Raw genomic sequence first — 57,671 nt, 5'->3', positions numbered from 1 at the left:
ATCGCATTGGAAGGATGAGATGGCGCTGGGGGTTCCCGTCATCGACGAGGCGCATGAAGCGCTGTTTCAGGAACTGGCGCGGCTGCAGCAACTGGGCGACCAACATTTCAGCGTGGCGTTTCGCGAGCTGATTGCCGCCGTCGAACGCGATTTCCGCGAGGAAGAAGATTTGATGGAACAAATCGGCTTTCCCTCGCTGGCCAACCACCGCGAACAGCATGCGCGCGTGCTCAGCGGCTTGCACCATGCCTGGGCCGCCGTCGATGAAGGTGACCTGGAACAGGGGCGCCATGCGCTGTCGCTGTTGCCGCAATGGCTGATCTTCCATCAGGCCACCATGGACCTGGCCCTGGCGGCGGCGCTGGAACTGGTGCAGCGCCAGCCGAACTAGACGCTACAGCAGCAGCACCGTCGCTTGCTCGGGCAAGACGACGCGGTAGTGTCCCGGGTACTTGTCTTCGCCATCGAAAATCTTGCAAAACACGGGCTGGTTGATGTCGTTGACGGCCGCCTCGTTCATGGGCAGGGTGGCGATCAGCTGCTCGCCTTCGACCAGTTGCAGCGCGCTGCCCCGCTCGGTAGCGCAGAACGCCAGCGATTGCACATCGCTGGCGAACGGCCGCTTGTACCACGGCGTAATGGCCCGCACGGCGCGCCGGGCGTCGTGCAAAACCTGCCCCACGCGCGTGACGTTCCAGGCATCGCGCGCCACGGACGGCTGAAGCACGATATTCGCCGTCAGCTCGCCCCTGCTCTTGTTCACCAGGAAAGTACCGTCCTGCGCGGCGATGTCATCGTTGAGCGGCACGACAAACACGCCGCCGCTGGAAACCTTGATCGGCACGGGTGCGCCATTGCCTTGCAAAGCCACGCGCACGTCGTCGATGGTGGCGCTCAGCTTGGCCGGAATCAGGCGCAGGGCCATGACCACGCTGCCGCTCGACACTTGCCACACTTTCCTGGCCGTCAGATAACTTTCACGGTAAGCCGTGAAGCGCACGCGCGGCGCCTTGGCGTCGCTGCTGGCCGTGATCGTCACCGTTTGCGACGGCAAGGCGTCCTCCGCACTCGCCGCTGGCGCCGCGGCTGTGGCAGGCGCAAGGGGGGGCGATACGACCGCGGCGGCGGGCGGAACGCTAGCGCTCTGCAGCGGCGCGGGAACAGCCGGCGGCGGCGCCTGCTCCTGGGCCTGGCCCAGCGACACGACACACAACCATCCGGCACAAGCGATCCATGTACGCATGCATTTCTTTCAATGAGGAAAATATTTTATCAGCGCCTGCATTATCGCAGAAGGTCGGACGATACGCCCTCGGCCTGCCTGCACGCCTGTCCGCACTCTTTTGGTGCGCACGCTTGATTATTTGGCAAATACCACCTATATTGATAATGATTCTTATTCACATAATGTGAACTGAATTATGCACGACCTTTCCACTGCCATGCGCGGGTGGACTGCTATCCGAGCCAGATCCCGGGCCAGCGTCACGCCATCCCCCAGCTACTGCGCCACTCGCCAGACGAGATAGGAACACACACGACTAAAAATACTCCAGGAAAATAATGCAATCGACCACCGTCTTCTCTTCTTCGCGCCAGCCCGCCTTGCGCCCCCTCCCCCGCTTATTACACATCAGCCTGCTCAGTCTTGCCGCCGGCGTGGTCTTGCCTGCACAGGCTGCCGATGCTGCTGAGGCCGACGTCACCATGCCGGCCGTCACTGTGCTGGGCCATTCGATGGCCACCACGGAAGGCACGCAGTCGTACACGGCAGGCGAAACGCGCAGCGCCACGCGCATGGACCTGTCCCTGCGCGAGACGCCGCAATCGGTCAGCGTCATCACGCGCCAGTTGCTCGACGACCTGGGCGCCGTGCGGCTGGACCAGGCGCTGGCGCAGACGACGGGCATCCAGGTGAACCAGAACGACACGGAACGCACGACGTTTAGTGCGCGCGGCTTCGGCATCAACAATATCCAGATCGATGGCATGGCGCGCGGCGGCAATGCGCCATTGCAAGACACCATCCTGTACGACCGCATCGAGGTCGTGCGCGGCGCCACCGGCCTGATGGGCGGCAAGGGCGACCCGTCGGCCACCATCAACATGATACGCAAGCGGCCGACGAAGGAATTCCAGGCCAGCGCCGGCCTCATCATGGGCCGCTGGGATGACCAGCGCTTCGAGGCCGACCTTTCCACGCCGCTGAACGCGGATGGCAGCGTGCGTGCGCGCACGGCCCTGGCGTGGCAAAAACGCGATTCCTACCTGGACATGTATCACGAACGCAAGACGGTCGGCATGGTCATCGTCGAGGCGGACGTGCGTCCCGGCACCCTGCTGACGGCCGGTGTCGACTTCCAGGACAACAAGCCCACAGGCGCCACCTGGGGCGCCGTGCCCTACTGGAACGCGGACGGCAGCCTGGCCAACTTGCCGCGCAACACCAGCTGGACGACGCCCTGGAGCACCTGGGCCAACAAGCAGCACACGGTATTCACGTCGCTGGACCAGCGCCTGCCCGGCAACTGGAACATGCACCTCGGCTATGCGCGCACGGAAAGCACGAACCGCACCACCGTTCTCTATGCGGGCAAGGGTTATCCCGATCCCGCCACGGGCAAAGGCATGGAACTGTGGACGGGAGCCTGGGGCGCAGGCGAAAAGAACAGCGACAATTTCGACATTTACGCCAGCGGGCCGTTCACCTTGCTGGGACGCAAGCATACAGCCATCGTCGGCTGGAATGGCAATAACGCCCAGGACAATTCGATAGGCGGCAAGGCGAAAATCGACTATGAACCTTTGGTCCCTGATTATCGCAGCTGGACGGGCAATATCCCCCGCCCCGTGTTCACCCCGGATGGCTCGCACACGGAAACCGTGACGCGTCTGGCGGGCGGTTATGTGGCCACGCGTTTGAGCCTGGCCGACCCGCTGCACGTGATCATCGGCGCGCGCAGCAGCACCTACCGCACGGAAAAGCGCAACTACAACACGCAAGGCGTGCACACGAACAGCAGTAACTTTGTGGAAACGCGCAACGAGGTCACGCCCTATGTGGGCGCCGTGTTCGACATCAACAAGCAGTATTCGGCCTACGCCAGCTTCACGCAGCTGTTCACCCCCCAATCGAGCAAGGACCGCAACAACCAGTTCCTGGCGCCGGAAACGGGCGACAATGCGGAACTGGGCATCAAGGGCGAATTCTATGAAGGCAAGCTGAATGCATCGGCCGCCCTGTTCCACACGAAGAAAAAGAACCTGGCGGAACTCGACCGCACGGTGCCGCCCGGCTTCTTGCTGCCCGACGGCGGCCAGGCCATGGTGGCCAATGGCGCCGGCGTGACGGCAAAGGGCGTGGAATTCGACGTTTCCGGCCAGTTGTCACCCGGCTGGGAAGCGAGCGGCGGCTATACCTATCTGCACGCGGCCGAGGCTGATGGCCGCCGCGCCGCCACCACGCAGCCGCGCCATTTGCTGCGCCTGGCTACCAGCTACCGTTTCGACGGCCGCCTGGCAGGGCTGAAAGCGGGCGCCAGCATGACAGCGCAAAGCGCCATCTACAGCGAATCGTGGTACGGCCACCCGCCATCGGGCGAGATGACGAATATCCCGCAAGCGGGCTATGCACTGGTCAACGCCATGGCCAGCTATGCCATCAACCGCCACGCCAGCGTGCAGATGAACGTGAATAACTTGCTCGATAAGAAATACTACCGCACCATAGGCTTCTACGACAGCGTGTTCTGGGGCGAACCGCGCAACATCAGCCTGGCCGTGCGCACGGCGTTTTAAGCGCGCCAGTGCGCGGGTGCCGGCAGGGTGAACCCTTCCAGCAAGGGGCCGCCCACGGGCGCCAGCACGGCGGCGGCGACTTGCTCGAACGCATGCTGGCCGGCCGGCAAGTCGCTGGCCACCAGGCGCAGCGCGCCATCGAGCTGGTCGGCGATGGCGGCGTCGAACGCCTGCAGGCGGCGGAACAGGTGCTTGCCGCCGCCGCTCCACTGGCCCCCCGCGCGCAAGTGCAGGTCGGCCAGTGCCTCATACAGCTGGCAAGCCACGGCCAGCGCCTCGCCCGGGTGCGTGCTGTCGACCAGGTCTTCCAGCGCGGTGGTGATGGCGTAGCGGCGCCGCTGTAAATTGTCGACGTCCAGCACGGGCGGCCCGGCGGCGGTGAATGCTTGCGCCAGCGCCAGCAGTTGCGCATGCTGCGGTCCGGGCGCGGCGATATTCTCGCCTTCGAGCACCATCATCGCCAGCGGCACCCTGCCGCCTGGCGCGTCGATTTCCTTGCAAAAATACGTGAACGTGGCCACGTCGTGCGCGAACAGTTCCACCGTACGCCCTTCGGCCACGAGAGTATCGCGCCAGGCGCAATCGACGTGGTCGAACAGCAGCAGCAAGTCGATATCGGAACTGGGCGTCTGCCGGCCCGTGGCGAACGAGCCGCCGATGATGGCCGCCACGGCCGTGGGGTAGCGCTGCTGCACCAGCCGCGCGGCAATCGCGCGGATATCGTCATAGCTGGGAATCATCGTCAAAGCCAGTTCTCCGTGCTGAAAAACCCTATCCTACACGCAATATGCACGCTGCCGCCATCCTGCTACACTGGCGCTCTCCGATCAAGGAACAGACATGGAATACGACTGCATCGTGGTGCCCTCGCCCGTGGGCGAGCTGACCCTGGTGGCGCGCGGCGCGGCGCTGGCCGCCATCCTGTGGGAAAACGACAAGCCCAACCGCGTGCGCCTGGGCGCAATGCGCGTCGGTGACAGTTGCGCCGTGCTGCAGGAAACGGCGCGCCAGCTAGGGGAATATTTTGCCGGCACGCGCCAGCGTTTTGAGGTGCCGCTCGATTTTGCCGGCACCCCGTTCCAGCAGGAAGTGTGGCGCGCGCTGCTGACGATACCGTATGGCCAGACGCGCAGCTATGGCGAGATCGCGCGGCAGATTGGCCGCCCCGCCGCCGTGCGCGCCGTGGGCGCCGCCAACGGCAAGAATCCCATTTCCATCATCGCCCCCTGCCACAGGGTCATCGGCGCCACGGGCGAGTTGACGGGCTTCGCGGGCGGCCTGCATGCCAAGGAAACCTTGTTGGCGCTGGAAGGCATCGCGCTGTCCAGCGACCGCGAAGCGCTGAAAACGGGCCACGCCCGCCGCCGCGCCGTGCCCATCGATACGGCGCAAGGCTGCTTGTTTTAGGCGGCGGCAGCGCTCCCCTTGTGGGATACTCACGCCTTCCGCTCAAGCAAACACCTACTATGCCCTATCTTGTCATCCTGTTCTTTGTCGTTCTGTATTTGCTGGCCACCTTCTTTTTCCACATCCCCGCCCTGGTCGCCCTCGTGTATGGCGTGCTCAGCCTGAGCTGTTTCGTTGCCTATGCGATCGACAAATCGGCCGCAAAAGAGGGCCGCTGGCGCACCTCGGAACGCACCCTGCTGCTATTGGGGCTGCTGTGCGGCTGGCCTGGCGCCGTGCTGGCCCAGCAATGGCTGCGCCACAAGTCCAGCAAACGCTCGTTCCGCATCGTGTTCTGGATCACGGTCGCCATCAATATCGGCGCCTTCGTGTATTTCAGCATGCATTACGCTGCGCCCGATATCGGCACCGAAGTGGCGCCCATCGAACTGTAAAACCGCCTCCCGCCAAGATGTAACAATTATTGCAGCGCGTTGTTCTTGAAATGATCGCCTGTCAGAATATCAATATTCACGATATTCAAGCCAATTCATCTACACGGGAAAGCCCTTTTCGACCATGCGTACCTTGCAAATCCACCATTCCTTCTTGTTCCGCCTTGCCGCAGCGATTTGTTTCGCCATCACCTTGGCGGGCTGCACCAGCTATCGCTTTATTCCCCCGGACTCCGATGCGGGGCGTCAATGCGTGACGAGCTGCGGGACCAATCAACAAATATGCATTGCCGGCAAGGAGCAGCTTGCTGCGGCCCAGGCACAAGCTTGTGAGATGCGCAACGTCAGTACGGTTTCCATCTGCCTGGCAGTGGCGAAAACCGATGCGGACCGGGAACTGTGCTCGAAGAAACGCCAATATTGTTCCTCCAGCCCTTCTGGAACGTGGCAATGCGAGTCAGACTACAGAGCCTGCTATACGCAATGCGGCGGCCGAATCGAAGAAAGCGAATAATCGATCGCAAGGCTGATGCCGGCGAACAAGATGCCGGCGCGGCAGGCTTGATTGATTGATCTTGCTACTCGCCCAGCAGGCGCAGCGATTCCAGCCAGTCCGCCTTCCATTCGCGCAACAACGGTTGCGTGGCGAACGCCTTCTTCAGGTGCGCCATGGGCACACGGTGCACGTCGTGCAAGCCGAACGCCAACGTCACCGGATGCCACAGGTGGCTGTTCTTGCCGCCGCGCGAATTCTTGCGCACGCGGGCGCCATCGTCGCCAAAGATGCCCACGCCACTGGCCAGTCCCTGCTCCAGGTCGACCTTGCCCACGCCGGCAAAGGCCAGCAAAATCTGCTCGCGCCCCAGACCCTTCAGGGCGCTGGGCAAGACCACGGGCGCCTTGTCCGCCTGTGCTTCATCGGGCTGCGGATGCTGCAACTGCTTGAGCAAACGCAACAGATCGCGCTCCTGGAAGTGCAAGCCGTCCAGGGGCACGCGCAGTCCCGGCGCCTTCAGCTCGATGGCGATGTTGCCCGAATCGCGCGTAAAACGCAGCCACACATCGTCCGCACCCGAAGCGTCCGCGCCCGAGACCAGGTGCTGCTTGTCCTCGATAAACACGATGGGCGCCGCATAGCGCGTCACGCCGTCATGGAACAGCTCGGCCCATGCTTCGCTGTAATCAAGCCAGACATACGGCAAGCCGCCCTGCTCCAGCAAACGCGCCAGGGTCCACGGCGTGCCCGTCTCTTGCGCCAGCCAGGCACAGGCTTCGATTGCGGTGGTGCGGTATGGCAGAGATAGGGAGGTCATGGCGGTTCCATCGATAAAAGTGGAGCGCAGTGTAGCAGACGCCATCGTCATCCCCTTCGGCGGGCGCAGCGGGCGCGCTTTTTTTGCGCGATGTGCTAGGCTGGTAGCATCAGCACGCGCCATGGCCCCCCGGCCGACTGGCGCACCACCACAAGGGGATCACCATGCATTCGAGCACCAACGCCGCCACCGCACCCGCCCCGCCGCCGGAGCGCGATTCGCCCACGCCGGCCAATGAAGGCCATGCCGAGGAAGCACTCGATGAAGCGCTGAAGGAAAGCTTTCCGGCCAGCGACCCGATCGCCATTGCCACCCCAAAACCAGCCGGCAAGACACCTTCCTGATACACGCCCCAACAGCCACCCTTGCGGTGGCTTCTTTTTTTGCTGAAACTGAATCCGGACGCCCCGCCCCCGCGTACATGGCTATGCCATGACCGAACGACGTTACCACGCGGAAAGGAATCGCCATGCAGCATTACAGCAAAAAGACGGATCCCATGGATCAGCGCCTGTATCTGGCCCAGCGCATCGACAGGGCCGATGCGCGTTTGCAGCGCCTGCACGATGCGGCCGAGCGCGAACGCTGCGCGCAATGGATCACGGCCTGGGCCGTGGCGGCGGGCGCCGACGCGCCGCGCGGCATGAAGCTGCGCATCCGCGGCGAATTCATCTTGCTTTGATAAAAAGCAAAAGCCCCGCCCGATGCATATGCACGGGGCGGGGCCAGTCAAGCCGACGCCGTCCTAGTTGGACGTGTCGCGGTACTGCTCGGGCGTCGTGTCGCCGTCGGCGACCTCATACCACATCGCATTGAGCACGGCGAAGGTCGCCGCCAGCGGAAGACCCAGTATCCAGGCGAAATACCACATAGTTATTCCTTTCGTAAATTCTTAGTAGGCGTGACCGCTGTCGTCCTTGATTGCTTTTGCATCGACCTTGCCCCACAGCACTTTATAGACCCACGTCGTGTACGCCACGATGAGGGGAATGAAGACGGCCGTGACGACCAGCATGATGAACAGGGTCATGTGGCTGGACGAGGAATCCCACACCGTCAGGCTGGCGCGCGGGTCGATCGACGAAGGCAGGATGAACGGAAACATGGCCGCGCCCACGCCGAGGATGATGCCGGCGATGCCGGCCGCGCTGGCCAGCAAGGCGGGCACTTCGCGGCGCGCGCGCTGGAAGGCAAAGGCCAGCAGCGGGCAAAGCAGGCCCAGCGCTGGAACGATCCAGGTCCACGGATGGGCGGCAAAGTTGAGGAACCAGGCGCCCACGTGCACTTCCGCCGTTTTCAGCATCGGGTTCGACGGACCGTCGACCACCACCGTGCTGCTGATGCGGTAGCCATCGACCCACAGCCACAGGGCCACGCCGGCCAGCGCATACAGCACGACCGTGGCGATTGCCGCCACGCTGCCGTAGCGGCGCGCCCGTTCGGCCACGGCACCGTCCGTCTTCAGCTGCAGCCAGGTGGCGCCGTGCATCACCAGCATGGCGACCGAGACGAGGCCGCACAGCAGGGCGAACGGGTTGAGCAGCGCAAAGAAGGTGCCGTCATAAAAGATGTGCATATCTGGCGAGAAACGGAACGGCACGCCCTGCAGCACGTTGCCGATCGCCACGCCGCAGATCAGGGCCGGCACGAAGCCGCCCACGAACAGGGCCGCGTCCCAGCGGGCGCGCCAGCGCGGGTCTTCGCGCTTGCTGCGGAACTTGAACGCCACGGGACGCACGATCAGCGCCACGAGGATAACGAACATGGCCAGATAAAAGCCCGAGAACGAGACGGCGTACAGTTGCGGCCAGGCGGCGAAGATGGCGCCACCGCCAAGGATCAGCCACACCTGGTTGCCTTCCCACACGGGACCGATACTGTTGATGACGACCCGGCGTTCCAGGTCCGTCTTGCCGACGAAGGGCAGCAAAATGCCCGTGCCCAGGTCGAAGCCGTCCGTGATGGCAAAGCCCACCAGCAGGATGCCGATCAGCAGCCACCAGATCAGGCGCAGTGTTTCGTAAGAAATCATTTCATGCAAAATCATGGTCCGGCCCTCCTTAGGCGCGTTGAGTATGAATGGCTGCGGCCGCTGGCACGGGGGCCGGCGCCTTCTCTTCCGGCCCCTTGCGGATGGCCTTGAGCATAAGCTTCATTTCAATAATCAACAGCACGGTGTAGATGGCGGCAAAGCCGGCAATCGTGATCAAGAGGGTCGAAGCGCCCAGGTTCGAGACGGCCACGGCCGTCGGCAGCACGCCTTCGATGACCCACGGCTGGCGACCCACTTCGGCCACGATCCAGCCCGCCTCAATCGCCACCCATGGCAGCGGAATGGCGAACACGGCCAGCTTCAGCAGCCAGCGGTGCTTGTCCAGGGTGCGGCGCGTCGACAGCAGGAAGAAAGTGCCGGTGAGCAAGATAAAGAACATGCCCAGGCCCACCATCACGCGGAAGGACCAGAACAGGGGCGCCACGGGCGGCACGGTATCGAGCGCGGCCATGCGGATCTGCTCGGGCGTGGCCTGGCGCGGGTCATCGACGTAGCGTTTCAGCAGCAAGGCATAGCCCATGGACTGGCCTTTCGACTCGAACATGTCTTTCGCGTCCTGCGGCACGGGCGCGCCGGGCGCCACGCTGCGGATGGTTTGCAGCGCGTCATATGCCTTGATGCCATCCTTGATCAGCAGTTCGCCGCGGTCGACCAGCTGCTCGATGCCGGGGATTTCCGTCGTCAGCGAACGCGTGCCGATCAAGCCCATCACCATCGGGATGTGCACGGCGTAATGCGTCTCGCGCGCTTTCGCGTCAGGGAAGCCGAAGGCCGTGAAGGCGGCCGGGGCCGGCTCCGTGGTCCACATGGCTTCGATGGCGGCCAGCTTCATCTTTTGGTGTTCCGACGACAGGTAACCGCTTTCATCGCCAAGCACCACCACCGACAGCGAGGCGGCCAGGCCGAACGAGGCAGCCACCGTCATCGAACGCTTGGCCAGTTGCACGTGGCGGCCTTTCAGCAGATACCAGGCGGAAATACCCAGCACGAAGATGGCAGCGGCCGTATAGCCGGCCGACACCGTGTGCACGAATTTCGCCTGAGCAACGGGATTCGTCAGCACGGCGCCGAAATCCGTCACTTCCATGCGCATGGTTTGCGGATTGAAGGCCGCGCCGACGGGATTTTGCATCCAGCCGTTGGCGATCAAAATCCACAGGGCCGAGAAGTTCGAACCGATGGCCACCAGCCAGGTCGTGACCAGGTGGCCCCGCTTCGACAGCTTGTCCCAGCCGAAGAAGAACAGGCCGACGAAGGTCGCTTCCAGGAAGAAGGCCATCAAGCCCTCGATGGCCAGCGGCGCGCCGAAAATGTCGCCCACATAATGGCTGTAATAGCTCCAGTTCATGCCGAACTGGAATTCCATGACGATGCCCGTCGCCACGCCCATGGCGAAGTTGATGCCGAACAAGACACCCCAGAACTTGGTCATGTCGCGCCAGATGGGGCGGTTCGTCATCACGTAAACCGTCTCCATGATGGCGAGGATCACTGACAGGCCGATCGTCAGCGGAACGAATATAAAGTGGTACAGAGCTGTCAGCGCGAACTGCAGTCTGGATAAAGCGACAATATCGAAGTCCATATGATTTCCTTGGTGTTTCCCTACTGTAATTGTAAACTTGGTATCTATCTGATGCGATTCGATTGGTTCCGCCGCCCACAAGCTGGCCTGCGGTACCGCCTGTGTCTCCGTTCTTAGTCTCCCCGCAAGCCCGCCAAGGCTGTCTCGAAGGCTGGCGTGCCACGGCGCGCGTCGCCCACGATGCGGCCATCACGCAGGCTGACCAGCCGGTCCGCCAGCGCCGCTTCGCGCCGCAAGTGGGTTGCGATCAGCAAGCTGCGCCCTTCGCTGCGCGCCCGCAGGCGCTGCAAGACATCGTTCGCCGTCTGCGCATTCAGCGCTTCCGTCGCTTCATCCAGCAGCCACAAGGTCGATTCGTGCAGGAACAGCCGCGCCAGCGCCAGGCGCCGCGCCTGGCCGCCCGACAAGCCCAGGCCGCCCTCGCCCAGCATGGTGCCCAAGCCGTCCGCGAAGGCCCGCACCTCCTCGTCCAGGCCGGCCGATTGCAGCGCCGCCCACAGCTGCGCATCGCTGGCGGATGGGTCGGCCAGGCGCAGGTTGTCGCGCAAGCTGTCCTGGAACAATTCCGTCTTCTGCGTGAACAGGCAGGCGCGTCCGGCGTGGACACTGCCCGACAGGGGCGCCAGCTCGCGCGCGGCCAGGGCCAGCAAGGTGGACTTGCCCGCGCCGCTGGGGCCGATCAAGGCCACGCGCTCGCCATCGGCGATGTGCAGCGATACGTCGTGCAAGATGGCAACGTGGCTGCCAGCATGCGCGGCGCTGACGTGTTCCAGGCGCAAGCCCGGCGCGGCGTCGACGGGCGGCGCAACTACATCTTCTCCATCGAGGCGCGGCGCCAGACGGCGCATGGCCAGCAGCATGCGGCCCACTTCCAGCGCGCCACGGCGCAGTCCCGCGAACGGTTCCACGGCCGTCAGGGCAATCAACAGGGCCAGGGCAGCCAGCGGCACGCTCATCGTTTGCTGCTGCACCAGCACGGCCACGGCCAGCAGCACACCTGCCAGAGTCGCGCTGCCCGCCACGCCATACGCGGCGCCGGCGGCAGTCTCCAGGCGCAGCAGGGCGAAATCGGCTTGCGCCAGCGAACGGTCGATCTGCGCCAACGCCGCGCACTGGGCGTCGATGCGGCCCGCCATCACCAGGTCCGTCTGACCCGCCACCAGGTCGATGGTGCCGGAACGCAATTTTTCGATGGCGCGCGAACGCACGATGGCGGGGCGGCGCGCGCGTTGCGCCACGACCCAGCTGATGCCGCCGCCGGCGGCCAGCAGCCACGCGGCCAGGCCCAGCCCCAGTTGCCACTGCATCACGCCCAGCGCCACGCCGGCCAGCAAGGCTACGCACAAGGCCGTGAAGGCAGGCACGAGCAGGCGCAAATACAGTGATTCGAGCGCGTCGATATCGGCCGTCAGGCGGAACAGCAGCTTGGCGGGTTGGCGCAGCAGCCGGCTGGCCGCTTCCGGGCGCGACCAGCCACGGAACAGCCGCACGCGGATGCTGGCCAGCGCAGCGAACGTGGCGTCGTGCGTGACGAGGCGTTCCGCATAGCGCGAACCCGTGCGGCCGATGGCCAGCAGGCGGATGCCGGCCGACGGACCGAAGACGTCGAACAGGATCGCCGTCGAAGCGTGCAGGCCGGCAATCGAGGTGGCCGTGATGAACCAGCCGGACAAGCCCAATAAGGCCATGCCGGACACCGCCGTCAGGGCCGCCAGCAAGGCGCCGCCGATCAGCTTGCCGGGCTGGGCCAGCAGCAATTGCCGCAGGACGGGGTTCGATATGAGGGAAGTTTTCATGCCTGCTGTTCCTGTTCCTGCTCCTGTACCTGCGCCCGGACATCGACCTGCACCGTGCGCTGCAGGCGGCCGGCCAGCACGGGATCGTGCGTAGCGACGATCATCGTCTTGCCTTTCGCCAGTGCCAGCAAGGCGTCCGTGACGCGCGCCGCCGTTTCGCTGTCCAGGTGGGCCGTCGGTTCATCGACCAGCAGCAAATCGGCATGCGGATGCAGGGCCACGCGGGCCAGGGCCAGACGCACGGCTTCGCCGCCGGACAAGCCCTGGCCGCCATCGCTGAGCATGACGGCCGGCTGCGCCTGCGCCACGGCAGCCAGGTCGGCCAGGTGCAGCGCCTGCGTCACCTGCGTAGCGCTGGCGCCCGCGCGGCCCAGGGTCACATTCTGGCTGACGGACGCGGCAAACACGTGGGGGCGCTGGCCCATCCAGGCCATGCGCTGGCGCAAAGTATTGACGGTGCTGTCGGTCAGGCGCACGCCGCCGATGCGGATCTCGCCGCCGCTGGCGGGCAGCAAGCCGGCCAGCAGCGACAGCAAAGTGGTCTTGCCGGCGCCGCTGGCGCCCAGCAGGGCCACGTGTTCGCCGGCGCGCACGCTCAAGTCAAAGTGGTCGAATACGGGCGCCTCGCCGGGGTGGGCGAAGCGCAGTTGATGGAGTTCCACGGCAGGCGGCGGCGCCACCGCCATGGCGGCGGCGGAAACGGCAGCCACTTCCACAGCGGCGCCAGGCAGGGCTACGCCCTCCCCCGCCAGGTCGTGCAGGCCGGCCAGGCCCGCTTCGCCGGCCGCCTTGTCGTGCCAGACGGCGGCCAGTTCGCGCAGCGGTTCGAAGAAAGCGGGCGCCAGCAGCAGGATGAACAAGCCCTGCCCCAGCGTCAGTTCCCGGCCCCAGGTGCCAAAATTGATGCTCCCCAGCAAGGAAAAACCGATAAACGCGGCCACCATGGCCACGCCCAGCGCGGAAAACAGTTCCAGCACGGCGGACGACAAAAAGGCGATGCGCAGCACCACCATCGTGCGCCGGCGCACGGATTGCGACGAGGCGTCCAGCCGTGCGGCCGTAGCGTCGACGGCGTCGAGCGCGCGCAGGGTGGCCAGGCCTCGCAGGCGGTCCAATAGAAACGCGTTCATGCTGCCCATTTCCACCATCTGCGCGCGGCTGGCCGCCTGTGCGCCCATGCCGACCAGGGCCATGAAGACGGGAATCAGGGGCGCGGCGATGAGCAGGATCAAGGCGGCGATCCACGACAGCGGCGTCACCACGGCGAGGATCACGAGCGGCACGAGCATGACTTTCCAGCGCGCCGGCTTGTAGCGCACCAGATACGGCACGATGGCTTCGGCCTGTTCGGCGATGACGGAGGCCGCCTGGCCCGACTGGGCGCGCTGGCGGTCCAGCGGCGAACGCTGCGCCAGCGCTTGCGCCACTTGCGCGCGCAAGGTGGACAGGTGCGCGCGCGCCGCCGCATACATGCGCCGCGCGCCCCACGCTTCGCAACCGGCGCGCAGCACGCCCAGCAGCAACACGCCAGCGGCCGGCAGCAGGGCCGCGCGCCACGCTGCACCGTCCAGCATGGCTTGCACGGCCCAGGCCAGCAAGGCCGCTTGCGGCAGCCACAGCAAGGCGGCGCCGCCCTGCGCCAGGCTGGCGGCACGGGGAAGGATAAAGCGGGGCAAGGACAGTGGCGTGGTCGGCATCTCTATACTTTTTGAGTTTTCAGAATTTTCTGTAAATTCGATATTTTGTATAATACTGCGAAACATGACATATATCAATTGACCCTGCGGGTGTGGCGTGAAAAAATTCAGATAATTATGAAAACTCAACATATCCAAATGACGCCGCTGATCCTGACCTTCGTCAGCCATTTCGGCGAGATGGGCAGCCGCTGGGGCTTTAACCGCACAGTGGGGCAAGTGTACGCCTTGTTGTTTGTCGCGGAGCATCCTTTACACGCGGATGAAATCGCGGAACACCTGAGTTTTTCGCGCTCGAACGTGAGCATCGGCCTGAAGGAATTGCAGGGTTGGGGCTTGATCCGCCAGTCGCGCATCCCCGGCGACCGGCGCGAGTATTTTTCCTCGCTGGGCGATGTGTGGCAAATCTTCCGCGTGGTGGCCGCCGAACGCCGCCGCCGCGAAGTGGCGCCCACCCTGACGGTGCTGCGCGAATCGCTGCTGGCGCCGGCCACGGAACCCGTCGACCAGTATGCGCAGGAGCGCATGCGGGAAATGTATGAATTGGTCGACCTGGCCAACACCTGGTTCGACGACTTGCAGCGCCTGTCGCCCGAATCGATGGCGCAGCTGATGAAAATGGGCGCCAAGGTGCAAAAATTGCTCAACGCCAAGGATCGCCTGTTTGGCGTCAGCAACGACTGAAGCCCCCCCTCCTGCGTCTTCCTCCTCCCTCCAGCACAAAGCGGCGTGTCTTGTCACGCCGCTCCTGATCGCCGCGCGACCGCTCGCTGGCACAGCCATACATAGCCGTATGCGACATTGCCAACTAAGCCAATAGAATTATTTAAATTACATTAGCTTGCATCGAGACTAAGCTTGCATATGCGTACTCACGCAAAGGCGAACGGGCGACAAGTTGACCTCCCTGACAGGACGGCGCGCACCCTGAAGCAGTGAAATGCCTGCAATAAAACCAAAGGGGATTTTCATGAAAAGCATAACAAGCATTGCCATACGGACATCCATACTGGCCGCCCTTACGGCCTTGATGGGCATGGCACAGGCAGCTACATGGATCGACGTGGGACCGGCCAGCGGTTTCAGCATCGAAGGCAGCACAGTCACTTACTCGCCGTCGCCAGCCACCATGGTGAAATACTATGACGACAATCTCGTGCCGCAGAGTCCAGCCAACATCCAGAGCCAAATCAACAGCGTTTTCGGCACCAGCCTGGGTGCGGCCGTCTCATTTTGCGACAATGCCACTTCGGGCTGTACCGCCGGCACCACGGCAGGCGCCAGCGGCGGGGGGAATTCCTTCACGAGCGCGGCGGCCTATGACTATCTGGCCATCCATTTCGGCCAGGGCGAACTGGTCTTCCACTGGGCCGCTCCCGTCGCAGCCGGCACGACCTTCACGGTAGAGGGCTTGCCCAAGGACCTGAGCAATTACCGCGCCTATGTTTCCGCCATACCTGAACCGGAAACCTATGCCATGCTGCTCGCCGGCCTGGGCCTGCTCGGCATCCTGGCGCGCCGCCGCCAGGCAAAATAAGAGCATCGGGCAAGGCCCGCAACACGGCGCCGGCGCATCCATGTTTACAGCGCGCTTGCGCCGCGCCGCCCACTCTTTACACCGCCTTTATGCCGCTCCCGCTATGCTGGCCGACATCATCAGCCATCGTTGCGAGGGAGTTCACATGCATGAATCACCATTCCAGCCGCGCGCGCGCGACCTGGTCCGCCGGCATTTGCCTGCGCGCGAACGGCTGCGCCTGGCACGCCTGGCGAGCAAGAAAATGCTGTCGGTGTTGTCTACGCTGCTGTGCGCCGTGCCGCTGCTGTATTTGCTGAGCGTGGTGCTGTTTGCGCAGCCTTAGGGCCGCGTGCTGACAGACAGGAAGAGAGAAGATGCGGCCGCATGGCGCAAGCCGTGGCCAGTATGAAACTGGTCCGCCCAGAGGGAATCGAACCCCCATTCACGGTTTAGAAGACCGTTGTCCTATCCGTTGAACGATGGGCGGAGAGGTGCAGTATTTTAGTCCATGCGCGCCAGCAATGAAATGCTGGCGCGGAATAGAAAACGGGCTGTCATTTCTGACAGCCCGCTTATGACTTTGGTCGGAGTACAAGGATTCGAACCTTGGACCCCCTGGTCCCAAACCAGGTGCGCTACCGGGCTGCGCCACACTCCGAAGACAAGATAATAACGCCCCCACCCAATTTCGTCAATTGCCATAGACGAATTAGATGGAAATAACTATCGGCGCCTGCCTTTACACAGCCACTTTATCGGCGATGCGGCGCGCCATGCTCTCGGCCTTGTCCTTGTCCTTCGCTTCCACCATCACGCGGATCAGCGGTTCCGTGCCCGAAGCACGGATCAGCACGCGGCCCGTGTCACCCAGCTCGGCCTCGACCAGTTCTTTCTCGGCCACCATGGCGGCATTTTTCTGCCAGTCGAAACCGGGCGCCACGCGCAGGTTGATCAGGGTTTGCGGGAACAGCACCAGCTCGGCCAGGCATTGCTGCAGGCTCTGCCCGCTGCGCTTGAGCGCGGACAATACTTGCAGCGCGGAGACGATGCCGTCACCCGTCGTGTGCTTGTCCAGGCACAGCAAATGGCCGGAGCCTTCGCCGCCCAGTATCCAGCCCTTTTCCTTCATGACTTCCAGCACGTAGCGGTCGCCCACCTTGGCGCGCGCAAAGCCGATGCCCTGCTGCTTGAACAGCACTTCCAGCGCCATGTTGGTCATCAAGGTGCCGACGGCACCGGCCACGGGGCCTGTCGCCAGGCGGTCCTTGACCATGACGTACAACAACTCGTCGCCGTTATACAGGCGGCCCGTGGCGTCGCACATGATCAGGCGGTCGGCGTCGCCATCGAGGGCGATGCCCAGGTCCGCGCCGTGCTCGACGACGGCTTCGGCCATGGCCTTGGTTGCCGTGGCGCCGAAGCCCGCATTGATGTTGAAACCGTCGGGCTTGTTGCCGATGGCGATGACTTCCGCGCCCAGCTCATGGAACACGTGCGGCGCGATATGGTAGGCGGCGCCGTGTGCGCAATCGACGACGATCTTCAGGCCGCGCAGATCCAGCTCGTTCGGGAAGGTGCCCTTGCAAAATTCGATGTAGCGGCCCTGGGCATCGTCCAGGCGCTTGGCGCGGCCCAGCTTTTCAGATGGCACGCAGGCCATCGGTTCGTCGAGCGCCGCTTCGATTTCCAGTTCCACGCTGTCGGGCAGCTTGGTGCCCTGGCCGGAAAAGAACTTGATGCCATTGTCATGGTAGGGATTGTGCGAGGCGGAAATGACGACACCGGCCGACAGGCGCAGCGCCCGCGTCAGGTAAGCAATTGCCGGGGTCGGCATGGGGCCGGCCAGCATCACGTCCACGCCAGCGGCCGACAGGCCCGCTTCCAGCGCCGCTTCCAGCATGTAGCCGGAAATGCGCGTGTCCTTGCCGATCAGCACCGTCGGGCGCGTCTTGCCGCCTTGCGACTTGGCCAGCACCTTGCCGGCCGCATAGCCGAGGCGCATGACGAAATCGGGGGTGATCGGAGCCGTGCCCACCAGGCCGCGGATGCCGTCGGTGCCAAAATATTTACGCGTCATAGTATTTCTCTTTTTGTTGTTTATGATAAATCTTACAGGCTCAGTGTGCCATGCGCCAGACCTTCAGTGCATCGACGGTTTCAGCTACATCATGCACACGGATAATTTCCGCACCTTGCGCTACCGCAGCAAGCGCACCGGCAACACTGCCGGCCAGGCGCTGCTCGACGGGACGTCCCGTGACGGCGCCGATCATCGACTTACGCGACAAGCCGGCCAGTACGGGCAGCTCCAGCTCGCTGTGCAACTGGCGCGTGGCGCGCAGCAAAGCATAGTTCTGTTCCACCGTCTTGCCAAAACCAAAGCCGGGATCGACGCACAGGCGTTCGCGGGCGATGCCGGCCGCCGTCATCGTGTCGATGCGTTCACGCAGGAAGTCGATGACTTCGCGCACCACGTCCTCGTACTGCGGCTGGGCTTGCATGGTTTCTGGCACGTTCTGCATGTGCATGATACACAGCGCGCAATCGCTGTCCCGCACGGCGTCGATGGCGCCTGGCGCGCGGAAACCGTTGATATCGTTGATCATGTCGGCGCCCGCCAGGATGGCTTCGCGCATCACTTCGGGTTTATAGGTGTCGACGGACAGCGGCTTGCCGCAATCGCGCAAGGCGTACAGCACCGGCATGACGCGCTGCAACTCGTCCTGCAGCGGTAGCGGCGGCGCGCCGGGACGGCTCGATTCGCCGCCGATGTCGATGATGTCGACGCCATCCACAATCATCTGCTCGGCCCGCGAAAGGGCAAATTCCAGGTGTTGATACTGGCCCGCATCGGAAAACGAGTCGGGCGTGATGTTCAGGATGCCCATCACCAGCGCCTGCGTGCCGGACAGGTTGAAGCCGAAACGGCCGAATTGCAAATAGTGTCGCATGTGAATCTTTGTAGTCGTCAGGGAAATCTGGCGCGCCAACGAAAAAGGGCAAGGATTGCTCCTTACCCTTTTGATTACGCGCCGCCGGTCAGGGCGGCCGTTATCAGGCTGGCGCCGTCACGTTAGGCGAAATGCCGCCCGTGCCGCTATCACCGCCCGCATTGCGGCGTGGCGGAATGACTTTCGGTGGACGCGGCTCCAGGCCGGCCATGATGTCATTGATTTGCTCTGCATCAATGGTTTCCCATTCCAGCAAGGCTTTGGTCATCATTTCAACCTTGTCGCGGTTGCCTTCCAACAAAGTGCGCGCCAAAGCATATTGCTTGTCGAGAATGTTGCGGATTTCAGCATCGACCTTTTGCTGGGTCGCTTCCGAGATCGTCTTGGTGGCGCCACCGAAGAAACCTTCGTTTTCACTGTCTTCGTAGACCATCACGCCCATGCTGTCGGACATGCCGAAACGGGTCACCATGGAACGGGCCAGCTTGGTGGCACGCGAGAAGTCGTTCGACGCGCCGGTGGACATTTGTCCCACGAAAATCTCTTCGGCGATACGGCCACCGAACAGGATGGAAATTTCTTCCAGCATCTTGTCCTTGTAGGCGGACAAGTTGTCGTGTTCCGGCAGCTGCCACGTCAGGCCCAGGGCCCAGCCACGCGGCATGATCGTCACTTTATGCACGGGATCGGCCTTCGGCAGCAACTTGGCGACGACGGCGTGACCGGACTCATGGTAAGCCGTATTGCGGCGCTCTTCCTCGCGGATGATCATCGATTTACGCTCAGGACCCATGTAGATCTTGTCTTTCGCATCTTCGAAGTCGGCCATTTCCACCAGGCGCTTGCTGCGGCGTGCGGCAAACAGGGCTGCCTCGTTGACCAGGTTGGCCAGGTCCGCGCCCGAGAAACCAGGGGTGCCGCGGGCCAGGATATCGGCTTTCACGTCGGTACCGATAGGCACTTTACGCATATGCACGTTCAAGATCTGCTCGCGGCCGCGGATATCGGGCAAGCCGACGGACACTTGACGGTCGAAACGGCCCGGACGCAGCAAGGCTTTATCGAGCACGTCGGCGCGGTTGGTGGCGGCCACGACGATCACGCCGGAGTTCGCTTCAAAACCGTCCATCTCGACCAGCAACTGGTTCAAGGTCTGTTCGCGCTCGTCATTGCCGCCGCCCATGCCGGCGCCGCGGTGACGGCCGACAGCGTCGATCTCATCGATGAAGATGATGCATGGCGAATGCTTTTTCGCGTTTTCAAACATGTCGCGCACGCGGCTGGCACCCACGCCGACGAACATTTCCACGAAGTCGGAACCGGAAATCGAGAAGAACGGCACCTTGGCTTCACCGGCAATGGCGCGCGCCAGCAGGGTTTTACCCGTGCCCGGAGGACCGACCATCAGCACGCCGCGGGGAATGCGGCCGCCCAGTTTCTGGAACTTGCTCGGATCCTTGAGGAAGTCGACTACTTCGTTGACTTCTTCTTTCGCTTCGTCGCAACCGGCGACATCGGCGAAGGTGACGGTGTTGCTGGCTTCATCCATCATGCGTGCCTTCGACTTGCCGAACGAGAATGCCCCGCCCTTGCCGCCGCCTTGCATCTGACGCATGAAGAAGACCCAGACGCCGATCAACAGCAGCATGGGGAACCAGGAAACAAAAATAGTTTGCAGGAAAGACGCTTCCTCAGGCGGACGCACATCGAAATGCACGCCATTGTCGCGCAAGTCGCCGATCAGGCCCTTGTCGAGGCTGGTGGCGGTGGTACGCACCTTGGTGTCGTCCATCAGCTTGGCGGTGATCGACGAACCTTCGATCACGACATCCTTGACGCGCTTGGCTTTGACTTCATCCAGCAAATCGGAATAAGCGATGGCCTTGCTGCCGCCTGTGGCGCCATGACTGTCGAATTGCTTGAACAGCATGAACAACAGCAGCAATACGACTACCCAGATGGCAGATTTGGAAAACATGTTATTCACGAAGACTCCTTGGATGCAGTGCGCATCTCTTTACCTATAGCTAGAAACACGATTTTACTCGCAATAAGCGGGCCGTGCCAAAGCCCGCCGATCCGTGCGCGCGAAAAAATCGCGTTCACGTAAAAAAATGCAGTATAAACAATTTAGGCTTTTATGCCATCAGACGCTACTGCACTTCTCGTTCCCATGTGCGGATTCCCGCTTAAATATCAAGGGCGGAATCATCTTCTTCCACGGCATTTTTCAGCGGATTCTTGATTCCACGACCCATCAGGAAGATTTCCGACGATTTATCGCGGCTGGCCTTGGGCTTTTTCTGCACCACGACCTTGAATTCGGCGCGGAATTTCTCCACGATCTGGCTGAAACCCATGTCTTTAAAGCATTTCACCAGCAGCACGCCAGACGGCTTCAGGTGCAATTGCGAAAATTCGATGGCCAGGTCGATCAAATGTTCCATGCGCGCGGCATCCGCCGTGGCGATGCCCGACAGGTTGGGCGCCATGTCCGACAGGACCAGGTCAACCTTGCGGCCCTGCAACACCACTTCCAGCTGGCGCAGCACGCGCGCTTCGCGGAAGTCGCCCTGGATGAAGTGGAAATCGGCGATGGGCTCCATTTCCAGCATGTCCAGGCCAATCAGGGTACCATTGACCCCGCCGCCGTCCTTGCCGGCCAGCTTGCGCCGCGTGTACTGGGCCCAGCTGCCGGGAGTGCAACCAAGGTCGACAATCACCTGGCCAGGTTTGATCAGTTTTTCGTCTTCATCGATTTCTTTGAGCTTGTATGCTGCCCGGGCGCGGTAGCCCTCTTTTTGCGCCAACTTCACATAAGGATCATTTATGTGGTCGTGCAACCAGTTTTTGTTTAATTTCTTCTTTGCCATTCGCGTAGAATACTGCTTTTAAGGGAATTACTAAATATTATTATGCTAAAACTTACACCCGTAGAGCGCAGCGCACTGCGCGCCGAAGCACACGCGCTGAAGCCTATCGTCATTATTGGCGAAGCGGGCTTGACACCTGCTGTCCTCAAAGAGATCGACCTTGGCCTGGATTCGCACGGTCTGATTAAAGTCCGCGTGTTCGGCGACGACCGCGAAGCCCGCGTCGGAATGTACGATACGATTTGCGGCAATCTCGGCGCCGCCCCGGTACAACATATTGGCAAACTGCTGGTAATCTACCGTCCGAAAAAAGAAGTGGTTAAGGAGAAGGTCAGCGCCGGCAAAGGCATGCGCGAAGTGACCATCGTCAAGGCCAGCGCCAGCGGCACCAAGCGCCCGAGCGTGACGAAAGTCATGATCAAGGGCAATGAGCGCGTTACCGAAGGCGGTTCCATCAAGCGTGCCAAGCCACGTCAGAAAAGCGCCAAGAAAAGCGCACTGGGCAGCAAGTAAGCCTGTTCACCCGGCAACCGCAAGGCGGCCGGGCTTGAAACAAGAAGCGGAGCACGGGATATCCCCTGCTCCGCTTTTTTCATGCGATTACTTTACTGACATCAAACTACTGTTGTTTCCAGATCAATACGCCCGCCAGCAGGCTCTGCACGGCAAAGATCAGGGTCGACACGCCATGCAGCATGCCAAAGCGGCTGCGCATGGCATCATCCATGATGCCCGAAGGCGCCTGCGCCTTGAGCTCGGCCATCAGCGGCGAAATGCCGAAATGGCTGAGCAGCGCACACACCAGCATCGACAGCACCAGCGCGCCCAGCAGGCGGCGGCGCTTGAGTTCCAGCGCGCCGGGCGCCCATTGCAGCAAGGCCAGCAGAATCAGCGCACAGGCGATCGACAGCCAGGCCTCGGCGCGGAACATGCTGCCGGCGATATTGCCCGCCAGCACGCGGTCGCTCAGGGTGCCGAACAGGGTGGGCGCCACGATGAAGCCGATGGTCCACAGGCTGCCGGCCCACAGGGTGGCAACGAGAAGGCGCACGCGGACGAGCATCAGATGTACAGCACTTCCAGGATTTCGTATTCGCGCGGGCCGGACGGCGCCTGCACTTCCACCACGTCGCCGGCGTACTTGCCGATCAGCGCGCGGGCGATCGGGGACGTCACGGAAACCTTGTTCTTTTTCAAGTCGGCTTCATCGAGGCCGACGATCTGGTACGTGACTTTCTGGCCCGATTCCAGGTCTTCCAGGTTCACGGTCGAGGCAAACACCACGCGGCCTTCCGCGTCGAGCGCGGTCGGGTCGATGATTTGCGCTGCACCCAGCTTGCCTTCGAGCTCGGCAATGCGGCCTTCGACGAAGGCCTGGCGTTCCTTGGCGGCATCGTACTCGGCGTTTTCCGACAAATCTCCGTGCGAACGCGCTTCGGCGATCGCATCAATGACGATGCGGCGTTCCTTGGTCTTCAAATGATGCAGCTCTTCCTTCAGGAGTTCTGCGCCGTATTTGGTCAATGGGACTGAGGTCATGTTATCTCTACTATCTGCTAGTTATCGGCGCCGTTGTCCGCGTTTTGCCACGGTTAACGGACTTACCAAGTGAAAACCACAGAGGCCGCGCGCTGCTCTGCACGGAACTCTGTGGTTGATAAGCATGCAGTGTACCGCCTAACGGCGGCCACTGCAAACGCACTTAGTTCAAGGTCTTGTGCAGACCTTGCAAATCGTACACACGCAGCTCATCCAGGTGGCGGATGCCTTCGACGGCCGCTTCCGCGCCGGCGATGGTGGTGTAGGTCGTCACGCGCGACGCCAGGGCCGAAGTGCGGATGGCCCGCGAATCGACGATGGCACTGCGCTTTTCTTCCACGGTGTTGATCACCAGCACGATTTCATGGTTCTTGATCATGTCGACCACGTGCGGACGGCCTTCGATCACCTTGTTCACTGGCGTGACGGCGATGCCGGCAGCAGCGATCACGGCGGCGGTACCCTTGGTGGCGACCACGGTGAAACCGGACTCGACCAGGTCACGCGCTACTTGCACGGCGCGCGGCTTGTCCGACGCTTTCACGCTGATGAAGACCTTGCCCGATTTTGGCAGGTTCACGCCGGCGCCCAGTTGCGATTTCACAAACGCTTCGCCGAAGGTCAGGCCCACGCCCATGACTTCGCCCGTCGATTTCATTTCAGGGCCGAGGATGGTGTCCACGCCAGGGAACTTGACGAACGGGAACACGGCTTCCTTGACGCTGAAGTAAGGCGGCACGACTTCCTGCGTGATGCCTTGCGACGCCAGCGACTGGCCAACCATGCAGCGTGCGGCAATCTTCGCCAGTTGCAGACCGGTGGCTTTCGAGACGAATGGCACGGTGCGCGACGCGCGTGGATTGACTTCCAGCACGAAGACGACATCTTTCATTTCACCGTCGATCTCTTGCTTCTGAATCGCGAACTGCACGTTCATCAGGCCGACCACGTTCAAGCCCTTGGCCATCAGCGCCGTCTGGCGTTTCAGTTCTTCAATGGTTTCCGGCGCCAGCGAGTATGGTGGCAAGGAGCAAGCCGAGTCGCCCGAGTGGACGCCAGCCTGTTCGATATGTTCCATCACACCGCCGATGAACGTCGTTTCGCCGTCGGAGATGCAATCGACGTCGCACTCGATGGCGTCGTTCAGGAAGCGGTCCAGCAGCACCGGCGAATCGTGCGAGACCTTGACGGCTTCGCGCATGTAGCGCTCGAGGTCGCGTTGCTCGTGGACGATTTCCATGGCGCGGCCGCCCAGCACGTACGAAGGACGCACGACCAGCGGGTAGCCGATTTCCTGCGCCAGCGCCAGGGCGTCGGCTTCCGTGCGCGCGGTGCGGTTAGGCGGCTGGCGCAGTTCCAGCTTGTGCAGCATTTGCTGGAAACGCTCGCGGTCTTCGGCCGCATCGATCATGTCGGGCGAAGTGCCGATGATGGGCACACCATTGGCTTCCAGGTCCAGCGCCAGTTTCAATGGCGTCTGGCCGCCGTACTGCACGATCACGCCTACCGGTTTTTCGATGGCGACGATTTCCAGCACGTCTTCCAGAGTCAAGGATTCGAAATACAGGCGGTCCGAGGTATCGTAGTCGGTTGAAACCGTTTCTGGGTTGCAATTGACCATGATGGTTTCGTAGCCGTCTTCGCGCATGGCGAGGGCAGCGTGGACGCAGCAATAGTCAAACTCGATACCCTGGCCGATACGGTTCGGGCCACCGCCCAGCACCATGATCTTTTTCTTGTCGGTCGGATTCGATTCGCACTCTTCGTCGTACGTGGAATACATGTACGCCGTGTCGGTCGAAAATTCCGCCGCGCAGGTATCGACGCGCTTGTAGACGGGACGGATGTTGAGCGCATGGCGCTGCTGGCGCACGGCCGTGTCGGTCGTCTGCAGCAAAAAGCCCAGGCGGCGGTCCGAGAAGCCCTTCTGTTTCAACTTGTACAGGGTGTTCTTGTCCAGGTTTTCCAGCTTCTGCGTGTCCAGCCACAGTTCCAGGTCGACGATTTCCTTGATCTGGATCAGGAACCACGGATCGATCTTGGTGAGTTGGTGCACTTCTTCCAGGGTAAAACCCTGGGCAAACGCGTCGCCCACGTACCAGATGCGCTCAGGACCAGGCTCGCCCAGTTCTTCTTCGATCTTTTCGCGGTCCTTGGTCTTTTCGTTCATGCCGTCCACGCCCACTTCCAGGCCGCGCAAGGCTTTCTGGAACGATTCCTGGAAGGTGCGGCCGATCGCCATCACTTCGCCGACGGATTTCATCTGCGTCGTCAGGTGGTGGTCGGCGGTCGGGAATTTCTCGAACGTGAAACGGGGAATCTTCGTGACGACGTAATCGATCGACGGCTCGAACGATGCCGGCGTGGCGCCGCCCGTGATTTCATTGCGCAGCTCGTCCAGCGTGAAACCGACGGCCAGTTTGGCGGCGATTTTTGCAATCGGGAAACCCGTCGCTTTCGATGCCAGGGCCGACGAGCGCGATACGCGCGGGTTCATCTCGATGACGATCATGCGGCCATCGACGGGGTTGATCGAGAATTGCACGTTCGAGCCGCCGGTGTCGACGCCGATCTCGCGCAGCACTGCCAGGGAGGCATTGCGCATGATCTGGTATTCCTTGTCCGTCAGCGTTTGCGCAGGCGCCACCGTGATGGAGTCGCCCGTGTGCACGCCCATCGGGTCCAGGTTTTCGATCGAGCAGATGATGATGCAGTTGTCCGCCTTGTCGCGCACCACTTCCATCTCGTACTCTTTCCAGCCCAGCAAGGATTCTTCGATCAGCAGCTCTTTCGTCGGCGATGCTTCCAGGCCGCGCTTGCAGATGGTTTCGAATTCTTCTTCGTTGTAGGCGATGCCGCCGCCGGAACCGCCCATGGTGAACGATGGACGGATGATGGTCGGGAAGCCCAGTGTGCGCTGCACGGCCCACGATTCTTCCATCGAGTGCGCCACGCCGGAACGGGCCGAACCGAGGCCGATCTTGGTCATCGCGTCCTTGAACTTGGAACGGTCTTCCGCCTTGTCGATGGCTTCCGGCGATGCGCCGATCAGCTCGACGTTGTATTTTGCCAGCACGCCATTGTTGAACAGGTCCAGCGCGCAGTTCAGCGCCGTCTGGCCACCCATCGTCGGCAGGATGGCGTCAGGACGCTCCTTGGCGATGATGCGTTCAACGACCGACCAGGTGATCGGTTCGATATAGGTCACGTCGGCCATTTCCGGATCCGTCATGATGGTCGCAGGATTGCTGTTGACCAGGATGACTTTGTAGCCCTCTTCGCGCAGGGCCTTGCACGCTTGCGCGCCGGAATAATCGAATTCGCAGGCCTGGCCGATCACGATCGGGCCAGCGCCAATAATCAGAATACTTTTAATATCTAAACGTTTAGGCATTTTTCTTTTTCTCCTCCGCAGCCATCAGGTTGATGAAGCGGTCAAACAGGTAAGCAACATCCATCGGGCCCGGCGACGCTTCAGGGTGGCCCTGGAAGCAGAAGGCCGGCTTGTCCGTGCGGGCAAAGCCCTGCAGGGAACCGTCGAACAGCGATTCATGGGTCACGCGGCAGTTCGCGGGCAAGGTTGCCGCGTCGACTGCGAAACCGTGGTTTTGCGAGGTAATCAAGACCTGTTTCGTTTCCAGGTCTTGCACCGGGTGGTTGGCGCCGTGGTGGCCGAACTTCATCTTCAGGGTCTTCGCGCCGGAAGCCAAAGCCATGATCTGGTGACCGAGGCAGATGCCGAAGGTCGGGATGCCCTTCTCGATCAATTCCTTGGTCGCCGCGATGGCGTAGTCGCACGGCTCCGGGTCGCCGGGGCCGTTCGACAGGAAGATGCCGTCCGGGTTCAACGCCAGGGCGTCGGCGGCGGAAGCTTGCGCCGGCAGCACGGTGACTTTGCAGCCGCGTGCCGTCAGCATGCGCAGGATATTGCGCTTGACGCCGTAGTCGAAGGCGACCACGTGGTACTTCGCATCCGCATCGGCCAGCTGGCCGTAGCCTTGGCCCAAGGTCCATTCCGTTTCGCGGTATTCGTAGGCGTCCTTGCTTGAGACTACTTTAGCCAGGTCCATGCCGGCCAGGCCGGGGAAGGAGCGGGCCAGTTCCAGCGCTTGCGCGGCGGATGGCTCGTTGCCTTGCGTGCCGACGAGGATGGCGCCGCCCTGCGCACCTTTTTCACGCAGGATGCGCGTGAGCTTGCGTGTATCGATGCCGGCGATGGCGACGATATTTTCAGCTTTGAGGTAGTCGGACAGGGAGAGGGTGGAACGGAAATTGGATGCCAGCAATGGCAGATCGCGGATGATGAGGCCAGCGGCGTGAACCTTGGAAGATTCGACGTCTTCCGGATTGACGCCCGTATTGCCGATATGCGGATAGGTCAGGGTGACCATCTGGCGGCAATAGCTTGGGTCGGTAAGGATTTCCTGATACCCGGTCATCGAGGTGTTGAAAACAACCTCGCCCGTGGTATGACCGGCGGCACCGATCGAAAAACCTTTAAAGATCGTTCCATCAGCAAGCGCTAATATGGCTGGAACGGCAGGGCCAGAAAAAAATGGCGGCAAGGGCAACTCCTGATAAAGTTACCGTAGCTGCGCCACGTCAGACCGACCGCCTAGTTACCCGAGCCAGATGCACTCAGGGTGTTTCAACGGTCATTTTGAATGAGGGGATGGGTAGTCGCTACGGTATATGTGTGATTGGCTAAACCTTTGAATTATAACCAAAAGGAAGCTTTTCCACAAGGAAGAAAATTCAGAAGGCCCGGCATTTTTTTTGCGCAGCAGCATAAATCCTGCGCCCCATGAAAAATCTATGGTCACCCTCCTTTTTGCAAGCTGACTTTGTATGATGTGAGTAGGCTTGCTTAAATCTATCCGGCGTCTGGTTGGAGATGGATCTCCGCGCCACGATGAGAGTCGCGCCTGTCGGTCCTTAAAAGCCGCTCGGCCTTTGACAGCCGATTTTTTAGCCAGGTTATCCGTCAGGCCGGTGTGCCGTTCACGTCATCCAATGTCAGCAGTCGCAAAACCAGGTAGGTGTGCTGTAAAGCAGTGAGTCTTGGGAGGCCCTCATGTTGTCATGGGCGCCTCTTTTATTTCAAATTCGGTATGGTGGGCCGCGATGGCCCATGCCGTGCGCGCCAGTTTGTTGGCCAATGCGCAGGCCACCACATTCGAGTGGCGTCGCGTGAGCATGGCGTGCACCCACTGCGCCAGGCGCCCACGTTGACGCTCCAGCCTCTGCATGTAAGCCCGCGCGCACTGCACCAGCAACTTGTTTTTACCGCCGGTACTGTACTGGCGTGGCCCCAGCCCAACGGCGGCGGCGAAGTCACGCCCGCAGCGGTAGTGTTTGCCGTCACCCACTTCGGCGGCCAGCACGCTGGCCGTGATCGGACCGATGCCGGGCACTGTCATGAGTCGCTGGCCTAAATCGTCCTCGGCCACTTGCCGGGTCAGGTCCTTCTCAATATCGGCAATCTGCTTGTCGAGATACTTGAAATGGGCATGCAATCGCTCCAGCAGCAGCATCAACCGTGCTGGTAGGCGCTGTTCTGCCAGCACCGAAGGCAATTTGTTGATCGCAGCGTGGCCAACCGGCTAGCTGATGCCAAACTCCAGCAGAAAGCCGTGGATTTGGTTGCTCGCCCTGACACGCTCGCGTACCAGCGATTCGCGCACGCGGTGCAGCGCCGAAAGCGTCTGTTGAGCCTCGTTCTTGGGCGTGACAAAACGCATGGCGGGACGGCTGGCCGCCTCGCAAATGGCTTCGGCATCGATGAAGTCGCTCTTATTGCTCTTGACGAAGGGGCGCACGAACTGCGGCGAGATCAGCTTGGCCTCATGGCCAAAGCCGGCCAGAAGTGCGCTCCGGCACAGGCCTCTATGATGATGGTGCAGGGATGGAAAGTGGCGAGAAACGCGATCAGTTGTGGGCGGCTGAACTTCTTGCGCAGCAGTGTTTTACCTTGGCGATCCTGTCCGTGGACATGAAAGCTGTGTTTGCCGAGATCGATGCCGATGAGCGTAACGTTTTCCATGATGGCCTCCTTCAGAAATGAAAACACCCTATAAGTTTAGTAACTTATAGGGTGGAGGGTGACCATCTCATTAGCCGCCCGGCTTGCGCGGAGCGGCTTGCAAAGCAATACCGGTTACTACTTACACTAGCGCCGCAATGCCGGCCTTGGCGATTTGCGCGTCCTCGGCGGATTTCACGCCCGAGACGCCGACGGCGCCCACATAGTGACCATCAAACACGATGGGCACGCCGCCTTCAAGCAAGCCGTCGATTTCCGGTGCGCTCAGGAACGACACGCGGCCGCCATTGATCATCTCTTCATAGATGCGCGATTCGCGGCGGCCCAGTGCGGCCGTCTTGGCTTTCGATGGGGCGATGTGCGACGAGATCGGCGCCACGCCATCCATGCGCTGCAGCCACAGCAGGTGGCCGCCGTCGTCGACGATGGCGATCGTGACCGCCCAGTTATTCTTGACCGCTTCCGCTTCGGCGGCGGCAGCGATTTTCTTTACGTCGTCCAGGGTCAAAATCGGTTTCGATTGCATGGTGCATCCTTGTTATGTTGAAACAAAATTGTATACGAAATGCGCGGCGGCGCTATCCATCACTGCTCGCGTTTGGCTTTCAGCTTTTGCTTGAGCTGCGCCATCACGGCAAAGGTCGCCTGCTCGCCCGCCAGGATGGCCTGGTTGCGGCTGTTGAAATCGTTGCCCTTCATGGTGCCCAGGCTGGGCTGGATCACCACGTCCGCATCCTTCAATTCGAACTGGTTGATACGCTGGCCCATGATGGCAAACGTCTGCATCAGCACTTCCATCGAGCTGATGGCCTTTTGCGTATCCGTTTGCGACGAAATATTCACAGCGATGATGAAATCGGCGCCCATGTCGCGCGCAAAGCGCACGGGCACGGGAGCGACGAGGCCGCCATCGACATAGATGTGACCGGCAATCGTCACGGGCTGGAACACGCCGGGCACGGCCGACGAGGCGCGCACGGCCATGCCGGTGTTGCCGCGCTGGAACAGGATCGGCTGCCCGTTTTTCAAATCGGTCGCCACCACGCCAAACGGAATCTTCAGCTTTTCCAGCGGCACGCCGCCGACAGCCTTGTTGACATAGCTTTGCAGCGCTTCGCCTTTCAGCACGCCGGACGACTTGCCGAACAGGGGCAAGGCCCAGTCGGAAATGGCCGCCTCGTCCATGTCGAACGCCATCTTTTGCAGGGCGAAGCCGGAGTTGCCCGCCGCATACATGGCGCCCACCACGCTGCCGGCGCTGGTGCCCGTGACGATGTCAGCCTGGATGCCCTGCGATTCGAGCGCCTTGATCACGCCGATATGCGCGAAACCGCGCGCCGCGCCGCCGCCCAGCGCCAGGCCGATCTTGATCTTGCGCGGCGTGACGACGGTGGGTTCCGGCGGCGTCAATACTTGTATCGGTTTCGGGGCGGTGGTATCGCAGCCGGCCAGCGCAAAGGCGGCCAGGGCAAGCAGGGTCAGGCGTTTAGGGAACATGGTGGAGAGGGAGAACCGCGCGCGGCAGTGGCAATAAAGGAGAGCCGATTGTAGCGCAAGCGGAGCCGCCCGCACTGAAGGCCATCTTAAATGTTTAAAAATGACAATATTTCGAACCGTGCGCGCCACGCCGGCTGCTAGACTGGCCCCTGGCTTCCCACCTCCCCCACTTCCATTGAGCGGCTTATGAAAACAGACCTGTTCCACCTCATCGCGCACCCATGCTTGCTCGTTGCAGCCCTGCTGGGTGCGGCCTGCGCCAACGCCGCCCCCGTCGCGGCGACGGAGCGCCAGGATAGCATCGCGGCAAGAATGGAGGGCTTTACTTGTACGGGGAACATACAAATTCCCAATGATACGGAGAAACACACGATTGAGCTCAGCTTCGACGCCCCCGACCAGCATGGCGCGCAAGGCACCCACCTGGTTGACGGGCGCGGCAAAGCGGGTAACTTTTACGGCTGCCGGCAAAGCGGCGACAGCCTGTCTTGCACATATGACGCAGGGCCGGCCAGCGGCCCGCTGACCATGCACTTTACCGGCAACTTGACGCAGGTAAAGGGCGAGTTCAATTCCCCTTTCGAAAATAGCGCCACCATGCAATTTTCCGCACGCTGCCAAAAATCGGAGCAATAGCAGCGTCCGGTCTATTGCCCCCCTGCCCCTGGGATAGCTTGTTCGCATACCGAAGCGCCCCACCTCTTCTCACTCGCCGAATCGCTCAACATGTCCGACGAATATCAATTTTCCGACAGCCGCGCCCTGAACGCCCCATTTACGCAACAGTTATCGAGGCAGCCGCCCGATGGCGCCCTCGCCTGGCTGAGCGCCATCCTCGCCACGCAGGCACCCATGCTGCGCTCGTCGAACGCCATCTTGCTGGCCTACACGGGCAATCCGGCCGCCCTGACCTGGATCGACGCCAATATCGGCTCGCCCGTGGCGGGACAATGGGGCGTGGCGGCGGCCCTGCTGGACACACCCTGGCCGCAAATCGTTGACTGGCTGCAACGGGGCGGCGCACACCGGCTGATGGCGCTCGATACCCTGCTGGCCTACCGCAAGCCAGCCGTCAACATGTCGCCGCTGGAACAGATCGCCGCCCCCGTGCTGCCGCAGGCGCCCGCGCGCGCCGAACTCGACGCCGCGTTGGCCGCCTGCCTGGCGGCATCTTCCACGCCGCGCATCCAGGCTGCCATCAGCTCGATCAACAAGCACGTGGACGAGATCCTGCGCGGCGGCCCGCGCGGCGTGGCCGTGGCCGACTTGCCGCGCCTGTACCTCGACCCGGCACCATTCAAGGATGCGCCCGCCATCCTGGAGCAGCACGAGGCGGTGGTGGGCGGCATGCGGCAAAACCTGCAGAACCTGCTCAAAGGCATATTGTGAATCGACCGGCCCTGGTGACGATCGACTTGAGCGAGATCAATACGCCGCGCCAGCTGCACGCGGCGCTGGCGGCCACGCTGGGTTTCCCGTCCTTCTACGGCATGAACTGGGATGCGTTCTGGGATACCATCACGGGCCTGGTGGACATGCCGCAACAGCTGGAGCTGCGCGGCTGGCCAGCCTTCGCCACGCGACTGCCCGCCGATGCGGCCATGCTGCAGCGCATCCTCGCGCGCATGGCGCAGGACATGCCGGCGCAGGCGGCGGAAGTGCGCTATGCCTGAACTTTTACCATCTATTACTTCGAATAACCCTGCTCATTGAACTGTCCCGCATCCAGCGTGGCCCAGGCATGCCGGATGCCCCACCACATCAGATAGGCATTGCCGCCGCCGCGCGCGCGGAACCACGGTTTCACGGGGTCGATGGGCCGCACCTTAGCCGGCGGCAAGATCAACACGCCGCTCGTCTGGCCAGCATCGCCGGTGCCCGCCACCAGCACGTTCTGACCAAAGTGATTCGCCTGCGCGATGCCCAGCGCCACGTTCGTCAGGGCCGTGGCGGCGCCCATTTCGCCCAGCAAGGCCGGCGTATTGAAGGTCTGCCGGTGAAAATCGAAGGCCGGCAATTCCATCGTCAAGGTTTGCGCCAGGTGAGCGATGCGATCCGATGACGCCGGATGCGTATTGTGCGCGTCGTGGATCACATAGCCGATCTGCGTGTCCAGCTTGCGCCCATTGCTGGCCGCCTGCGCCAGGGTCGCCTGCCACGCCTGCACGGTGGGCGGCGGCAAGCCCTTCTCCGCCGTAAAAGCGCTGACCTGCTGCGTGGCCGGATAGCCTATCCACGCCAGCGCATCGCGCTCCGTTTTGTAATGGGGACCGGCCAGCACCAGCAAGACCATGTTTTCATTGATCTGCTCATCTTTCGGAAAACTGGGCGCATCCCAGCTCATCACCCACACCGTTTCCTTCGGATGCGCCTGCAGATAATCGAGGGCGGCCGCCAGGGAAATGAATCCGGCATTCCCGCCACCCGCCGTCACGCGCACATCGGGCGGGGTGGATTTGGTCCAGGAGTTGGGGAAACTTGGATTGCCGATTGAAAACGTATCGATGATTTCCTCGCGCAGGGCGGCGCCAGCCAGGAGAGGATCAAAGCGCGTTGCAGGCAAGGCATATTCAACATGAATACCCGCCAGTTCGTTCCAGCCTTTTTTGCGTTTGAAGTCGTGGGCGTTATAAAAATAGGTCGGATTGGAAAAATACACGCCATGAAACTTGGCAATCATCTGCCGCAAATATTTTCCGTGAAAGTTAAAAAAAGTACCCTTTCCACCATTTGACGATGCTATGCCCGAAACAGATCTGACCTCAGAAAAAATGGCAGGATATTGCTCTACCATATCGTCTTTTTTATTTGGACGCACTTTCCCAAGAGTCCATAGCAGTTGCCATTCAGTTGGATAATCCTGGCGTTGAAGGGGATTGAGCCACTGCACTCCCACCACTTGCGCTATAAATGGCGCTTCTACATCAAGTACGTTGCGTTTATCTTCATCGGCAATGGAAGTTGGGTGCAGCGCGCAAGACGATAGACCTATCGTCGCAAGAACTGCAGTAATAGAAGTAAATATATAATTCTTAGGCACGATGAGCTTCTCCATTTTTAAAAACCACCATTTTCACGTGAGTTTTTTATTTTTTCTGGCATTGCACCTTCTGCGGACTCACCTACCCATTCCAGGGCAGTCCTCTTTTTCAACCTTCCTTTTATAAAGTACTCATCAAACTTCTTTATCTCCTCATCACCTTCAATTTCATAAAGAAACCGCCAATCCGCCATCGTCCGCAACTCCCGCAAATCCGTTTCCAGCAAATGACAACAGCCCACGGCCACGTCATACGCCAGCGCCTTTCTGGAGTGTTCGCTGTTGGTCAGGATGGTGGAGTGATCGGTGGCATACGTGCCGACGTTGCCAGCGAGTCCCGCCTGGATTTTCCGCTGGCGCCATGCCGTGTATTGCGCGCTTGCCGTCTCGGGATGGTCTTCTTCCGTGACTTGTTTGCCTTTCTCGACCTTGCCTTCGCGCTTGGCCATCATGCGCAGGGAAGCGTGGTATTCGTATTGCAGGGCCGCTTCGCTCGCCTCGTTGCCGCGCGCCGCATCGGTGCGCTGTTGTTCGCCATGCAGGCCACCGCGCGGTATCTCCAGCTCGCGCTCGCCATGGAACGGGTCGCCCGCCGGATGGGCGGCATCCTTGTTGCGATTCCAGCCATGCGGATGCAGGCCCATGTCAAAGCTGGGGCAGATCTCGCCAAATAACTTCGCCTGCGGAAAGAAGGTCTCCGGCAGGTCGGGCGCTTCCAGCGGGATTTTCCAGTACTTGTCGGGCGAGGCATTGATACGCTTGCGCATCAATGCGGTGGCCATGATGGCGATGGGCGCAAACGCCACGGTGAGTATCCGGAACAGCCAGTTCTCTTGCGCTTCCACCCCCTTTTCCACGCTATAGGTGGAAATCATGGAAGGCGGATTCCAGAAATGGTCGCTGCCAAAATCGATGGCAGGACGATGGTCGCCCCAGTAGTCGTACGCGCCTTTTACGCCGACGGGAAAACCCTCGGCAAACACGCGCTGGGTCAATATTCCCTCCCCGCCCGCTCTGGCGATTTCACCCGGATCGAGCTTGCCCTGGCGGTCTTTCTTCGGCAGGCCATTCTTGTCCAGCACAGGGCCGGCCAGGCCGCGCCAGCCGATGCCTTGCACCGTCAATGATGAAATCACCTGGTCGTGCGGATTGCAATACAGGGTCACGCGTCCCACGGTCGCGCCCCGCACGCCATAACTGTCAATATCGTGCTGCGCCTTGAACGGGTGGTGCGCACTGCTCATGGCCTGGTCGATTTTCCCGGCTGGCCATTGTGCGGCGCGCCGCTCGCCGATGAGGGCAAAGAAGGCCGCCAGCGTGTCAAAGCGCGCCGCGGCCGTCTGGCGGCCAGTGCTGCCGTCGGCCGCCGTCAGATTCGACGACGTCCAGTTCTCCGCCATGTTGTCTTCCACCACGCTGTACGGCGAATTGCACAGGACATAATTGTCGGCAATGCAAGGCCACATCCTACCTTGAGAGTCCGCCACCTTGGGCAGGCGTTCACCCAGAAAGGCCGCCGCCATGCTGACCATATTGCCCTGGCTATGGCATACGATGGTGATCGGCACATCGGCCTGCTTTTTCCGGATGGCCTCGATCAGCCGCGCCAGGCGGTAGGCGGCCAGCACGAAATACGGCCTTGGCGGGCAGGCGTACACCTGCCTGTCATTGGTCGGATTCATGTGCTGGATCTGCATCCACAGAAACAGCTGGTCCGACAAGCCTTCACCCCACAAGTCCGGCAGGGAACTGCAGCCATTGGCGAACGGTCCGCCACCCCAGTAATTCTGCTCGTTCAGGAAAATGCCGTCGCCATACGTCTGCAACTCGATATCATTGGCTGCGTAACCCCAGCGAAAGCGGATCACGGGCGAATAGCCATCGCCCTCCATGAAGCTTCTCGGTTTCATCAGGGGATTGATGAAGCCGTCGCGCGTCAGCTGCTGCAAATAGCGGGCCGGCGTCATGGCGATGCCCTCCTGGGCGCCGCGCCCGGCATCGTGTACGCGCCGGTGCAGGCGTGCATTCAATCCCGCGCACAGACCGGTTTCAGCCTCGTCATACCACTCGCCATCGGAGTTGACGCCATGCACGAAGATCATGATGCCCGGCAAAGGCAGGCGCGTGGTAATCGGCAGCGTGTCATGGTCGAAGCGCAGCAGGCCGTCTTTTTCGCCTATCTGCAGGTATTTGCTTTCATCGAAGGGCAAGGAACCCGCCTTGGGCTTGTGTACACTCATGCTTGACTCCCATTCATGACGCAGAACGTGCAATATCGATGCTCAGTCGCGCGGCCTGAAAATACGCACCTTGAGTTTTTCCAGACTGTCGCCCACGATGGCCGCGCCCTTGCCTTCGCTGTCGGCATCGACCACTTGCTGCGCGCCATCCTCGCGCTCGACGACGATCTTGACGCCACTGACGGGACTGCCATCGAGGCCGGAAAGCACCTGTGGCATGCGGCCAAGGTCGCCCTCGTCAAAGCTCGGCAATTCAGCCTTGCTGCTGGCCGGACCATTCCAGTGATGGCCGTCGGTCTTGATGGTCAGCGCACCCGGACCACCGAGTTCCACGCTGCCGCCCGCCAGTTTCAGATAGGCGCCGCCGGCCGTCATGAACGTGATTTCATCCTGCGCCATGCCGATCAGGCGGGTATTGGCCGTCAATTTCAGGGCCTTGGCGGCGTTCAGCTGCATCTCGTCAAACTGGCTCTGCATGAGAAATTTGCCATGGTGCGCGATCTGGGCGATACCGCCCTTGTGGGCAAACACGGATACGCCATCGCCGGCCTGTACGCTGCAGCGCTGGCCCGCGATCACGTGCACATGCTGCTGCGCCACCGTGTCGACATTCACGCCGGCGTAGCTGACGATGGTCTTCGGGCTGCTCAGCGCCAGCCCCGCAGGCGCCGTCAGGCTGGCAGTGGGCGCCTCGGCACCAGCGACCGCCTCCTTCAAGGCAGCGGCGGGCGCCACGTCGACCGGCAGCGCCTGGTGCGCGCCAGCGTATTCGCTCAACGATTTGAACAGGTTCAAACACTCCTGCATCAGGGCCACATGCTCCTCGGCCGATAACTGGCCGCCTGTGGCGTCGAGCCGCCGCCAGGCCGACAGCAGCAGTGCCTTGCCGCTGCGCACGGCGCCGCCATGATCGCTGCGCAACTCGAAACCATCGCCGCGCTGCCGGCCCGCGCCGCCTGCGCGCGGCTCGACGAGGAAGCCCAGGTTAAGCTCGGTGGCGGCGTGATCGCTGGCCAGCTGGGCACTGATCTGTCCGGGCGTATCGTCGAAACGCAGCTGATTGCCGCCCTGGCCGCGCACTTCGCGGCTGCGCATGCCCGCCAGGTAGCGGTTGCCCGGCAGCGCGCCGCGCTTGCTGAGCGCCGGTGGCGGCGCCACGGCGTTGAACAATTGTCCCAGCACAATGGGCCGGTCGGGGTCGCCCGCCAAAAACCCGATCAGCACTTCCGACCCGACTCTCGGCAAGGCCAAGGTGCCGCACTGGTGCGCGCTGCCCTGTCCATCGCCAGCCCAGTTGCTGACCACGCGCAGCCAGGCCGTGTCGCGCTCCGTGTCCGAGGCGCCGGAACCTTGCGCATGCGCATGGTCGGCGGCGCGCGTGGCGGGAAAGCGCACCTTGATGCGCCCTTGCTCGTCGCAATGCACTTCCTCGCCGCTGGGCCCGACGACGATGGCGCTTTGCAGTTGCGGCTGAGGCACGTCGCGCTGCGGATCGAATGCGGGAACCAGGACCACGCTGGTGCGCACGCAACTGAAGCGCATGCGATAACGCGGCGTTTGCGGCCCGAATGTTTCTTGCGCCGGCCAATCGCTGGCGGCGAACAGGCGCGCGATGCGCGCATCCAGGGCTTGCGGCAGATTGTTGCTGGCATGCACTTCCAATGCCGTGACAAGGAAACGCCGGCCATCCGGCCGATGCTGGTCGATCTCGGCATGACCTTCCAGGCTGAACTGCTGGCCCGCGCACATCGAGCGCACCACGCCCTCGCCATGAAAACACTTGGTTTCGACGTCGTGGCGCGCCATCGCCAGCAAGCCCAGTTGTCGAAAATCCTCAACGTCATTGCCCATGTGCGGCGTCGCCACAAGATAGTCGTCGAGGCTGGCGGCAAAACTATTGCCGCTGGCCCCCTGATCCGCCATCCCGCCAGCTTCCACCTGCATGAACTGGCGATTGCGCGGCGCCGCATAATCCCAGCTGTGGTAGCCGGCTCTACCGGCTTGCAAGGTGCGCACGGCGCCCCAGGCCGTGATGGTATCGCTCTCTTCGGTGGCGTCCGCGCGGTGGTAGCGGATCACTGGCGCCACATTCTCCGGCAGGCGGCTGGCATCATCGAACAGCAACAGGACGTGCGACGGCATGGCGCCGGACGCCCCGCTCTGCGCGGCGCCAGGCTGGATGACCCAGGAAATGCCGCGCCGCCGCAGCAGGCGCCGGATGAATGCGGCATCGGATTCATTGTGCTGCATGGTCAATTCACGGGCCGGAAAAGGACGGTCGGCCAGGGCCTGATCGATTTTGCAAGCGAACGTGGCGCCGATGATGATGTTGCCTAGCCGCCATTCGGCAATCAGCAATTCGACGATCTCCAGCTCCGTCTTGCCACGGAAAACCCGTGTAGTGCGGCGTTTTTCCATCAAGGTCAACGTATCGTGCAGCACCAGCTGGTAGGTGGCGAGGCCGCCATCGCTCAGCCCGGCGGAAGCCTGCGCGACGATGCCGCACACGCTGCGCAATTGCCCCATATCGGTGACAATCTGCAACTCCGCCGGGACGCCGATGAACTGCTTGAGCGGCAAATGCGCATCAAGCGAGACGCAACGTATGGTGTACTCGAGGCTGGCGCAAATGGCTTCGCGGCCGTCTACCTGCTGCGGCAACAGGACATCGTCGTTGACGCCGTCCGCATACGCCAGCCGCAGGCGCAACGGCCGGTTACCGGAGTTCAACTCCTTCGCCGCCTGCATGAATTGCATGAATTCGTCCGCGCTATCCATTCACTCTCCCTGAATGCCGATACACATCGCCCCAAGCTCATCAGTATTCATACATTTACCAACGGCCAATTGCGGCGCGTCAAGCGGCACCGGGAAATCGGACGCCATAGTGCATTGCGTCGCAGTCGCTGCCTGCCGCTCCCGCCAGCAAACGTGCTGCCTGCCCCAGGCGGGCTGCGCCCTGCTCCATCCTGGCCGTCAGGCTGCTGCCGTGCACATCGGCAGCGCGCAGGATCAGGCGGATTTCGTATTGCACGCAAGGCAGGCCAAACAGGCTCAACATGCTTTTCAACGCCAGTGCAGCTGAGTTTCCAGGAAGAAAATCGTCGAACCGTGCCCGCGTCAAAGGGCCCAGGTACAGGCGCACGCGCAAATCCCGGCGCCGGCAGCGCGCACCGAGCATGGCGCCCTGCCCCAGGCTCACATTGCTAAGGTTGAGCAGGGAATGCTCATCGCTTGGACGCAAGTGCCAGGCGCTGATGAAGGACTCGATGCGCAAGGACACGCCGAAATAGTCGCCCAGCACCCCGGCCATCAATTCGGCGCTGACGGGCCGCTGCCGCAGTGCCGCCGCATAGTAAGCGAGCGCTTCCGGCGGCAATGCGCCGGTGCCAGCCAAGTGCGACGGCCAGGCGCCAGCCAGCGCCAGCTGCAGTGACAGGAATCCGGGGCGGCCGTCTGCGTCGACCTGGCACTCGATCCGGCTGCCGGCCCAGGCCTGATACAGCAGCACGGGAGCGCGTTGCGACAGGGCGTCGAGAAAGGCACGCGCGCCGGCATTGCCCGTCGCCCGCTCCTGGCGCACCAGCCGCTCCGTATAGTGCAGGGGCAAGGTGCCGTTCACACCCAGCAAACCCATGAAACTGGGCCGCAGGTGCAGGCGGCCATGCTCGCTGTCGTGCCACACTGCCTCGATCTCGCAGGCGGGAAACACCAGCGCAACGCTATGATGGAAACGCACGCCATCGTGCAATGCTGAATCTGCGCGCGCCCCCTGCCGGCATAGCCAGCGTTCGAGCAAGCGCACCGTCTGGAAGAAACCGAAACGGTACGGCGCCTCGGACAACAGCGCGACTACGCCAGTACTTGCTGGCCATTGCGGGGCAGGCATCGCAGCAACTCCTTCCCACTTTTGTGCGACATCAGGAGCAAGCGGCAATAGCTGTTCACATGCACATACATGGCCAGCACATGGTCGATCACTTGCGCAAAGACATGCAGGCCGCTGCCGACATACGCTTCTTCCTCCACGGTCAGCAAGACGTCGATGCCAAATACCAGCACACCGCCACTGGCGTCGGGCATCCAGGTACTGCTGGCGCGGTGCGTCATGGCCTTGATACCTTGAATTTGCCGTTGCGACATCAAGGAAGCGGGCAAATCATGCAGCGCCAGCATTTCCTGAAACAAGGCCACACCATCGTCCAGCAAAGATTGATGATTCAAGGACAGCAATGCCAGCAAGCGGGCCTGCGCGGCCAAGTCGGCCTTGAAGCGATACGCCGGACTCGGCTGACGCAACAGGCGCACCGGTAACGCGCCAGCCGCCCCCTCGTGCCGCAAGTCGCCACCGGGCGCGCCGAATGGCAATGCGCTCGGCAAATCGCGATTGCTGCAGGTCAGGTCGACCGATACCGTCGCCATGCCGGCATGCGTATCGTCCTCGTCGCTGTCGACAAACGCCAGGCTGCTTTCGTAACCGGGATGGCTGAGCGCCCGCGCCTCATCGCGCCGCAACACCCAGTAGCGGCGCTTCGCTCCGCCAGGCTGCCCGTGGTGCATGGCATAAAACGGCTGGCATTGCGTGACCGTACTGGCATGCTCGCCCTGCCGCACCAGGCGCACGGCGTCGACACTATGGATGTCATACGCATGCGCATATTTATGTTCGGCGAGCAGCGGATACTCGCTGTGCGTTTGCGTCAGCCTGATCGGCGCTGCCGCCTGCTGGAAAAGATTCATCACCGGCGTGCAGGCAAGCAGCAAATTTGTTGCCGATACAGAGCGCAGCAGACGTGCGGCAGCGCTGCTGGCAGCGATGTCCCGCAGGCCCAGGTGCAAGCTCCAGCGCTCGCATCCAGGCGGCAACAGTGGTGTGATCTGGCCGAGGTCGATATCAAAAAACTGGAACTTTTCAGGGAAGGCAAAGTATTCGGTCAGCAAACAATATGCACGATGCGTGCCTGGCTTGCGCGGCAACAGCGCGTCCTCCAGCAAAAAACCGACGGCGCGCAGCGGCACTTGCGCCAGCGGCAACCGCACGCCGCCGGCCTCGATCCAGGCATGCGCAGCATGCAGAAACAGGGCATCGCGCAAGGTGGCGGTGAGCGATGGCGTGCCGTCGATGAAAACGCGCAAGGCAGGCAAGGTCAATTGCTCCAGCGTGCCGGTGGCTGACGTGGACACGATATCGATGGCGAGCGCGGTCGATATGTCGGTGGGCAAATGGATCGCCGCCGTCGCATCAATCATGGGAAGGAAACGCGCGCCAGCAAGGCTGAGCGGCGCCAGCACCACGTCATAGGCGGTGCGAAACTTGCAGACGACGCCCTGATACTGCGGTGCATGCATCAAGGTTCCACGCGGCAGGGTATCGATGCCGTCGCGCGCCTGGCCCGGTGCGCCACCGGCGTCCACATAGGCAATCGAACACGCGGGAAACGGCCGCAGGTAGTGCGGAAAATTTACTTCCAGCATGGACTCGCTGAAAACATGGCGTGCATCATCGATCTTCTTGGCCGTGCGGGCATTACACAGGGCATACGCTTCGATCAGGCGTTCAATGTGCGGGTCCTGGCAGTTGCTGCCCACGATACCCAGTGCGGCAGCGACGCCAGGATAGCGAGCGGCAAATTCCTGCTGATGCGTACGCAACATGCCCAATTCCAGCTCATAATATTTCAGCAAAGATTCCATGCCGGCGACTCCCAAGCAGGACGGGCGACACACGTCGCCAGACGGAAACTGCATTATTCAACAATGATAGAAAAGTAAGTTGCGCGGGAGCAATAAGTCGACCTGCGGCGTGGCAGCAGCGGCGTTTCCTGCTGAAATATGCTTGACAGTCCGGCCCAACTTCCCTTACATTGAGTGCATGTCCTCCTTTAAACATTCCTCCCCTTCCCTGCTGTCGCTATCGCGACTACTACTAGCACGCGCATAAGTTTGCCGCATTGCTTCGCCTGGCCACACGCCGGCGTGTTTCAAAAACCCTGGAAGGTTTGATGATGTTTGCACCATCCCCATTCGTACACATAATCCCCACTGCGACCGCCCCCGCTGGCATCGCTGCTGCACTGCTATCGCTACCGATCGCTTGCCTGGCCTAGTGTTGCGTGGCCGCCCGGCAAGCTTGCGCCACAACCATTGATTTCCCCCCTATCTTCAGGAGTACCCGATCATGATGTTGCAGAACCCAGCTTCCAAATACCGCGCCTTTCCTCCAGTTAAATTGACCGACCGTCAATGGCCGAACCAGATCATCAGCAAACCGCCGATCTGGATGAGCACCGACTTGCGCGACGGCAACCAGTCGCTGATCGAGCCGATGAGCGCGGAAAAGAAGCTGCGGTTCTTCGAGATGCTGATCGCCATCGGCCTGAAGGAAATCGAAGTGGGTTTCCCATCGGCATCGCAGACGGATTTCGATTTCGTCCGCAAGCTCGTCGATGAAGGCCGCATCCCGGACGACGTCACCATCATCGTGCTGACGCAGTCGCGTGAAGAGCTGATCCGCCGCACGGTGGAATCGGTCGTCGGCGCCAAGCGCGCCATCGTCCACCTGTACAACTCCGTGGCGCCTGTGTTCCGCAAGGTCGTGTTCGGCATGTCGCGCGAGGAAATCACGAACATCGCCACCACCGGCACCACCCTCGTCAAACAGCTGGTGGCCCAGCATCCGCAAACGGAATGGGGCTTCGAATACACGCCGGAATCGTTTTCCACCACGGAACTCGATTTCTCCAAGCATATCTGCGATGCCGTCAGCGCCATCTGGAAGCCGACGCCCGCCAACAAGATGATCATCAACCTGCCGTCGACCGTGGAATGCAGCACGCCCAACGTGTATGCGGACCAGATCGAATGGATGTCGCGCAAACTGGCGCGCCGCGATTCCATCATCATCAGCGTGCACCCGCATAACGACCGCGGCACGGCCGTCGCGTCGGCCGAGCTGGCCGTGATGGCGGGCGCCGACCGCGTGGAAGGCTGTTTGTTCGGCAATGGCGAGCGCACCGGCAACGTCGACCTGGTGACGTTGGCGATGAACTTGTACACGCAGGGCGTGCATCCGGGCCTGGATTTCTCCGACATCGACAGCGTGCGCAAGTGCGTGGAAGAGTGCAACCAGTTGCCCGTCCACCCGCGCCACCCGTATGCGGGCGACCTGGTCTTCACGGCGTTCTCCGGCTCGCACCAGGATGCGATCAAGAAAGGTTTTGCCAAACAACAACCAGACAGCATCTGGGAAGTGCCGTACTTGCCAATCGACCCGGCCGACCTGGGCCGCAGCTACGACGCCGTGATCCGCGTCAACAGCCAGTCCGGCAAGGGCGGCATGGCGTATTTGCTGGAACAGGAATACGGCCTGGTCTTGCCGCGCCGTCTGCAGATCGAATTCTCGCGCGCCGTGCAAGCCGTGGCCGACGCCACGGGCCGCGAAATCGCCGCGCAGGATATCCATGAAATCTTCCAGAAGGAATACCTGGAGCAGACGGCGCCATACGCCTACGCCTCGCACCGCATGGTGGAAGACACGAGCAGCGACGAATCCGTGCAGATCGACATCAGCCTGTCGCACCGCCAGACGCCGCTGGCCCTGCAAGGCGGCGGCAACGGCCCCATCGACGCCTTCGTCAATGCGCTCGGTCTCGACATCAAGCTGATGGATTACCATGAACACTCGATCGGCTCCGGCGCCAATGCGCAAGCGGCTTGCTATGTGGAATTGCGCCTCGACAACGGCCCGACCCTGTTCGGCGCCGCCATCGACAGCAATATCGTCACCGCCTCGTTCAAGGCTGTCTTGTCGGCTGTGAACCGCCGCATCGGGCAGACGGACGCCGAAAAAACAACAGCTGCCGACGTGGCTGCCAGCGCCGCCTGAGTCTTTTCAGCACGCTCCATAGGGAGAAAAAGCGGTACGGCTTGATCGCCGTGCCGCTTTTTCATTTCTACTGGGCAATTAGTAGTGCAAATCATGTATCGCCAGCCGTATAATCGATTCATAACAAGACCACCGGAGACAGATCATTAGCTACCGAGGGAATCAGTATGAAATTGACGGACATGAAGATAGGCGTGCGCCTGGGCGCCGGTTTTGGCGTGGTGCTGCTGCTGATGGCAGTGCTGGTGGGCACGGGCCTGCTGCGCCTGGACAAGATCGGCGCGCTCAGCGAAGCCATCATCGAGAAAGACTGGGCCAAGGCCGACGCCATCGCCACCATCCGTAGCACCACGCGTTCGAACGCGGCACTGGTGCTGGAACTGTTCATCCATGAAGATCCGGCCCGCGCCAACGCCATCCACGGCGAAATCGATGCCAACAAGGCCACCATCACCGATGCGCTGGTCGTGCTCGACCGCCTGATCGTGCTGCCCGAAGGCAAGGAACTGCTGGCCACCCTGAAGCAGCAGCGCAAGGCCTATGTCGTGTCGTTCAGCGAGGCCGACAAGCTGCTGGTGGCGGGACAGCGCGCGGAAGCGGCCGTGCACGTGCGCGACGACACCCTGCCCGCCCTGAATCAGTTGCAAAAGACGGTGAACCACCTGAATGAAATCCAGCGCGGCGTGGTCGTGCATGGCGGCCAGCAAATCAAGCAGAATATTTCCGCAGCGAATGTGCTGATGGCCAGCCTGGGCACGGCCGCGCTGCTGCTGGGCGTGCTCTTTGCCTGGTGGGTCACACGCTCGATCACCACGCCGATCGCGTATGCCTTGCGCGTGGCGCAAGCCGTGGCCGGAGGCGACCTGAGCAGTAAAATCGTGGCTGACGGCAAGGATGAAGCGGGTCAGCTGCTGCAGGCGCTGCGCGACATGAATACCAACCTGGCCACGCTGGTGGGGCAAGTGCGCGGCGGCACAGGCACGATTGCCGTGGCGTCGAGCCAGATTGCCAGCGGCAATGCCGACCTGTCGGCCCGCACGGAAGCACAAGCCAGCGCGCTGGAAGAAACGGCCTCGTCGATGATCGAACTGACGGGCACCGTGCGCAGCAATAGCGACAATGCGCGCCAGGCCGACAGCCTGGCCCGTTCGGCATCGGCCATCGCGCAGCGCGGCGGCTCGGCCATGGCGGAAGTGATCGGCACCATGGATGCCATCAATGCATCGTCGCGCAAGATCGTCGACATCATCGCCGTCATCGATGGCATCGCCTTCCAGACGAATATCCTGGCCCTGAACGCGGCTGTCGAGGCGGCGCGTGCCGGCGAGCAAGGCCGTGGCTTTGCCGTCGTGGCCTCCGAAGTGCGCAATCTGGCGCAACGCTCGGCAGCGGCGGCAAAGGAAATCAAGGAACTGATCGCCGACTCCGTCAGCAGGGTCGACCAGGGCGCGCAACTGGTCAGCCAGGCGGGTGCCACGATGGATGAAGTGGTGGCCAGCGTGGGCCGGGTCAGCGCCATCGTCGGTGAAATCAGCGTTGCCAACCACGAGCAAAGCGAAGGCATCGAGCAGATCAACGCCGCCATCATGCAGATGGACCAGACGACGCAGCAAAACGCGGCCCTGGTCGAGGAAGCGGCCGCGGCGGCGGCAGCCATGCATGAACAGGCGGGCGACCTGGAAACCCTCGTCAGCCAGTTCAAGCTGGAACAGAGCGCCGGCGACAAGACGCCAAGCCGTCCTGCTCCCTCCGTCCCGCGCTTGCACTAAGTTGCTTATTCTTGCTTATTCCACCTGGCGCGCCAGGCGGATGCCGGAAAATTGCCAGCGCGCACCGGCCGGGAAGAAATTGCGGTAGCTGGCGCGCGCATGGCCGGCCGGCGTGGCGCACGACGAGCCGCGCAACACATACTGATTCAGCATGAACTTGCCGTTGTATTCGCCGAGCGCCCCGGGCGCCGTACGGTAACCGGGATACGGCGCGTAGCTGCTGCTGGTCCATTGCCAGCAGTGGCCGAACATTTGCAGCAAGCCTGCACCCGGCGCGCCGGCGGCCGGATGCAGCTGGCCCGTTTCCACCGCGACGCCTTGCGCCGCCACTTCCCACTCCGCTTCCGTCGGCAGGCGCGCGCCAGCCCAGTGCGCATAGGCATCCGCCTCGAACAGGGACAAATGCGTGGCCGGCGCATGCGGGTCGAGCGGACGCAAGCCAAATAAGGTGAATTCCTGCCAGTGGCCGGCGTCATCGCGCTGCCAGTACAGCGGACATGCCAGTTGCTGCGTACGCACCCAGTCCCAGCCTTCGGCCAGCCACAAATGCGCCGTGCGGTAGCCGCCCGCCTCGATGAAGGCGAGATATTCGCCATTCGTCACCAGCGCGCTGGCCAGTTCGAACGGCGCCACGTATTGCGGATGGCGCGGCAGTTCATTATCAAAACAAAAACCATCGCCCGCATGGCCGATCTGCGCCAGGCCACCGTCAAAGGCGAGCCAGGCCGTGGGCTGCGCGGCTTGCGGTGCTGGCGGAGCGGCGTTGTCAAGATAAGCGGGAAACAGGGCGCTCTGCGCCAGCAGGTGCTTGACATCCGTCAACAGCAACTCCTGGTGCTGCTGCTCGTGTTCGAGGCCCAGCGCCAGTAGCATGGTCAGCCGTTCGCGCTCGTCGCGCGCCAGTTCGCCCGCCAGCAGGCGCGCGATGCGCGCATCGACGTTGGCCCGGTAGGCGCGCACGACGTCCATGCCGGGTCGCGTCAGCAAACCCCGCTGGGCGCGCGGGTGCTTTTCCCCCACGCCGTTGTAATAGGAATTGAACAGCACGCGGAAGGCGGGATGGAACGGCGCGAACGCCGCTTCCATGCTTTCCAGAATAAACGTTTCGAAAAACCAGGTGGTATGCGCGAGATGCCATTTCACGGGACTGGCATCCGGCATCGATTGGGCGCCGCAATCCTCGTCGGACAGGGGTTCGGCCAGCCGCAGCGAATGCTGGCGCACTTGATGGTAATGATCGATCAGCATCTGTTTCTTAATCCCTGATAACCCGCGCGTAAATGACGGCAAACCACTGCTGCGGGTCTGTCCAGACTTGCACGGTGGAAAAACCCGCCTGCTCCAGCAAGCCGACGAAGGTGGCGCGTGTGTATTTGTAGCTGTCTTCCGTATGGATGCGCTCGCCTTTCGCGAAGCGCCGCTGGCCACCTTTCCAGTGGACAATTTGTTCACTGCGCGCTTCCAGGTGCATTTCGACGCGGCGCTCCTCGGCGTTGAAAAAGCCGTGGTGCTGCCAGGCGCGCACGTCGAAGTCGGCGCCGATCAGGCCGTTCACGTGGCGCAGCATGTTCAGGTTGAAGGCAGCCGTCACGCCCAAGGCGTCGTCGTAGGCCGCGTCGAGGATGGCATCATCCTTGATCAGGTCGACGCCGATCAGCAGGCCACCATCGCCGTCCGCATTCGCACGCAGACGGCGCAGGAAGCTGGTCGCTTGCTCAGGCGCAAAATTGCCGATCGACGAGCCTGGATAGAAGAACAATCGCCGCGCGTCGCGCACGCTGTCAGGCAAGTCCAGGCGGCTGGAGAAATCCAGGCCCAGGCCCGTCATTTCGATGTGCGGAAAGCGTTGCTGCAGCCGGCTCAGCGATTCGCTGAGGAAATCATAGGAAATATCCACGGCCACATATTGCGCCGGGTGCAGCAGGGGGAACAGGCTGGCGGCCTTGGCGCAATTGCCCGCGCCCAGGTCGATCAGGGTGCTGCCCGGCCCCACGGCATGGGCGATCTCGGCGCCGTGTCGGGCGAAGATGGCCGCTTCCGTGCGCGTCGGATAGTACTCGGACAAGGCGCAGATGGCTTCGAACAGTTTCGAACCGAGCGCGTCGTACAGGTACTTGGGCGAGGTCCATGCATCGCGCGCCAGCAGGCCGCTGCTGATCTCGGCTATCGTGGCAGGAGTGGCGCTGGCCGCGCTGGCGTGGCTGGCGGGACGGAAATCGGACTGCTGTTGCGCAAGTGGCATGGTCATGGGCTGGCGTCGTCAATGTTAGGTTCACGAAGGGCTTGCACGGTCAGCCACCGGGCGCGGCGCCCCTGCCATAGCGGTTTGCGGGCGCCTTGCCGATGACTTTTTCTCATCATAGCGGAATCCGCGCAAGCCAGCCGTGCGGCAGGTAACTTAAGGTCAAACTGGCAGTGTGCACACAAAATTGGTATTGCCAAGCAAAAAGCATAAGCCTGTCGTATACTACACATTGCCGGCCAAACAATCCGTGCCCCTTTTGCAATTCCCAGGCCCCCCTCTCCCCCGCGTGCCTCCCTTTACGATAGCCGTTATTAATCAAGATCACCATGCTCGAATTGCGCCATCTGTCGAAGTCCTATGCCCATGCGCGTCCCGTGCTGGCCAATATTTCCTGCCGCTTCAAGGCCGGGGAATTCATCGCCATCATGGGCGACTCGGGCGTGGGCAAGTCGACACTGCTGAATCTGATCGCCGGCCTCGATACGCCCGACGCGGGTGCCGAAGCGCACCCTATCCTGGTGGACGGCATTGCCATGTCCAGCCTCGATGACGCCGCCGCCACCCGGCTGCGTCGCGCCCGCATGGGCTTTATTTTCCAGGCCTTCCACGTCTTGCCGCACCTGACCCTGCTGCAAAACGTGGCCCTGCCGCTGCTGCTCAACGGACTGCCCCAGGAGCGTGCCACCAGCATGCTCGAGGCGGTCGGCCTGGGTGGACGCGGCGGCGACTTTCCGCAGCAATTGTCCGGCGGCGAAATGCAGCGCGTGGCCATCGCCCGCGCACTTGTGCACAAGCCCGCGCTGGTGCTGGCCGACGAGCCTACCGGCAACCTCGACCCGGACACGGCGCACAGCATCCTGCAATTGCTGCGCGCCGAAATCAAGGCCAACGGCAGTTGCGCGATCATGGTCACGCATTCGCTGGCCGCCGCCGAAATGGCGGACCGGACCATGATTCTGACGAAAAGCGGATTACAAAATACAACAATCGTCAACCAAATTGATCAAACAATCAGTTAATTTAACTGACCATCTGTCACAAGTTTTGTTATCGTAGTATTATTTAAACACTTGCCTGGTTATCAATGTTGTAACGCAAATGGTGTACTACGTCACCCGGACAGCCGTACTGCGATGACGAACTATAGCCGGGACCACATAAAGTGGTCTCGTCCCTTGCATAACCTGAAGGAGGAGTAAATGAACGTTCGGCAAAAGAAGCTGGAAATGATTGAGGCGATGAACCGGGCGCGTGCGCTCGAACCATCGAGTTTTGTGCCCAACAAGCTGCTCGACACCCTGATCGAGAAGATGAACCTGAAAAATGATGCGGAGCTGTGCCGTGTACTGGAAGTGCAGCCTCCCATCATCAGCAAGATTCGTCACGGCAAACTGTCGGTCGGTGCAACGATTTTATTGCGCATGCATGAAAAATCGGACATCACCATCCGCGAACTGAAGGAACTGTCCGCCACGCCAGTCCATTGATATACCCGCTGTTGTAATGCCATGCCAGGCACCCAGGTCCCCGGCGCCATGAACTTTTGCCATACAATTCGCGCAGTTCGCTCACCGCACCGCATCCGGACACGATAGCGAAGAGACCCAGCCCAAACCATGCTGACCGTTTCTCTGCCTTCCCGCTCCCGCCCCCCCTCCCAGCTTCTGCCCCTGCATTTCCACTCAAACTTGATCTGACACAACACGCATAGTCCGCGCAGGCATCAAGGTCAGCTTTTAACCAGTTTTCTCAACCGCATGTCCAGCGATCCTCTTGCGCCGCCCGTGCTGCGCCTGACGCTCACGCGCGATCCCCTCGCCAAGGCCGGCGACTGCCCTGCCGCGCCCGGCTGGCAGGCCGAAACCCACGTGCTGTCCGGCGCGCGCGGCATCGGCAGTTGCCGCATCGCCCTCGATATCGGCCCGGCCGACGTGGTGCAATTGCTGCTGTGCGATGGCAATTCCTTGCTGGCAGGCAGCCTGGACCTGCCACGCTACCTGGGGCCTGCCACATTGGCACGCGATGGCGCGCCCGCCAGCATCGAAGTGGGGCTGGCCTTGCGCCCGCAGGCGGCGCGCCAGCCGCCCGGCGCCAGCCGCGACGGCCTGGGTGCCTGGATGCTGCGGGCCGTGCGCGTGTACCGCTGCGGTGCCGCCGCCATGACGGCGCTGGCGGCGGCGGGCGCCTTCCAGGACCGCCAGCTGGAACAGCGCCTGGGCCTGTACCGCTGCGGCATCGAGGCGGGCAGCATGACGGCCGTTGCCAGCCTGCCCGCCGGGCCGGAACCGGTGCTGCTGCTGTTGCACGGCACGGCCTCGTCGACCCAGCGCAGCTTTGCCGGCCTGTGGCGCAACGGCCTGGCGCCGCAACTGGCGGCGCAGTACGGCAACCGCATCTACGGCTATGAGCACCGCAGCCTCAGCGACAGCCCCATCGAGAATGCGCTGGCGCTCGTGCGCCAGTTGCCGCACGGCGCCGTGCTGCACCTGCTGAGCCATTCGCGCGGCGGCCTGGTGGGCGAATTGCTGGCGCGGGCGCAGCGCATCGACAGCCGCGGCGCCGTCGACCTGGCCGGCGACGGCCTGGAGCGGCTGAGCGAAAACACGGTGGGCGGCGAAGCGTTCAACAGCCACGATATCGAGCACTTCACGGCGCAGGCGCGGCTGGGCGGGCGCAGCGGCCACGACGCGGATGCGGCGCGCTTGCGCGCGCTCAGCGTAGAGCTGAAAACGCGCGCCATCCGCATCGCCCGCTTCGTGCGCGTGGCCTGCCCGGCGCGCGGCACCACCCTGATGTCGGGCCGGCTCGACCGCTGGGCCAGCGTGATGTTCAAGCTGCTGCTGCACGGCGGCGTACCCGACGGCGCCATGGCCTTCCTGCTGGCCGTGGTGCGGCAGCGCTGCGATGCGCGCATCCTGCCGGGCCTCGAAGCGATGATGCCCGACTCGCCCCTGGTGGCGCTGCTCAATGCGCCCGACGTGCGCGTGGCCAGCCCGCTGCATGTACTGGCCGGCGCGTGCAGCGGCGATGGCTTGCTGGGCTGGCTGGGCGACTGCCTCGACGACCAGCTGTACGGCGGCCAGAATGACCTGGTGGTCAATTGTGCCTCGATGGCCGGCGGCGCCACGCGCAGCACGCCGGTGCGGCAACTGCTGCTGCGCGGGCCGCACGCGCACCACCTGAACTACTTCGAGCGCGCGCCATCGAGCCAGGCCGCCGTGCAGGCACTCAGCGGCAACGAGACGGCCTACCAGCCGCTGCCCGGCATCGAGCACGGCCCGCTGGCGCGCGGCGGCGAAGTGCCGAAACGGCGCGCGCACGCGCCCATCGTGCTGCTTCTGCCCGACATCATGGGCAGCCACCTGCAAGTGGGCAGCAACCGCATCTGGTTCGACCCCGTCAACCTGGTCGAAGGGCGCATCGAACGCCTGGCCGTGGGCCAGCCGCACATCGTCAGCGCCGGCTGGGTCGAATCCTGCTATGAACCGTTTGCCCGCTTCCTCGCGCAAAGCCAGGAAGTGCGGCCTTTTACCTATGACTGGCGTTTGTCGCTGCAGCACTCCAGCAGCGCCTTCCTGCCCGTGCTCGACGACGCCATGCGCGACGCGGAACAGCGTGGACAGCCGCTGCGCATCGTGGCCCACGGCATGGGCGGGCTGGTGGCGCGCCTGGCCCTGAAGGACCGCTGGCAGCGCTTCGGCACCCTGCCCGGCAGCCGCTTGCTGCAAGTAGGCACGGCCAACCGCGGCACGCAGGCGATGGTGCAAGTGCTGCTGGGACGCGACCGGTTGGTGCAGATGCTGGCAAGCTGGATAGGCTGGAAACACACGCGGCGCCAGTTTCTCGGCTTCGTGCGCGCCTTTCCCGGCGTGCTGGACATGCTGCCATGGCCGCAGGCGGGCGGCATCGATTATTTCGACGCCGCCGCCTGGGCCCGGCTGGCAGACGGCGATGTTCAAGCGGGCCTGCCCGGCGGCTGGCAGGCGCCCGAAGCCCAGGCGCTGGCCGCGGCGCGCGCCACCATGGCCCTGCTGGAAGCGGCCCCGCTCGACGCGCGCCATTGCAGCTATCTGGCCGGCTGCGCCGACACGCCGGTGGCGCTGCGCCTGCGCGACGGCGGCATCGAGACGGCCTGGTCGCCGGACGGCGATGGCCGCACGGCCTGGCAAGGCGCGATGCCGGACGGCGTGGCGGCTTGCTACCTGCCGGTGGCGCACGGCGACCTGCTGCTGCAAAAGGACTACTACCCGGCCATCGCGCAGCTGCTCGACAGCGGCCAGGCCGCCGCCCTGCCGCGCCACCCGCCGCACGCGCCCGGCGGCATACCACCCCGCTTCCATCCGTATGCCCCCGACGCCACGCCGCTGTACCCGCAGCCGCAGGAACTGCTCGACGCGGCCCTCGGCGCCGCCGGCCCCGCCAGCGCGCCCGAGCCCCGCGCGCCGCAGCTGAGCCTATCCCTCATCCACGGCAGCATGGCCTCGGCCGACGCGCCCGTCATGAGCGGCTGCTATGCGTATGAATCGCTGCGCGGCAGCATGAGTTTTCTCGACCGCCTGCTGGCGGGCAAGCTGCAGGAAATCCACGCGCTGGGACGCTTTCCGCAGCGCCCCGACTCCGCCCTCGTGGTGCTGCAGCCCGATGCGGCGCGCCGGCCCGGCGGCGCCATCGTCATCGGCCTGGGCGCGCTGGGCGAGCTGACGCCGGGCGAACTGGCGCGCGCCTTTGCCGGCGGCCTGCTCGAATACGCGTGCGTCTGCCTGCAGGTGCGCGCCGCCGGCCATGTGGCCGCGCCGCCGATGGGAGAGCACGGCTTGCGCGTGGCCAGCCTGCTGTCCGGTTCCGGCTATGGCGGCCTGAGCATCGCCCTGTGCGCGCGCGCCCTGATCGACGGCGCGCGCAGCGCCAACCGGCGCCTGGAAGACGCGGGCATGGCGTGCCGCATCGGCCACATCGCCATCTACGAACAGTCCGAGGCGCGCGCCATCGCCGCCGCCGTGGCCATCGAACAGATCATGGCCGAGGCGCGCTACCAGGGCAGCTTCACGTTCGAGCGGCGCATTCGCCACAGCCCCGGCGGCTACCGGCGCATCCTGCCCAGCCTGAGCGGCGACAATGGCTGGCGCCGCGTGCAGATCGTCGCAGCGGACCTTTCCGGCGCCTTGCGCTTCACCGTGCTGACGGACCGCGCGCACAACAGCGTCGACGAGGAGCCGAACCAGCGGCAAGCCGTCGATGGCCTGATCATGGATGCCACCGACAACACCACCGACCAGCCGGGCCTGTCGCGCGCCCTGTACGAACTGATGCTGCCCAATGGCCTGAAGGCGGCCATCCCCGAGATGCGCGGCCTGATCCTGGCCGTCGACCAGAGCGCCGCCATCTATCCGTGGGAGCTGATGCGCGACGAGGCGGGCAGCGAGGAAAGTCCGCTGTCGACGCGCATCGGCATGGTGCGCCAGCTGGCCAGCCTGCGCGAACAGCCGCCCGCCGTCAGCCCGCCCAGCAACAGCGTGCTGGTGATCGGCGACACCGATTCCGGCCTGCCAGAGCTGCCCGCCGCGCAGGCCGAGGCGCAGGACGTGGCGCGCATGTTCGGCGCGTACGGCTACCAGGTACGCGAGCTGCTGCGCCCTCAGGCGCAGCGCGTGCTGGTGCACCTGTTCGACGAACGCTATTTCGCCATCCACCTGGCCGGCCATGGCGAAGTGGCCGGCCCCGGCATCGCCCATACGGGCCTGGTGCTGGGACCGAAGACGCGGCTGACGGCGGCGCAGGTGGGTAAATTGAAGCGCGTGCCGCAATTCGTCTTCATCAATTGCTGCCACCTGGGCGACATGCGTCCGGACGCCATCGCACCGTGGTCGAAACTGGCCGCCAGCCTGGCCACGGCCTTCATTGAAATGGGATCGCAGGCGGTGATCGCGGCCGGCTGGCGCATCGACGACCAGGCGGCCAGCATCTTCGCGCACAGCTTTTATCACGCCATGCTGAGCGGCGAATACTTCGGCGACGCCGTGCGCCTGGCGCGCGAAGCGGCCTACCTGCAGTTCCCCGCCTCGAACACCTGGGGCGCCTACCAGGCGTATGGCGACGACCGCTACCGCTTTCCGAATACCCAGAGCCGGCCCTGGCAAGCGCCCGACTATCACTACCACGGCCACTTGCTGGCCGACCTGGAAACCCTGCACGCGCGCCTGGCGGGCGCCGATCCTGCGCGCTGCGCGGCCATCGAGGAAAAGCTGTGCAGCATCGAGGAAGCCGTGCGCGCGCGCTTCTTCGGCTGCGCCGACATCCGCGAAAACATGGCCGCCGCGCGCGCCGGCCTCGGTGGCCTGGAGAACACCCTGCGCGCCATCGAACACTACCGGGCGGCGCACAGCGCGGCCGACGGCAAGGTGGGCTTGCGCGCGCTGGCGCACTGGGCGGAACTGGAGATACGCCAGGGCGCGGCCCTGTGCGGCCTCGATGCGGGCGCCGGCATCGCGGTGCCGGCCGTGCCCGACCCGGCCCAGGGACGGCAGTTGCTGCAGGATGGAAAACAGCATATCGATCTGCTGGTGGCGCTGGCGCCCACGGCGCAGCGCCTGGCCCTGCTGGGACGCTACTGGGCCTTGCAGGCGCGCCTGGCCTGCACCGAAGGAAGTTCGGGCGCGCCAGCACTGCGCGCCATGACGGATGCCTGCCTGGCCGCGCTGGACGAAGCGCGGCGGCGCAGCGGCGTGGCCGACTGCGACCTGATTTTCCAGGTGCTGGCGGGCGCCCTGCTGCTGAAAGCCCATGGCGACAGCGGCGCCTGGCGCGCGCTCGATCCGCAACTGGGCGATTTGCTGCACGACGCCATCGCCTATGCGCGCCAGCGCCACGCGGACGAACACCGCGCCATCGACGCCGGCGCCCCCGTGCGCGCCGCCCTGCTGGCGGCCCTGTGGCAGGCGCCGGACAGCCAGCCCTTCGACGCGCCAGCGCGCACCGCCTTCCTGGCGTTGTACCACGACGCCGTGCGGCGCCACGGCAGCATCGGCGAACCCGAAGCGATCACGGCGCCGCTGCGCTTCCTGCTCGAACTGCTGCCGCCCGACAGCGCGGACACCGGCTTGCGCAGCGCCGTGCAGGCGCTGGCCAGCCAGCTGCAGGCCTCACTGCCCGCTCTTAGCCAGGCACCACGCCGTAATGGCGCGCATAGCGCTCATCCAGATTCGCCAGCGGCATCATCATGAACATGTCGGCGCTTTCGAAATCAGGGTCCCAGGCCGGTTCGCCGCAAATCCAGGCGCCCGAACGCAGGTAACCCTTGATCAGCGGCGGCACTTGCGGCTTGTGCGCCGCTTCCACCTGATGGATGGGGAAAGGCAGGTGCGGCGTGACGCGGTATTCGCTTGGGGCCATGTGCTTTTCGGCCAGCGCCTGGTACACGGCGACGGCGTTATGCCCGCCATCGGCCAGGCTGATGCTGGCGCAGCCGACCAGGTAGTCGCAGCGCTCGCGGCGCATGTACTCGGCCAGGCCAGACCACAGCAGCATGATCACGCTGCCACCCCGGTATTTCGGGTGGATGCAGGCGCGGCCCGCTTCGACCATGCGTCCGCGCAGGTTCTTCAGGCGGCTCAGGTCGAACTCGTTTTCCGAATACAGCCGGCCGATCTTGGCCGCCTTGGCCGCGCTCAGCACGCGGTAGGTGCCCACCACTTTCAGGGTATCGGCATCGCGCACGATCAGGTGATCGCAGTGCGCGTCGAATTCATCGCTGTCGAGGCCATCGGCGTTGGCCAGCGACGTCAAGCCCATGGTTTCGATAAACACCTTGTAGCGCAAACGCTGGACTTCGCGCACTTCCGCCGCGGTAGTGGCCTGGCTCAGCACCAGTTGGACCGGACGGGCCTTGGCTTCGTTTGATGCGATTATGTTCTGCATGGTTTCATCCCTGTGATCAAGACGACTCCAGCGTACTTGTCTAATATGTCAGGAAAATGACAGCCGAATGTCATTTCCGTGACGCAAGTCAATGTCATTCGGGGATCGTGCATAATTACCACACTCGCCCAGCCAAAAGAGCCCATGAAAGACACCGACGCCGTCCACATCACGCCCTACACCAAGCCCGCCGCCGGCTGGGACGCCTTGAAACACGTGGCCATCAGCCTGCGCCAGGAGCGCGTCGCGCCCGGGAATTTAAAGGCGCTGCTGGCGCAAAACCAGCCCGACGGTTTTGACTGTCCCGGCTGCGCCTGGCCCGACCGCAACCACGCTTCCACGTTTGCCTTTTGCGAAAACGGCGCCAAGGCCGTCGCCGCCGAAGCGACCAGCCGCCGCGCCGGCCCGGAGCTGTTTGCCAGCCATACCGTCACGCAGCTGCTGGAACAATCGGACTACGCGCTCGAGCAGCACGGCCGCCTGACCGAACCGATGGTGTACCACCCTGCCAGCGACCGCTATGTGCCGATCGCCTGGGACGACGCCTACGCCCTCGTGGGGCGCCACCTGCGCGCCCTGCCCGACCCGAACCAGGCTGCGTTCTATACGTCGGGCCGCGCCAGCAACGAAGCGGCCTTCTTGTACCAGCTGATGGCGCGCCTGTACGGCACCAATAACTTTCCCGACTGCTCCAACATGTGCCACGAGGCGACCAGCCGCGGCTTGCCGGCCACCGTGGGCATCGGCAAGGGCACGGTGACCCTGGCCGACTTCGAACTGGCCGACACCATCCTCATCTTCGGCCAGAATCCCGCCACCAACCACCCGCGCATGCTGGGCGAACTGCGCGACTGCGCGCGCCGCGGCGGCAGCATCGTCTCCATCAATCCCCTGCGTGAACGGGGCTTGCAGCGCTTCATGGACCCGCAAAGCGCGCTGGAAATGGCCACCCTGGGCAGCACTCGCCTGGCCGGCCTTTTCGTGCAGCCGACCCTGGGCGGCGACTTCGCCCTGATCAAGGCCGTCGCCAAGAGGGTCGTCGAGCATGACGATGCGGCGCAAGCGGCCGGCGAACCCGCCGTCATCGACCACGCCTTCATCTCGGAACACTGCAGCGGCTTCGACGCCTTCCGCGACGACCTGCGCACGGAAAGCTGGGAACTGCTGGTGCGGGAGTCGGGCGTGGCGCGCGTGCAGATCGAGGCATTGACGGACATTGTCGTCAGGGGCCAGCGCATCATCGCCACCTGGGGCATGGGCCTGACGCAGCACAAGCACAGCGTGGCGGCCATCCGCATGCTGTCGAACCTGATGATGCTGCGCGGGCAAATCGGCAAGCCCGGCGCCGGCTTATGCCCCGTGCGCGGCCACTCCAACGTGCAGGGCGACCGCACGGTGGGCATCGAGGAAAAGCCGACGGCGGCCTTCCTCGACCGCCTGGGCCAGGTGTATGGTTTCGCGCCGCCGCGCGCACACGGCCACGACGTGGTGGCCAGCATCGAAGCCATGCAGCGCGGCGACGTCAAGGTGTTCATCGCCCTGGGCGGCAATTTCGCCGCCGCCACGCCCGATACGCCGCTGACCTTTGCCGCCCTGCGCCAGTGCGCGCTGACGGTGCAGGTGGCCACCAAGCTCAATCGCAGCCACCTGGTCATCGGCCGTGAAGCCCTGCTGCTGCCCACCCTGGGGCGCACAGAAATCGACCTGCAGCACGGCGTGGCGCAGGGCGTGACGGTGGAAGACTCGATGAGCATGGTGCATATCTCGTACGGCCGCAATGCGCCCGCTTCGCCGCAGCTGCGCTCGGAAGTGGCCATCGTGGCCGGCATGGCCGAAGCGACCGTGGGGAGCAGCCTGGTGGACTGGCGCGCGTATGCGGCAGACTATGCGCGTATCCGCGACGATATCGAAAAGGTATTCGACGATTTTTACGACTACAACGCCAGGGTGGCGCAGCCGGGCGGCTTTCATCTGACGGTGGCGTCGCGCGAACGCGTGTGGAAGACGGCCTGCGGCAAGGCCAGCTTCCTGGTCGCCCCGCTGCCGCAGGACACGCCGCTGCACCGCGCTAGA

Annotated in this window: 46 protein-coding genes, 2 tRNA genes and 1 pseudogene (1 of these 49 running past the window's edge); 20 read left to right on the top strand and 29 right to left on the bottom strand. The window is 62.9% G+C overall.

Translation table 11 applies throughout. The features are described 5' to 3' along the window. Positions 1 to 391: the 3' portion of a bacteriohemerythrin gene (locus tag SJI03_RS23845; protein WP_158301300.1), read on the top strand. Its footprint begins 8 nt before the window's first position; the window shows 391 of its 399 coding nt (coding positions 9–399); the start codon falls outside the window, past its left edge; its stop codon occupies positions 389 to 391. Positions 392 to 394: 3 nt separating this feature from the next. Here the strand turns inward: SJI03_RS23845 and SJI03_RS23840 are convergent, their stop codons facing one another. Further along, on the bottom strand, positions 395 to 1,054 hold the full coding sequence (locus tag SJI03_RS23840) for a hypothetical protein (protein ID WP_158301301.1): 660 nt from the start codon (positions 1,052 to 1,054) through the stop codon (positions 395 to 397). Between the two features lie 509 nt (positions 1,055 to 1,563). On the opposite strand from SJI03_RS23840, the gene SJI03_RS23835 reads away from it, so the two are divergent. Further along, positions 1,564 to 3,798 carry a TonB-dependent siderophore receptor gene (locus tag SJI03_RS23835; protein WP_322428855.1) on the top strand — a complete coding sequence of 745 codons (2,235 nt, stop codon included), beginning with the start codon at positions 1,564 to 1,566 and terminating at the stop codon, positions 3,796 to 3,798. Here the strand turns inward: SJI03_RS23835 and SJI03_RS23830 are convergent. Further along, positions 3,795 to 4,538, bottom strand: a complete 744-nt coding sequence (locus SJI03_RS23830; protein WP_322428929.1) for a nucleotidyltransferase domain-containing protein — start codon at positions 4,536 to 4,538, stop codon at positions 3,795 to 3,797. The genes SJI03_RS23835 and SJI03_RS23830 overlap by 4 nt on opposite strands. Before the next feature lie 100 nt (positions 4,539 to 4,638). On the opposite strand from SJI03_RS23830, the gene SJI03_RS23825 reads away from it, so the two are divergent. The 3 genes from SJI03_RS23825 to SJI03_RS23815 all read left to right on the top strand — a co-directional run bounded on the left by SJI03_RS23825 (position 4,639) and on the right by SJI03_RS23815 (position 6,153). Next, positions 4,639 to 5,205, top strand: a complete 567-nt coding sequence (locus SJI03_RS23825) for a methylated-DNA--[protein]-cysteine S-methyltransferase (RefSeq protein ID WP_322428854.1) — start codon at positions 4,639 to 4,641, stop codon at positions 5,203 to 5,205. A gap of 59 nt (positions 5,206 to 5,264) precedes the next feature. After that, complete coding sequence (locus SJI03_RS23820; protein WP_322428853.1) at positions 5,265 to 5,639, top strand: DUF1294 domain-containing protein; 375 nt, start codon at positions 5,265 to 5,267, stop codon at positions 5,637 to 5,639. Positions 5,640 to 5,763: 124 nt separating this feature from the next. Further along, complete coding sequence (locus tag SJI03_RS23815) at positions 5,764 to 6,153, top strand: hypothetical protein (protein WP_158301303.1); 390 nt, start codon at positions 5,764 to 5,766, stop codon at positions 6,151 to 6,153. Between the two features lie 64 nt (positions 6,154 to 6,217). Here SJI03_RS23815 and SJI03_RS23810 read toward each other — a convergent pair whose 3' ends face one another. Then, a complete protein-coding gene (locus SJI03_RS23810) occupies positions 6,218 to 6,952 on the bottom strand; it encodes a hypothetical protein (protein ID WP_322428852.1) in 735 nt (244 codons plus the stop codon). A gap of 164 nt (positions 6,953 to 7,116) precedes the next feature. Here SJI03_RS23810 and SJI03_RS23805 point away from each other — a divergent pair, with 164 nt between their 5' ends. Further along, positions 7,117 to 7,296, top strand: a complete 180-nt coding sequence (locus tag SJI03_RS23805; RefSeq protein ID WP_099379565.1) for a hypothetical protein — start codon at positions 7,117 to 7,119, stop codon at positions 7,294 to 7,296. Positions 7,297 to 7,421: 125 nt separating this feature from the next. Continuing rightward, entirely contained in the window at positions 7,422 to 7,634 is a 213-nt protein-coding gene (locus SJI03_RS23800) for a hypothetical protein (protein WP_035817803.1), read from the top strand. Between the two features lie 63 nt (positions 7,635 to 7,697). Here SJI03_RS23800 and cydX read toward each other — a convergent pair whose 3' ends face one another. The 5 genes from cydX to cydD all read right to left on the bottom strand — a co-directional run bounded on the left by cydX (position 7,698) and on the right by cydD (position 14,083). After that, complete coding sequence (gene cydX, locus SJI03_RS23795) at positions 7,698 to 7,823, bottom strand: cytochrome bd-I oxidase subunit CydX (RefSeq protein WP_099379566.1); 126 nt, start codon at positions 7,821 to 7,823, stop codon at positions 7,698 to 7,700. A gap of 21 nt (positions 7,824 to 7,844) precedes the next feature. Then, positions 7,845 to 8,999 (bottom strand): cytochrome d ubiquinol oxidase subunit II, encoded by a 1,155-nt coding sequence (gene cydB, locus SJI03_RS23790; RefSeq protein WP_322428851.1) that lies wholly within the window; start codon positions 8,997 to 8,999, stop codon positions 7,845 to 7,847. 13 nt (positions 9,000 to 9,012) lie between these two features. Then, entirely contained in the window at positions 9,013 to 10,590 is a 1,578-nt protein-coding gene (locus SJI03_RS23785; RefSeq protein WP_322428850.1) for a cytochrome ubiquinol oxidase subunit I, read from the bottom strand. Positions 10,591 to 10,703: 113 nt separating this feature from the next. Further along, positions 10,704 to 12,386, bottom strand: a complete 1,683-nt coding sequence (locus tag SJI03_RS23780; protein WP_322428849.1) for an amino acid ABC transporter ATP-binding/permease protein — start codon at positions 12,384 to 12,386, stop codon at positions 10,704 to 10,706. Continuing rightward, positions 12,383 to 14,083 (bottom strand): thiol reductant ABC exporter subunit CydD, encoded by a 1,701-nt coding sequence (gene cydD, locus SJI03_RS23775; RefSeq protein WP_322428848.1) that lies wholly within the window; start codon positions 14,081 to 14,083, stop codon positions 12,383 to 12,385. Before cydD ends, SJI03_RS23780 begins: the two co-directional genes overlap by 4 nt. Before the next feature lie 138 nt (positions 14,084 to 14,221). Here cydD and SJI03_RS23770 point away from each other — a divergent pair, with 138 nt between their 5' ends. From SJI03_RS23770 to SJI03_RS23760, 3 genes are all read left to right on the top strand, one after another. Next, complete coding sequence (locus SJI03_RS23770; RefSeq protein WP_199534463.1) at positions 14,222 to 14,767, top strand: GbsR/MarR family transcriptional regulator; 546 nt, start codon at positions 14,222 to 14,224, stop codon at positions 14,765 to 14,767. Positions 14,768 to 15,053: 286 nt separating this feature from the next. After that, the gene (locus SJI03_RS23765) at positions 15,054 to 15,620 is read left to right on the top strand and encodes a PEP-CTERM sorting domain-containing protein (RefSeq protein WP_322428847.1); all 567 of its coding nucleotides are present in this window, start codon (positions 15,054 to 15,056) and stop codon (positions 15,618 to 15,620) included. A gap of 145 nt (positions 15,621 to 15,765) precedes the next feature. Next, positions 15,766 to 15,945, top strand: coding sequence for a hypothetical protein (locus SJI03_RS23760; protein ID WP_322428846.1), 180 nt, complete (start codon positions 15,766 to 15,768; stop codon positions 15,943 to 15,945). Between the two features lie 69 nt (positions 15,946 to 16,014). On the opposite strand, the gene SJI03_RS23755 is transcribed toward SJI03_RS23760, so the two are convergent. The 6 genes from SJI03_RS23755 to SJI03_RS23730 all read right to left on the bottom strand — a co-directional run bounded on the left by SJI03_RS23755 (position 16,015) and on the right by SJI03_RS23730 (position 21,426). Then, positions 16,015 to 16,089 (bottom strand) — tRNA-Arg (locus SJI03_RS23755). Between the two features lie 94 nt (positions 16,090 to 16,183). Continuing rightward, positions 16,184 to 16,260 (bottom strand) — tRNA-Pro (locus tag SJI03_RS23750). An 81-nt stretch (positions 16,261 to 16,341) separates the two neighbouring features. Further along, positions 16,342 to 17,679: a phosphoglucosamine mutase gene (gene glmM, locus SJI03_RS23745; RefSeq protein ID WP_099379573.1), complete on the bottom strand. Its 1,338-nt coding sequence runs from the start codon at positions 17,677 to 17,679 to the stop codon at positions 16,342 to 16,344. A gap of 40 nt (positions 17,680 to 17,719) precedes the next feature. Beyond that, the gene (gene folP / locus SJI03_RS23740) at positions 17,720 to 18,553 is read right to left on the bottom strand and encodes a dihydropteroate synthase (protein WP_322428845.1); all 834 of its coding nucleotides are present in this window, start codon (positions 18,551 to 18,553) and stop codon (positions 17,720 to 17,722) included. A 103-nt stretch (positions 18,554 to 18,656) separates the two neighbouring features. Next, a complete protein-coding gene (gene ftsH / locus SJI03_RS23735) occupies positions 18,657 to 20,540 on the bottom strand; it encodes an ATP-dependent zinc metalloprotease FtsH (RefSeq protein WP_099379575.1) in 1,884 nt (627 codons plus the stop codon). A gap of 202 nt (positions 20,541 to 20,742) precedes the next feature. After that, positions 20,743 to 21,426 (bottom strand): RlmE family RNA methyltransferase, encoded by a 684-nt coding sequence (locus tag SJI03_RS23730; protein ID WP_034757436.1) that lies wholly within the window; start codon positions 21,424 to 21,426, stop codon positions 20,743 to 20,745. Positions 21,427 to 21,468: 42 nt separating this feature from the next. On the opposite strand from SJI03_RS23730, the gene SJI03_RS23725 reads away from it, so the two are divergent. Continuing rightward, entirely contained in the window at positions 21,469 to 21,939 is a 471-nt protein-coding gene (locus SJI03_RS23725) for a YhbY family RNA-binding protein (RefSeq protein ID WP_010397237.1), read from the top strand. Positions 21,940 to 22,045: 106 nt separating this feature from the next. Here the strand turns inward: SJI03_RS23725 and SJI03_RS23720 are convergent, their stop codons facing one another. The 7 genes and pseudogenes from SJI03_RS23720 to SJI03_RS23690 all read right to left on the bottom strand — a co-directional run bounded on the left by SJI03_RS23720 (position 22,046) and on the right by SJI03_RS23690 (position 30,505). Further along, complete coding sequence (locus tag SJI03_RS23720; protein WP_322428844.1) at positions 22,046 to 22,489, bottom strand: DUF4149 domain-containing protein; 444 nt, start codon at positions 22,487 to 22,489, stop codon at positions 22,046 to 22,048. Beyond that, on the bottom strand, positions 22,489 to 22,965 hold the full coding sequence (greA, locus tag SJI03_RS23715; RefSeq protein WP_010397233.1) for a transcription elongation factor GreA: 477 nt from the start codon (positions 22,963 to 22,965) through the stop codon (positions 22,489 to 22,491). Before greA ends, SJI03_RS23720 begins: the two co-directional genes overlap by 1 nt. A 163-nt stretch (positions 22,966 to 23,128) precedes the next feature. Further along, positions 23,129 to 26,359: a carbamoyl-phosphate synthase large subunit gene (gene carB / locus SJI03_RS23710; RefSeq protein WP_034786033.1), complete on the bottom strand. Its 3,231-nt coding sequence runs from the start codon at positions 26,357 to 26,359 to the stop codon at positions 23,129 to 23,131. Next, the gene (carA, locus tag SJI03_RS23705) at positions 26,352 to 27,530 is read right to left on the bottom strand and encodes a glutamine-hydrolyzing carbamoyl-phosphate synthase small subunit (RefSeq protein ID WP_176388329.1); all 1,179 of its coding nucleotides are present in this window, start codon (positions 27,528 to 27,530) and stop codon (positions 26,352 to 26,354) included. The genes carB and carA overlap by 8 nt, the downstream gene beginning before the upstream one ends. Positions 27,531 to 28,037: 507 nt before the next feature. Beyond that, positions 28,038 to 29,008, bottom strand: a pseudogene (locus SJI03_RS23700) (IS110 family transposase). Between the two features lie 121 nt (positions 29,009 to 29,129). Continuing rightward, the gene (locus tag SJI03_RS23695; protein WP_034757420.1) at positions 29,130 to 29,534 is read right to left on the bottom strand and encodes a GlcG/HbpS family heme-binding protein; all 405 of its coding nucleotides are present in this window, start codon (positions 29,532 to 29,534) and stop codon (positions 29,130 to 29,132) included. Positions 29,535 to 29,593: 59 nt separating this feature from the next. Further along, positions 29,594 to 30,505 carry a patatin-like phospholipase family protein gene (locus SJI03_RS23690; RefSeq protein WP_322428843.1) on the bottom strand — a complete coding sequence of 304 codons (912 nt, stop codon included), beginning with the start codon at positions 30,503 to 30,505 and terminating at the stop codon, positions 29,594 to 29,596. Between the two features lie 186 nt (positions 30,506 to 30,691). On the opposite strand from SJI03_RS23690, the gene SJI03_RS23685 reads away from it, so the two are divergent. From SJI03_RS23685 to SJI03_RS23675, 3 genes are all read left to right on the top strand, one after another. Further along, entirely contained in the window at positions 30,692 to 31,141 is a 450-nt protein-coding gene (locus SJI03_RS23685) for a hypothetical protein (protein ID WP_322428842.1), read from the top strand. 90 nt (positions 31,142 to 31,231) lie between these two features. Further along, a complete protein-coding gene (locus tag SJI03_RS23680; RefSeq protein ID WP_099379582.1) occupies positions 31,232 to 31,894 on the top strand; it encodes a hypothetical protein in 663 nt (220 codons plus the stop codon). After that, the gene (locus SJI03_RS23675; RefSeq protein ID WP_322428841.1) at positions 31,891 to 32,178 is read left to right on the top strand and encodes a barstar family protein; all 288 of its coding nucleotides are present in this window, start codon (positions 31,891 to 31,893) and stop codon (positions 32,176 to 32,178) included. Before SJI03_RS23680 ends, SJI03_RS23675 begins: the two co-directional genes overlap by 4 nt. Before the next feature lie 14 nt (positions 32,179 to 32,192). Here the strand turns inward: SJI03_RS23675 and SJI03_RS23670 are convergent, their stop codons facing one another. The 5 genes from SJI03_RS23670 to tssF form a co-directional block, all read right to left on the bottom strand. After that, positions 32,193 to 33,560 (bottom strand): virulence factor, encoded by a 1,368-nt coding sequence (locus SJI03_RS23670; protein ID WP_322428840.1) that lies wholly within the window; start codon positions 33,558 to 33,560, stop codon positions 32,193 to 32,195. A gap of 2 nt (positions 33,561 to 33,562) precedes the next feature. Then, the gene (locus SJI03_RS23665) at positions 33,563 to 35,785 is read right to left on the bottom strand and encodes an effector protein Tle3 domain-containing protein (RefSeq protein WP_099379584.1); all 2,223 of its coding nucleotides are present in this window, start codon (positions 35,783 to 35,785) and stop codon (positions 33,563 to 33,565) included. Positions 35,786 to 35,827: 42 nt separating this feature from the next. Beyond that, complete coding sequence (locus SJI03_RS23660) at positions 35,828 to 38,563, bottom strand: type VI secretion system Vgr family protein (protein WP_322428839.1); 2,736 nt, start codon at positions 38,561 to 38,563, stop codon at positions 35,828 to 35,830. Between the two features lie 79 nt (positions 38,564 to 38,642). Next, positions 38,643 to 39,674 (bottom strand): type VI secretion system baseplate subunit TssG, encoded by a 1,032-nt coding sequence (gene tssG / locus SJI03_RS23655; RefSeq protein WP_322428838.1) that lies wholly within the window; start codon positions 39,672 to 39,674, stop codon positions 38,643 to 38,645. Further along, a complete protein-coding gene (gene tssF, locus SJI03_RS23650; RefSeq protein ID WP_322428837.1) occupies positions 39,638 to 41,440 on the bottom strand; it encodes a type VI secretion system baseplate subunit TssF in 1,803 nt (600 codons plus the stop codon). Before tssF ends, tssG begins: the two co-directional genes overlap by 37 nt. 523 nt (positions 41,441 to 41,963) lie before the next feature. Here tssF and leuA point away from each other — a divergent pair. Both leuA and SJI03_RS23640 read left to right on the top strand, forming a co-directional pair. Next, a complete protein-coding gene (gene leuA / locus SJI03_RS23645) occupies positions 41,964 to 43,670 on the top strand; it encodes a 2-isopropylmalate synthase (RefSeq protein WP_322428836.1) in 1,707 nt (568 codons plus the stop codon). A gap of 167 nt (positions 43,671 to 43,837) precedes the next feature. Then, positions 43,838 to 45,439 (top strand): methyl-accepting chemotaxis protein, encoded by a 1,602-nt coding sequence (locus SJI03_RS23640; RefSeq protein ID WP_322428835.1) that lies wholly within the window; start codon positions 43,838 to 43,840, stop codon positions 45,437 to 45,439. Between the two features lie 15 nt (positions 45,440 to 45,454). Here SJI03_RS23640 and egtB read toward each other — a convergent pair whose 3' ends face one another. Together egtB and egtD are read right to left on the bottom strand one after the other, a co-directional pair. Then, a complete protein-coding gene (gene egtB, locus SJI03_RS23635) occupies positions 45,455 to 46,687 on the bottom strand; it encodes an ergothioneine biosynthesis protein EgtB (protein WP_099379589.1) in 1,233 nt (410 codons plus the stop codon). 7 nt (positions 46,688 to 46,694) lie between these two features. Then, positions 46,695 to 47,687: an L-histidine N(alpha)-methyltransferase gene (gene egtD / locus SJI03_RS23630; RefSeq protein WP_322428834.1), complete on the bottom strand. Its 993-nt coding sequence runs from the start codon at positions 47,685 to 47,687 to the stop codon at positions 46,695 to 46,697. A gap of 323 nt (positions 47,688 to 48,010) precedes the next feature. On the opposite strand from egtD, the gene SJI03_RS23625 reads away from it, so the two are divergent. From SJI03_RS23625 to SJI03_RS23615, 3 genes are all read left to right on the top strand, one after another. Continuing rightward, positions 48,011 to 48,703 carry an ABC transporter ATP-binding protein gene (locus SJI03_RS23625; protein WP_099379591.1) on the top strand — a complete coding sequence of 231 codons (693 nt, stop codon included), beginning with the start codon at positions 48,011 to 48,013 and terminating at the stop codon, positions 48,701 to 48,703. A gap of 180 nt (positions 48,704 to 48,883) precedes the next feature. After that, on the top strand, positions 48,884 to 49,171 hold the full coding sequence (locus tag SJI03_RS23620) for a hypothetical protein (protein ID WP_034786045.1): 288 nt from the start codon (positions 48,884 to 48,886) through the stop codon (positions 49,169 to 49,171). Positions 49,172 to 49,441: 270 nt separating this feature from the next. Further along, complete coding sequence (locus tag SJI03_RS23615) at positions 49,442 to 54,904, top strand: CHAT domain-containing protein (protein ID WP_322428833.1); 5,463 nt, start codon at positions 49,442 to 49,444, stop codon at positions 54,902 to 54,904. Here the strand turns inward: SJI03_RS23615 and SJI03_RS23610 are convergent. Further along, complete coding sequence (locus tag SJI03_RS23610) at positions 54,837 to 55,598, bottom strand: GNAT family N-acetyltransferase (RefSeq protein ID WP_034786047.1); 762 nt, start codon at positions 55,596 to 55,598, stop codon at positions 54,837 to 54,839. The two genes, SJI03_RS23615 and SJI03_RS23610, sit on opposite strands and share 68 nt — an antisense overlap. A 144-nt stretch (positions 55,599 to 55,742) precedes the next feature. Here SJI03_RS23610 and SJI03_RS23605 point away from each other — a divergent pair. Beyond that, positions 55,743 to 57,671, top strand: a 1,929-nt coding sequence (locus tag SJI03_RS23605) for an FdhF/YdeP family oxidoreductase (RefSeq protein WP_322428832.1), incomplete at its 3' end; no start/stop codon positions are given.

The organism is Janthinobacterium sp. GMG1, assembly GCF_034427795.1.
Classification (GTDB): domain Bacteria; phylum Pseudomonadota; class Gammaproteobacteria; order Burkholderiales; family Burkholderiaceae_D; genus Janthinobacterium.
This window is presented reverse-complemented; position numbering and strand designations above follow the sequence as displayed.

Bases quoted from the DNA above. Each gene is read 5' to 3' on its own strand.
- SJI03_RS23835 (WP_322428855.1), top strand. From the start codon at position 1,564: ATGCAATCGACCACCGTCTTCTCTTCTTCGCGCCAGCCCGCCTTGCGC.
- SJI03_RS23830 (WP_322428929.1), bottom strand. From the start codon at position 4,538: ATGATTCCCAGCTATGACGATATCCGCGCGATTGCCGCGCGGCTGGTG.
- SJI03_RS23825 (WP_322428854.1), top strand. From the start codon at position 4,639: ATGGAATACGACTGCATCGTGGTGCCCTCGCCCGTGGGCGAGCTGACC.
- SJI03_RS23820 (WP_322428853.1), top strand. From the start codon at position 5,265: ATGCCCTATCTTGTCATCCTGTTCTTTGTCGTTCTGTATTTGCTGGCC.
- SJI03_RS23815 (WP_158301303.1), top strand. From the start codon at position 5,764: ATGCGTACCTTGCAAATCCACCATTCCTTCTTGTTCCGCCTTGCCGCA.
- SJI03_RS23810 (WP_322428852.1), bottom strand. From the start codon at position 6,952: ATGACCTCCCTATCTCTGCCATACCGCACCACCGCAATCGAAGCCTGT.
- SJI03_RS23805 (WP_099379565.1), top strand. From the start codon at position 7,117: ATGCATTCGAGCACCAACGCCGCCACCGCACCCGCCCCGCCGCCGGAG.
- SJI03_RS23800 (WP_035817803.1), top strand. From the start codon at position 7,422: ATGCAGCATTACAGCAAAAAGACGGATCCCATGGATCAGCGCCTGTAT.
- cydX (WP_099379566.1), bottom strand. From the start codon at position 7,823: ATGTGGTATTTCGCCTGGATACTGGGTCTTCCGCTGGCGGCGACCTTC.
- cydB (WP_322428851.1), bottom strand. From the start codon at position 8,999: ATGATTTTGCATGAAATGATTTCTTACGAAACACTGCGCCTGATCTGG.
- SJI03_RS23785 (WP_322428850.1), bottom strand. From the start codon at position 10,590: ATGGACTTCGATATTGTCGCTTTATCCAGACTGCAGTTCGCGCTGACA.
- SJI03_RS23780 (WP_322428849.1), bottom strand. From the start codon at position 12,386: ATGAAAACTTCCCTCATATCGAACCCCGTCCTGCGGCAATTGCTGCTG.
- cydD (WP_322428848.1), bottom strand. From the start codon at position 14,083: ATGCCGACCACGCCACTGTCCTTGCCCCGCTTTATCCTTCCCCGTGCC.
- SJI03_RS23770 (WP_199534463.1), top strand. From the start codon at position 14,222: ATGACGCCGCTGATCCTGACCTTCGTCAGCCATTTCGGCGAGATGGGC.
- SJI03_RS23765 (WP_322428847.1), top strand. From the start codon at position 15,054: ATGAAAAGCATAACAAGCATTGCCATACGGACATCCATACTGGCCGCC.
- SJI03_RS23760 (WP_322428846.1), top strand. From the start codon at position 15,766: ATGCATGAATCACCATTCCAGCCGCGCGCGCGCGACCTGGTCCGCCGG.
- glmM (WP_099379573.1), bottom strand. From the start codon at position 17,679: ATGACGCGTAAATATTTTGGCACCGACGGCATCCGCGGCCTGGTGGGC.
- folP (WP_322428845.1), bottom strand. From the start codon at position 18,553: ATGCGACACTATTTGCAATTCGGCCGTTTCGGCTTCAACCTGTCCGGC.
- SJI03_RS23730 (WP_034757436.1), bottom strand. From the start codon at position 21,426: ATGGCAAAGAAGAAATTAAACAAAAACTGGTTGCACGACCACATAAAT.
- SJI03_RS23725 (WP_010397237.1), top strand. From the start codon at position 21,469: ATGCTAAAACTTACACCCGTAGAGCGCAGCGCACTGCGCGCCGAAGCA.
- SJI03_RS23720 (WP_322428844.1), bottom strand. From the start codon at position 22,489: ATGCTCGTCCGCGTGCGCCTTCTCGTTGCCACCCTGTGGGCCGGCAGC.
- greA (WP_010397233.1), bottom strand. From the start codon at position 22,965: ATGACCTCAGTCCCATTGACCAAATACGGCGCAGAACTCCTGAAGGAA.
- carB (WP_034786033.1), bottom strand. From the start codon at position 26,359: ATGCCTAAACGTTTAGATATTAAAAGTATTCTGATTATTGGCGCTGGC.
- SJI03_RS23695 (WP_034757420.1), bottom strand. From the start codon at position 29,534: ATGCAATCGAAACCGATTTTGACCCTGGACGACGTAAAGAAAATCGCT.
- SJI03_RS23690 (WP_322428843.1), bottom strand. From the start codon at position 30,505: ATGTTCCCTAAACGCCTGACCCTGCTTGCCCTGGCCGCCTTTGCGCTG.
- SJI03_RS23685 (WP_322428842.1), top strand. From the start codon at position 30,692: ATGAAAACAGACCTGTTCCACCTCATCGCGCACCCATGCTTGCTCGTT.
- SJI03_RS23680 (WP_099379582.1), top strand. From the start codon at position 31,232: ATGTCCGACGAATATCAATTTTCCGACAGCCGCGCCCTGAACGCCCCA.
- SJI03_RS23670 (WP_322428840.1), bottom strand. From the start codon at position 33,560: ATGGAGAAGCTCATCGTGCCTAAGAATTATATATTTACTTCTATTACT.
- SJI03_RS23665 (WP_099379584.1), bottom strand. From the start codon at position 35,785: ATGAGTGTACACAAGCCCAAGGCGGGTTCCTTGCCCTTCGATGAAAGC.
- SJI03_RS23660 (WP_322428839.1), bottom strand. From the start codon at position 38,563: ATGGATAGCGCGGACGAATTCATGCAATTCATGCAGGCGGCGAAGGAG.
- tssG (WP_322428838.1), bottom strand. From the start codon at position 39,674: ATGCCTGCCCCGCAATGGCCAGCAAGTACTGGCGTAGTCGCGCTGTTG.
- tssF (WP_322428837.1), bottom strand. From the start codon at position 41,440: ATGTTGCGTACGCATCAGCAGGAATTTGCCGCTCGCTATCCTGGCGTC.
- leuA (WP_322428836.1), top strand. From the start codon at position 41,964: ATGATGTTGCAGAACCCAGCTTCCAAATACCGCGCCTTTCCTCCAGTT.
- SJI03_RS23640 (WP_322428835.1), top strand. From the start codon at position 43,838: ATGAAATTGACGGACATGAAGATAGGCGTGCGCCTGGGCGCCGGTTTT.
- egtB (WP_099379589.1), bottom strand. From the start codon at position 46,687: ATGCTGATCGATCATTACCATCAAGTGCGCCAGCATTCGCTGCGGCTG.
- egtD (WP_322428834.1), bottom strand. From the start codon at position 47,687: ATGACCATGCCACTTGCGCAACAGCAGTCCGATTTCCGTCCCGCCAGC.
- SJI03_RS23625 (WP_099379591.1), top strand. From the start codon at position 48,011: ATGCTCGAATTGCGCCATCTGTCGAAGTCCTATGCCCATGCGCGTCCC.
- SJI03_RS23620 (WP_034786045.1), top strand. From the start codon at position 48,884: ATGAACGTTCGGCAAAAGAAGCTGGAAATGATTGAGGCGATGAACCGG.
- SJI03_RS23615 (WP_322428833.1), top strand. From the start codon at position 49,442: ATGTCCAGCGATCCTCTTGCGCCGCCCGTGCTGCGCCTGACGCTCACG.
- SJI03_RS23610 (WP_034786047.1), bottom strand. From the start codon at position 55,598: ATGCAGAACATAATCGCATCAAACGAAGCCAAGGCCCGTCCGGTCCAA.